This window comes from Bacillus sp. RE35, from assembly GCF_052146655.1.
In the GTDB taxonomy this organism is placed as follows: Bacteria; Bacillota; Bacilli; order Bacillales; family Bacillaceae_G; genus Bacillus_A; species Bacillus_A cereus.
Genome location: NZ_CP197377.1, coordinates 2701193 through 2758863, shown reverse-complemented (window position 1 = coordinate 2758863; position 57671 = coordinate 2701193). Strand labels below are relative to the sequence as shown.

The following is a 57671-nucleotide window of genomic DNA, read 5'->3' as shown; positions in this document are numbered from 1 at the left end:
TTTAAAGAAATCTTCATGAGCCATTGCTGGAACGGGATTCCCTGGGAAGTTTAAAATCATCATCTTTGCTTGATCGGCAATTTCTTCAGGGATGACTTCTAAGTCTGGTAAGAAATCATTCTCTTTCTTTAAAGGCATGTAGTAAGATGTTGCACCAGCCATTTGAATACCTGTTTCATAAGCTGTATATCCTGGATCAGGAACTAATATAATATCACCTGGATTTGCATAAACCATAGGTAAATGAACGAGCCCGTCTTGTGAACCCATTAATAATAAAACTTCTTTATCCGCATTTAATAAAACGTTATGAGTGTTGTTGTAATATTCAGTTACAGCTTCGTGAAATTCTTGAATACCTGATAATGTATACCCGTAGCTCTCTTTCTCACTCGCTGTATGTACCATTGTTTCTCTTACAAAATCAGCGGGCGGCATATCAGGATTTCCGATGCTCAAATCAATCATGTTATGACCTGCTGCAATTTTTTCTTTTTTATAGGCTCCTAATTCACTAAATATAGAAGATTGGAATGCTTTCATTCTAGTTGCTAACGTGTAAGTCATCAAAACCCCTCCTAAAACAGTGCTTTCATTCTGCGTTTTTAATTATTCTGAAAACACATGTTTATATTTTATCATTTTTTTATGAAAATTAAAACGATTGACAAATTTAGAGGAAGGATTAGCCTATTTTGAAAAGTATCGATGTAAATAGCGTAGATGTGTTAATTGAAATGTCTATTATAGGATTCATTTTATATAACTTAAGGTATTTTCTAGTTTTTATTAAGTATATTTCTCATGTTTTGAATGAAAAAGAATACGAAAACAAGGGCTATTTTTGTGGCCGATTTCTAAAGTGAAATAACGCAGAAAATATTTTCTGCGTCTCCTCTGAAATGTAATCATTTCTTTTTATATGTGCATAATTTTTCGGCTGTCAAAAAGTATACATTTAATGTACCGTCGGCAACTTTTAAAGTTTGGTCCGATGTAAATGAATTACCATAATCAATGTGATATACATTAGAATTTTTGACAAATGAGCCTTTATATAAATCGTCTTTATTCTTTGTTGTCTGCATTTCTACTAAATTTTGCACAATTTCCTCTTTATTTTCTTTTTTGACAACTGTTTCAAATTTATAATATACAGGGCATTCACCTTTTTTATTGTCAACGACTTCCCAAGAACCGTATATATCGTTATTGCTGCATCCACTAAGTAGGATGATTAGTATAGGAATTGTAAGTAGAACCTTTTTCATTTTGTGCTCCTTTCTTTTAAATTTGAATAAACGTGCGAATACGATAGGGATATTATAATAAATAAAGTTTAAATTTTTTTAAAGAATTATTTAATTTCATATAAAAATTTAAGAGAAATTAAATAAGCATGAATCTAGTGTAAAGTCAGATTCATGCTAGTACTATAGCCTATGTTATGTCTTTTTTGAGGATAAATAAAGAGGAAAGCAGAATCACTATTCCATTTAATATATATACGCTTGCGATCATAAAGGCTAACGTACCTGCGCCAAATCCTGCTTTATCGAATATAGAAGCAAATGTTGCGATAGTCAAAAAAATAATGGGAGTCAGTAGTAAAAATATGAAACCTGCCACGATTCTTTTTTTAAAACTATGTCCAGATAAGGAAATGGCTAAAAAGTTTAGGATGCTAAACAGAGCAATTGCAAAGAGCAGGACAATAAATACTTCGATGCCATCAGACATTTTACCACTCCTTTTATAAAGAGTACTTTTTATAATCTATTCGAAATAAAAGGGGGATACTCCTTTAGGTAATTTCAATAAACGTAATAAATAGGCGTATTATAAAACAAAGAAGTATGGATTCAATATTAGACCCATACTTCTTTGTTTATTTTATAAATTTGCAGATTGCGAATGCTGTTTTTCATAATGTTTCTGCTTAGAAAGGGAAATAGAAATAATCAATAATGAAACGACTCCAAAGATGAGAACCATATATTGTAACCCAATTGTATCTAAGAAGAAGCCTGTGCCAAGTAAGACGATTTGGAACATAACCCTCTCAAACATATTACGGAATGAGAAGAGGCGACCGTGATAACTTTTTTCCACTTTCGTTTGGAAAATCGTCGACATAATAGGGAAGAAGCAGCCAACACTAAACCCAAACAAACCAAATGATGTAAGAGCCATCCATTTTATATCGCTAAAGAACAATGACAGATGTGCAAAAGCAGTACAAACTGCGAAGAAATATAGTAATTTTTCAGGTTTGAAATGATCAGATAGACGTTTAATTACGAAGGCACCTAACATAAATGCGACACCTTCAATTGTATATATGAACCCTTTAATCGTAGGATCATGTTGCATTTCGCTAATGTTAATAACCATTAAATTAAACCCAGCTATAAATAATAGAGGGATGATACTTAATATAAGTGCTGTAAAAGCAATAGGAATTCCTTTTAAAATACGAAATACTTCCATAAAGCTATTATCTTTTGCAGCTTGTTTACTTGGTGTTGTTGATTTCTTGTCTTCGAATTGTAGGAAGAAAGTCGAGAGGAATAATAAGGCATATGCTGCCATTGAGAAGGCATACATGTACTGTAAACTCATCACAACTAAAAGAATTCCACCTAGTGAAGTGCCTGCAATACGAGCAATTGTACCAACATTCATATGTACACCGTTCATTTGTAATAATTCATGCTCACGTACGATGAGTGGAATTACAGATTGTAATGCAGGGAAATAAAATGCTGCTGAAATTTGAAGAGCAACCATAAATGCGATCATAAATGCGATACTTTCAAATTGAATAGCAAAAAACATGAAAATAACACTTAAAACTCGACCAAACCCAGCGTAAAGAAGAACTTTTTTTTTTTCATACTGATCGATGACACGGCCAGCCATAGGTCCAACTAGAACACCGGCTAATAGTCCGATAAATAATATAACTGATTTCATGAAATCAGAAGGGACATATTTTTGCATAAATTCAAGGTTGCCAAGAATACCAAGCCATAATCCTAGACCTGCAATAAACTCCCCAATTAAAACAATCCAAACGTTTTTATTACGCCACATAACATTAAAACCTCTCCGTCTTTTAAAATGAAAAACTCGTATATAAAACCTCCTTATTTATGTATTCTTTTCATACGAACTTTTTTAGAGTCAGAGTCTATATTACGTGTTTCATAATTGGATTTCAATCTTTTTGATTGGTCAAAAATTTGATGTGTTAATTGATGAAATAAGTGAATCAAAACGTAAAAAAATTATGATTAAAGCTAATAGAAAGTAAGGATACATATAAAAAAGCAAGAACGTATAACTACGCCTCGCTTTTCTCAAGTACAAAATTAAATATTAGATTCACTTAGCAACATTTACGCTCTTGTCCAATAGCTAAAGCGCTAAAAGATAGTGGGCCAACAACTTCTGCGCTTGCACCACTAGTAAGGTTTTCTACAGTTAATGAATATTCGTGTGTTCCACTGTTAACGTTTTGATCTATAGCTTGAAATGTTTGTACGTAGAATTGTTCAGAATCTGTAGATTCAATACCTACTTGCGCATTAAAAATTTCAATGTTATCACGGAAAATTCGGAATAAAACTTGTGAAGTCTCAGTTATACCTTCTACACCAATTGTAGCGATTAATTCTACTCGATTATTACGTGAATCTCTACTTGAAATTCTCAATTTCAAATTTGCTAAAATTGCTTTATTTGGAGAAGCTGGGATTGCAAAAGTTGTTTCACCAGTTTTACTAATAGGTTGAGTAGCTTGGTAATCAATGATATGAGTCATATTCTTCACCTCCTCATATACTAGAATATGAAAATAGTGAAGAATTAGCTTGGACAAATAATAGATTATTTAATAGAGTCAACAACAATTATTGAAAAGAAGAAATTCACATAAAAGCATTAAGAATATATCACAATAAGATGATATTCTTCTTAATGCTTTTTGTAATTAAGCAGAGTATTCTTCTTTACGTACTTCAAAAAATTCATTACGTCGTAAGTAATTATAAATTTTCTCTGAAACCTCTTCTTCTTCAGACACCAAGAAACGATGATCAAAAGCGTAGAAAGATTGACCTTTAATTAATTTTACGTAATACATATTAAACGCCTCCTGACACTAGATTATTACTTGCTTCATATTTATGATGGCCTATATGTCTGCTAAAAATACTTGGAGTTTCAAAGGGGATAAGCAGAGGGATGAAAGAGCTTATAATTCTGTAAGGTTTATGTCACCTTTTTCGATAGTTTACATTCGCTAATTTCTTCTATACTACAAATAAGTTACATAAAATAAGGGGGTAAAAAGATGGATGAAGTAATTGGAGAAGTTGTAGCAGGTATTTGTGAATTTATAGTAGAAGTAACAGCGGATGCTATAGGAAATTTAGTTTCCGGAAATGATGAGGAAAAAGAAACATTATAATAATTTGTAAAAGAATAAAGTTGATCGAATTATAAAGGCTGATTTCTAAAGGGGATTCAGCTTTTTTATTTTTTACATTATATTAACTTAATTTGAATATTCATTTGTTATCATATTTAAGGAGCCTATATAAGGAGGTGAATAAACAAATATGTCGAATTCAGGGCCTGATTTATCTGTTTCTCGTTTGATTGTGGTAAATATAGAGGAAAAAGAATATCATTTTATTGTTCGTGAACATCCGATTGTAGGGAAATTTATATCGCTATTTGAAAATGGAAAAGAATATGGTTTAATAGATAAACAAATCGCTAATAAAGATAAATTTATTACATCGGAGCTTACTAAGTTAGATTATTTTAATATAGATGTTTTATATCTTACACCTGGGTGGATATGGATTGGTATGGATCAATTTGGTTTACATGCTCGTGAGGCTACTTATAACGAAGTAGATGTTATTATGAAGTTGAAAGAGGATTTATATTATATAGATATATATGAAGAAATAAAAATGTAGTAAATATTTAGTCAGGTTAGGGGGCAAGTTCCCGTAGCCTTTTTTTTGTTTAATGAAATAACGTATAATCATATTATTTTGATTATAAGAGAACGTGATGAGAAGTGAGATGAAAAGAGGATTTGAAAATACATGAAGAGAATTGTAATAATTATATGAGTCGTATATGTAAATAACAATAGAAAGAAGATGATAATATGAGTAAAGAAGAGCTTGTGAAAAAACAGTTTGGCAGTAATGCAGATAAATATGTAAATAGTAAAATACATGCTAAAGGACTGGATTTACAATATGTAGTTCAACAAGTTGAGTCTCGTCATAATAATCGTCTTCTTGATGTTGCTACTGGTGGCGGACATGTGGCAAATATGTTAGCACCCATGTTTGAAGAAGTAGTTGCACTTGATTTAACAGAACAGATGTTAGAAAAAGCAAAAGTTTTTATAAAGCAGAATGGGCATGAAAATGTATCTTTTGTAGCAGGAAACGCAGAGGATTTACCATTTGCAGACCATTTTTTTGATACAATCACATGCCGGATTGCAGCCCATCATTTTACGAATCCGGCTCAATTTATTTATGAAGTAAATCGTACATTGAAGGATAATGGATTATTCATCTTAACAGATAATGTTTCGCCAGAAAATAATGAATATGATACATTTTATAATTTTATAGAAAAAAAGCGAGACCCAAGTCATGAACGAGCTCTAAAAAAGACAGAATGGCTTACTTTATTAGAAAAAAACGGTTTGCAAATGCAGTCATGTCTTACTTTTGATAAGAAGTTTGATTTTGACTGGTGGTGTAATATGATGGATGTCCCTTTACAAAAGCGTGAAAAATTAACAGAATGTATGATGAAAGCACCAAACGAAATGAAGGGATATTTTAATATTCAATTAAAAAATAATAAAGTAGAATCGTTCTATACTGAAATGGCTATGTTTATATGTAAAAAAAGTACAACGTTAAAAAGATAAATGTGTTGCAGTCTTTCTGAAGTACGATATACTTAGTACAGAGAAACTGAGAATTGAGGAATAGTTATAATGATTCGTGTACGCATTGAAGGTTCTGAGGAAGAAATGCTTGAATTTATGGGGAAAATGCCAGACATTCCTGGATTTGAAAAGACACATATGAGAGAGCCGAGAAAAGGAAATAACCCGAAATATGATTCAAGTAAAAATGTACTTGCATATTTGTCTTATAAAAAGATTGAAGTCGCCAATAAATAGGCGACTTTTTTAGTTTGCGCTGTTTCACCGCCTTGTCTTTTTCACATAATAATAATAGTAGATTATGCTTAAGAGGGGTGAGAATAGTTAATAAGAAAATTATCTTTTTTGGAGATTTTGGTATTGATGACGCCGTAGCGTTAATTTATGCAAATAAAACATGTAAATTAGATATTCTAGGTATTGTTGCTGAGTACGGGAATGTATCACGAGATATCGTTACGGAAAATGTTTATTTTTTAGAAAGGTACTATGCTACACAAGTGAAAATTATTGAAGGTGCGAGTAGACCGATGACAGCTGAAGAGCCTTTGTTTTTCCCTGAAATCCACGGGGATCACGGTTTAGGTCCTATTATTCCACCTGAGATGAGAATTTGTAAACGAGAAAATTTTTGTGAATTAATCAAATTAATCGAACCTTGTCCAGAAGATATTATAATTGTGGCGACAGGGAGACTAACGACACTTGCTACGTTATTTTTATTGTATCCAAATATAATGGATCGTATTTGTTCGTATTATATAATGGGCGGCGCTTTCCTATTTCCAGGTAATGTTACACCAGTATCTGAAGCGAATTTTTATGGTGATCCAATTGCAGCAAATATTGTTATGAAATATGCGAAAAACGCTAGCATATACCCGTTAAATGTAACACAGGGCGCGCTTATTACGCCTGAAATGGCCAATATAATAGATAAACAAGGAACTGGACAGGCGAAACTCATTAAACCAATGATTGATTTTTATTATGAGAATTTCTATAAAAAAGAATATCCGGGTATTGGTGGAAGTCCTATACACGATTTACTACCGTTTATCTCGTTTATAAATGACAGTATTTTCGAATATAAAAAATCGGCAGTGTGGATTAGTACGACAAATGATGTGACTAGGGGCCAAAGTGTAGCAGACTTTAGAAAAGTAGCTGAGCCAACAAGGTTTGATGATCGGCCGATTCAAAGAATTGCTGTTGGTTTTAACTATGCAGCTTTTAAAGAAGAGTTTATGCGAACAATATTGAAGCCAGATTGTTCTTAATGTGTGTAATAACAAGTCGGATAAATCGTTAGTTCAAAAAAAGGTTTAATCTGTGTGTATTATTCTCAAAAATCTTAAAGTTGAACAACATGAATAACTTATGAAAAATGTCACATAACTAATGGTAAGCAATTGTTTCTAATTATATTTTGATTGGTGAAATGTAAAGGAGGTTATTATATGATTTGGTCTTTAATCGTCGGTGGTATATTAGGATGGCTTGCGAGCTTAATTACTGGAAAGGACGTACCTGGTGGTGTAATTGGTAATATTATTGCTGGTATTATCGGTTCTTGGGTTGGTTCGAAATTACTTGGTAGTTTTGGTCCAGTCATTGGCGGATATGCAATTATTCCAGCTTTAATCGGTGCGATTATTTTAATTTTCATCGTAAGCTTCTTATTACGAGCAATGCGAAAATGAATGTAAGGACTGTTTACATTTGTAAGCAGTCCTTTTTATATGTTATGCTAGTATTATACAATCAGGAGGTGTCAGCATTGAAATCATTTACAGTAAATTTCCATCAAGAAGATAATGCAAAAGCGGCAACAGTACATAAATTAAGTGAAGAGGACTTCAATAAAGCAACTGAAAAAGGTACTCGTCATTTATTTGATTTAGATACAAACGTTGGCTTCTTCGTATTCTTTGATGCAGAAGATGCAGAAGGAAATGATCAATACTTAATGTTACAATATGAAGGGGATCATGAAGAACCAACTGCATGCTACGGATTTGATTTAAAACTATACTATCAATTTTTAGCACTATACTTAAACGATCTTGAATTCCAAGGCGAAACAGATGAGGAAGAGGAAGAATACGGTCCAATTCATCATTTAGCGCATTTACTTTATCATATTGTTGAAGATGGTAAATCAATCGAAGTGTAATATACATATTTGAAGCTGCTCTTTTTGGGCAGCTTTTTTATATGACATTGAAATGGTGTACTGTAAGCTAAATAAGGTGAAATTTTAATCAGTGGGGGTTTTGTTCATTCCCACTGATTATCAGCCCTCACCAATTTAGCTTTTACGGGTAGCAGGGCCCCCACCTAACTTCTTTGTTTCCGCTGAATTTTGAGGTGGGGATCTTACTGCCCGGCAAATAGCGAGATAAATTAATAATAGAAATTTATTTATTACTTTCATGTTAGCGTCGTAAAACACCTGTTATAATGATTGTAATTAAATTCTTGGAGGCTAATTGTATGCTTGTAGATGTAAAAGCTTTTATTAAAGCTGCAGGTTTAACATGTATTTCATCATTAAGTGGAGATAACACGTTTGCTTATAATTTTGAAACAGTAAAAAACACTATCGCTACATTTTTTAAGAAGCTAAGATTTACCGTTTAATTTCATTTCAACCAGTAGGAAAAGAGTAATCACTTCCTACTGGTTTTTTTGTTTCAAGGAGCTGTTGTGACAGTATAGATAGAGGATATTATCATTGAGAAGAGAAGGTTTAAAGAAGGAGATGAATACGATGATTAACAATATAATTCCAAGTTTTTTAAAATTATGGGAAAGTGACGATTTAGAATTAGAAGTCCTTAATTCATACTATACTTCGCATCCGGTTGATTATCGAAATGAATAAAATACAATAGGGGGTAAAAATGATGAAGGTATATTTGAAAATAGTTATGTTATTTCTTGCTTTTACATGCACATTTGCATTAGCAGCATGTAAAGGGACAGACGAAAAAAAGGAAGCAAATCCAGCCTCGGAAAATCATAAAAATGAACAAAGCAATTCTTCAGAAGAAAAGAAAAATCTTGAAGCAAAACCAAGTAATGAAAAAACAACAAAACCATCAGCTGAGCAAGATTCGAAAGATAGAACACTTAATCAAAAATCAATTAACCACGTTAAAGATTTGTTTGAACTAGCAAAAGAAGGAAAGGTACCTAATGTGCCATTTGGAGCCCATACAGGGGATATTGAAGAAATTGAAAAAGCGTGGGGGAAAGCAAATAAAACCGAATATGCAGGGAATGGAATGTACGCAACTTTTACAAATAAAAATGTTGTTTTCGGATTTAATAAAGGGTCACAAGTTTTTGATGTACGCTCATATCATGCAGAACTAAAATTGATTACATTACAAGAAATTGAAAAAGCATTAGGAAAACCATCTTCAGTTAAAGAGAATGGTGAAGATAAAATATATGTATACAAAGTAAATAACCAGTATGAATTGAAATTTGTCATTCCAAAATCGACTGGTAAGGTCAATCATATTTCCGTATTTTCGCCAGAGGATAGTATTAATAAAATGGCAGGATAAGAAATTAAGTGATTTCAAAAACACCTCACTTTCTTGAAGTGAGGTGTTTTTAGTTGTAAACAAGGAACGTCTCCTGTCATATAAAACATACTTTCATATGCGAAATACTTCACTTTTATTTTTTAGCATTTATCCAATAAGAAATGTTGATCTACTGAAAAAGTAGTAACCTATAAATTATGTGTAGGATGGTTCACGATTTTTTTACGTTCCAAACTTTGAACAAATAGCGCTTGAACAATACCTCCAACTAATAAGAAGCTAGCACAAATATAAAACAGCATACTTCCATTTAACTTACTTAATATAACTGCGCCAATAACTGGTCCACACGTTCGAGATATATCCCAGTGTATACCGTAAATTGAAAAATATAAACCACGTTTATCATGAGGTGCAATTTCTGAAACGAATCGTAATAAATGGTTTAGAGCAATACTTTCTCCAATGACTAAAAAGAGTAAGGTGAAGAATAACGACAATATCGTCGTTGAATAACTAAAGCCAACTGCAGCTATTGTATAGCAGGCGTAAGAAATAAGGATGATTTTCGCCATAGAAAATCGTTCAGACCATTTTACGAGGAAGATTTGTAGAATGATTTCCAAAATGGCTTTGCATATTGAAATAAATGCGAGTATGAATACGAGATTAGGAAATACATGTTCTGCAAAAATACGATAATTCGTCTCAGTTTGTGCATAAAAAAAGCTAATAGGAAGTGTAGAAACCATAAGACCGAATATGGCGTAATGTTTAAAAACAAATTGCTTTGGTGAACTTGCCTCAACTGTTTGTTTCGACTTACTTATAGGTGGAACAGTTTCTGGGAGCTGGGTCCAAACAACAACAGCATATATCGTAAGAGTTACACTTTGCACGATAAATAAATATTCTGGGTGAGTATTATAAAAACTTGCACCGATTAAAGGGCCGACTACGGATCCGATTGCTCCCATCGTTTGTAGGAGAGCAAAAATCTCTGCTTGCTGCTCTTGTTTTGTTAAATCAGCAATTTGTGCACGCTGAGCTGGAATGTATAAGGAACGGCCAATACCATTAATGACATATAACAGTGCAAATATAAAAACGGATTGAGCGAAAACGAAACTACCGATTGCAACACCTTGTAGTAATAATCCGAGTAACATAATCTTTTTTCGGCCATATTTATCAGTAATTCCTCCAGCAATAAGTGTAAATAAAATGTCTGAAAGTGGCTGCAGTCCGAAAATCAGCATAGTTATTATTACATTGCCGTTTAACATTTTATTGACGTAAATAATCATAATGAGAGCTAACATAGATTCAGTCGTTCGGGTTAATAATTCACCGCACAGTCTAATAAAAATAGGTTTATTGTAACGAAGTAAGAGATAATTCAATATTAATTCCTCCTTTCTATATTGAAATGATAAGATGAAAGGAGAGTTGGAAAAAGGGTAGAAACAATAGGGAGTATTTTTCACCTTTTAGGGGGAGTATGATGTTTATTTTAGATCAATACATTGAACTATGGATTGCTTATGGAAAAGGGAAAAAAGAGGGAGAACGATTGGAAGTAACAGTGCAAAATATATCTAGAACACTATTTTGTACAGAGCGTAATAGTAAATTAATTATAAAAAAATTAGATGAGTTAAATTGGATTAAGTGGTTTCCAGGTCGCGGCAGAGGAAATCGTTCTAAGTTAATATTTCAAAAGCACCCGATGTCTTTAATTTTAGATAGAGGAAAAGAAATAACGAAAAAAGGGGATGTGAAAAGCGGAAGCATATTTGTGGAACGCTATAGCTCACATTTTCCATCGGTAAAGGGAGAATATCACTCCTGGGTGGATTCAATATTTGGTCATAAGGTTGAAATGACATCTGAAGGGAGAAGAGATGTACTCCGGTTGCAAGTACAAATGAATTTAGATATCACATTAGATCCTGTATACGCTACAATGCGTTCAGAATGCCATATGGTAAAACATATATTCGACACACTCGTGTATGTAGACGGTAATACAAACATTATAGAGCCAAGACTTGCATTTCACTGGGAATATAATGACGCTGAAAAAATATGGACGTTTTACTTACGAAAAGGAGTTCACTTTCATAATGGAAAACAACTTACTGCACATGATGTTATATACTCGTTGAATCGATTTATGAAGCTGGAAAATAATGCACACGCATGGATGTTACAACACGTTGAAAATATCCGTTCAGTGGATGACTACGTTTTCGAAATTCAATTACATACGGAAAATCGAATGTTTTTACATATGCTAAGTGCAGAACAGTGTTCTATCGTGAATGAAGATGAAGCAGGAGGGTTAATTGGAACAGGGCCTTTTCAATTATATAAAAGTAATGAAAATCTGTTCATTTTAGAAGGACATCCTTTATATTTTCGTGAAAGACCTTTTTTAGATCGTATTGAGTTGTGGAATGTAGAACAAGGTGTAAGTACATACGATGTTTTAGTAAAGGCGCAGTATAAAGATAAAGAAAAATATAATAAAGAATTGTCTCGGCTTGAGTCGAACGTGACATATATAACATGTAATCTTACGAAAGAAGGACCAATGCAAGATGCGTTATTTCGGAAAGCGTTATATCAAATCATTCATGGTTATACAATCGTTCAAGAACTCGGCGGAGAACGTGGAGAAGTGGCAAAGAAACTAATATTAGCAAATGAAAGCATAGTAGATATTGACGAAGATATCGAAAGTTTAATTAAAAGGAGTACTTATCATAGTGAAGTGCTACAACTCTACACATTTACAGGACGAGATCATGTTGAAGATGCACAATGGATACAAAAAGAGTGTGCGAAGTACGGGATTCGTGTAGAAAATAATTTTCTTGAGATAGAAGAGCTATTGGAAGTAAGTACGATACAAAAGGCCGATATGATGCATGATAGTGCCACAATAAGTGAACGAATAGAAGATAGTTTATTATATATGTTTCTTACAAAAAATAGTTTTATTCATGGACAAAGCAGCATGGACTTTCATGAAAAGTTGTCTCCTTATTTTAGACAAGAAGAATTAGAGAAAAGAGTTACACTGTTACGCGATATCGAGGATACTTTGTTACGTCAAATTCATATTATTCCTTTATATCGTAATAAACAAGAGGTAAGTACACATGAAAAAGTTCAAAATATAATGATTAATTCACAAGGTTGGATTGATTTTTATAATATTTGGTTTAAATCTTGATATATAAGGGCTTTTGCACATTTTCATAAGATGTGTAAGAGCCTTTTTGTATGTGAGAATAGGTTTGTTTTACACATTGTTACGCTACTTGTGATAAAAGTCTATTTACAGCGTAACAGTGTTATGTTACATTGTTATCAGGAAGGAGTGTTATACAGTTGAGTACAGATTTAATTTCAAAAAAAGATTTATTAGAACTAACTGGTATTTCATACGGACAGTTATATAGGTGGAAAAGAAAAAATTTAATTCCGGAAGATTGGTTTGTACGAAAATCAACGTTTACAGGTCAAGAGACATTTTTTCCGAAAGAAAAGATATTAGAGCGTATCGATAAAATCCAAACGATGAAAGAGGATTTATCACTTGATGAATTAGCGAACATGTTTTCACCGAGTGTGAGAGAAATTCTTTTAACAAAGGAAGAGATTTTACGCAAGGGGATTGCATCAGAACCAGTTTTACAATTTTTCATAGAACAAACGAATAAAACAGCAGAGTTTCAATTTGTAGACATTCTTTATGTGTACATGTTAGAAGAATTACTACAATCAGGAGAGATTAGTTTAGAAGAAGGAAAAATGGTCTTGCAAGTTTTACGTGAAAATTATGAAGCAATGAAACATAAAACTTGTGACTTAATCATTGTCCGAAAGTTAGGTATTTCTACATGTTTATTAGTTTCAAACGTGGACGATTTAATTTTTGAAAAAGGCACCAAAATCGTTTTACGCGAAGCGATTATGAAATATACCGAAGCATTAAAAACTAAATTGTTGTAGTGGAGGAGAAAGTATGCGTACAGATAATTTGATTATAAATGGTTACGGTTCATCGAATGGTGGCGAGTTTCATAAAGTGCAATTAAACGGAAAAGGAACTGTGAATGGAAATGTTGAATGTGAGCAATTTGAATGTAACGGTTACGGTGCAGTTACTGGCGATTTGAAAAGTAGCAGTGCACGAATTAGCGGATCTGGTAAAGTTGATGGCACAGTTCATGCTGAAACGATGCGAATTGATGGAAAAGCAACAATTACGCAAAATGTAAAAGCAAACAGTTTGAAAATTGCAGGAAAAGGTACGATAGGTGGAAATGTCACTGGTGAAGAATTTAAAGTCAATGGTCAAGCTACAATTGACGGTAATTGTGAAGTGGATACTTTTTCTTCAGAAGGACAATTTACAATTGGTGGTTTATTAAGCGCAGATGAAATTAATATAAATATTCACGGTACATGTCGAGCGAAAGAAATTGGTGGTCAAACGATTAAAGTAAGACATAGATCAGGTACATTTAGTAGGCTATTTAAAACAGTATTTGGCTTGCAGTTAGAAGCTGAACTATTAGAAGGCGACAATATCGATATTGATTATGCTCACATAAGAACGGTAAGAGGAAACAATGTTACAGTAGGAGCAAACTGTGAGATTGAACTGATTGAATATACGGGTGTTCTTACTGTTGATAAAAATGCAAATGTAAAAGAAATTAAGCAGGTTTAACGGAAGGGAGAAATCAATATGGAACATCCACATAGTCTCACAGTAAATGGTTCTGGTAATTCAGCAGGCGGAGATTATAATAAAGTGAAGATTCGCGGTGAAGGAACAATTACGAATGATATGAGTTGCAATGAGTTTAAAACGTACGGAACGAGTGATGTACGCGGTAATGTGAAAGTGAAAAACTATGTCGTGTATGGAGATAACGAAGTACAAGGAAATGTAGATGCGGAATATGTAAAAGTATATGGTAATACACAAATTCATGGTGATGCTCATATTGAAAAAACAAAAGTTAGAGGTATGATAGATATTGCAGGAAAGTTTTCAGGTGATTTCGTAGATGTAAAAGGTGCTTTAAATGTGAAGGGAGATATTGAAATAGAAGATTTATCATTAACTGGTGGTCTTGAAAGTGCTGGATTACTTAATGCTGAAAATATTCAAATCTCACTTCGTTATGAAGGCAGTAAGGTAAGAGAAATTGGTGGCAAAAAGATTACTGTTCGTAAAAAAACGAGATTTATTCCTTTTACTAGTCATGCTGGAAACCTCCAAACTTCGATTGTTGAAGGAGATGATATCTATTTAGAACATACGATTGCTGAAGTTGTAAGAGGGAACAACGTCACAATTGGTCCTGGATGTGAAATTAGTGTTGTAGAATATCATACTAGTTTTAATCAAAAAGGTAATGCAGTCGTAAAAGAACATAAACAAATATAAGTAGTATGAGGGAGAGCAAGAGATATGGTTGAGAAGAATAATAAGCTCGGCTTTGTTGTGGCGGGCTTATTGCTAGGTATTTTAATGGCATCGATGGATAATACCATTGTCGTAACGGCGATGGGAACAATCGTTGGTGACTTAGGAGGCCTCGAAAACTTTGTATGGGTCGTTTCTGCCTATATGGTCGCAGAAATGGCAGGCATGCCGATTTTCGGTAAGCTATCAGATATGTATGGTAGAAAGAGATTCTTTATTTTCGGTTTAATTGTCTTTATGATTGGTTCGGCACTTTGTGGTACTGCTGAAAATATTACACAGTTAGGTATTTATCGTGCCATTCAAGGTATTGGCGGCGGGGCATTAGTGCCAATTGCGTTTACTATCGTTTTTGATATTTTCCCACCTGAAAAACGCGGGAAAATGGGTGGCTTATTCGGAGCGGTATTTGGATTATCTAGTATTTTCGGGCCATTACTTGGCGCATATATTACCGATTACATTAGCTGGCACTGGGTATTTTATATTAACTTACCACTTGGCATTTTAGCACTTATTTTTATTACATTCTTTTATAAAGAATCACGCGTTCATAGAAAGCAAAAGATTGATTGGTTTGGTGCAATTACTTTAGTTGGTGCAGTAATTTGTTTAATGTTTGCTTTAGAACTAGGTGGACAAAAATATGATTGGGATTCTAGCTTTATTTTAAGCTTATTTGGTGGATTCGCCATTTTAATCATCGCATTCATTTTTATTGAACGAAAAGTAGAAGAACCAATTATTTCATTTGAGATGTTTAAGCAGCGCTTATTCGGAATGAGTACAATTATTGCTTTATGTTACGGTGCTGCATTTATGTCAGCAACTGTGTACATTCCGTTATTTATTCAAGGTGTATACGGTGGTACCGCAACAAACTCAGGATTATTACTTTTACCGATGATGTTAGGATCAGTCGTAACGGCGCAGTTAGGCGGATTTTTAACAACTAAACTTAGCTACCGAAACATTATGATTATTTCTGCGGTTATTATGCTAATTGGACTATTCTTATTAAGCACGTTAACACCAGAAACAAGTCGTGTATTATTAACAGTTTATATGATTATTATCGGATTTGGAGTCGGTTTCTCATTCTCTGTACTAAGTATGGCAGCTATTCACAACTTCGGTATGGAACAGCGCGGGTCTGCGACTTCAACGAGTAACTTCATTCGTTCGTTAGGAATGACACTAGGCATTACAATCTTCGGAATGATCCAAAGAACAGGTTTCCAAGATCAATTAGAAGAAGCATTTAAAGGGATGAGCGGGGGAATGAATACAAACGCTTTAGGGGATTCAAGAGCTATTCTATCAGAATCGGCAAGATCTCAAATCCCTCCGCAAATATTAGATAAGATTATTGACGCTCTTTCTAGTTCAATTGTTCAAACATTCATGTGGGCATTGGTACCAGCTGGATTAGCATTCATATTCATTTTCTTTATGGGAAATGAGCGCATGGTAATTAAGAAACAACAAACGAATAAAAAGAGTGAAACATCAAAAGCGTAATGAAAAAGCTCCTTTCTAATTGGAAAGGAGCTTTTTCGTATGTACAGATTTAGATTAGCCTTCGATAATTTCGTATTCTTCGTCTGCTAATAGTAAAATTTGTGTTTTCTTACCTTTGTTTTGAACTTCGATTACATCGTAAGCACCTAAGTCTCTTACTTTGCTTTGAGAAGCGTTAACCATAACTTCAATAGAATCAATTAAGATATCTTCTTCAATGTATGATTCAGGCAATGCCATATCTTCAGTATCTAATACACACGCATATAGATTTTGTAAATTTTCAGCAGTTGGGTTTTGTTCCTCAACATCAATGATGTTTTTTACTGCTTCCATATTTTCCTCTTTTGCTTGGTATACTTTAATTTTAGCCATTGTTTTAATCTCCTTTATAACGTAATCGTAGAGGCTACACCTTATTATAACGTTTTTTTCATGAAAGATGAAATTGTTATATGTATTTATAGTAAAAATTATGTTTCCTTACTCAAAAATGGTGTGATTTCCATATAAATGTACGAGTAGGTAACGATATTGCTACGTTAACGTTATATTGTCCAAGCTTTTCTTATTTTCTTCTCATATATATGTAGTAGCCATTCTATATAGAGAAGGGATGGAGTGTAAGTGGGGTGTGAACCGAAACGTGATTGTGGGTGTTGCCAAAATAGTATATGTGAGTTTTTACAGAGTCTAGAACCGTATACAAAAGTTGAAAGTATCATAATAGCAGGAAACGAAATTGCTGTATCTTATTTTCTTTCATTTAATAAGAAAACAGGTATCGTATCATTCGTACAAGAAGACAATGAGGTTATATTTGTCGATTGTTCAAAGATTGATGCAATTCGAATAGGGAAAGTATGTAGTTGCAAAACAAAAGTTAAATATATTGAAGAGGACTTTAGCTTGCTAGGAAATGTTTGCCCGCATTGTTTAACAGAGGGGAGTACAATCTTTTTCGATTTTAACAATCCTGAATTAAATGTGTCTTTCCAAGCAACAACAATTAATCCACCTAGATGTACTGAATTTACAGATGATCTCGGGAATGTAGTAAAGCAAATTACTATAGTAGGTGAGGCGAAAGTTTCTAGAGAGTTTGTTCAAGTACCTGAACTGGTAGGTTTTCGATTACTTTTATCACATCCAGCTGGAGACCCTTTAAACTACGGATTATTATTTATTAATTTTCCTGATACGATTTTTATTTTTATATTGGCATCAAGCGGATACCTTTCCATTTCGAACTGTTTAAAAATAGAGGGCGGAACTGGTGATGCCGAAATAGAAGAGGTGAAAAAAATGATAGAGGATGACGTTAACACGTACAAATCAGTTGTTAAATTGACTAAAGTATATAAGAACGGTGAGACGGAATCTTTTATTTATAAAAATGAGTTATAACACATGTATTTAAATGCACCCTCAAACTATTGTTGAGGGTTGTTACATAATTAATTATGTTGGTCCTTCAAACCGTTTGTTAACGGGTAAGAAATATATTTATTGTTGACTTATTTTATATGTTGATCATTTCATAGTTAGTAGATGTTATAATCATTTTATGTTTACTGATATTTTATAAATATTCGAAGTTTTAATTTAATAGTCAATTGCTTTTATGATGAACAGGTGGGTATGTATATGAATACGAATTATGGAGCGCTCATGAAAATGTTAAGAGTAGTTGATTCTAAAGAAGGCGGGAATGTAAATGATATATGAAGCGAATATACATACAAGAAAAAAACTAATTTCTATGTTTGAGGATTTCAATAACGTTGTTTTACTTTCTTATTTACAAGGGCATATGGGTACTGCTTGGGTAAATGATCTTGAAAATCCAAAAGTAGCACAAGTTACGGTAGGGATTTTTACATTTTACGCTGGAGACCCAAATACGAAAGAAACAGAAGAGTTATTACGTAATATTCCAGAAAGAATTTTAGTTATCGTAAATAGTGAAGAGTGGAAACAACGCTTAGAAACATTCCATGAAAGAAAAATAGATAAGTTTTTACGTTATAAATTCAAACGAAATCCAGAAGTTTTTAATCGTTCAAAATTAAAATCTTTTATATCAGCACTTCCAAAAGAATATGAGTTAAGAAGAATAGACGAGCATATCGCAAATAGCCCTACATTACATAAGATATCTGAAGATTTCACAAGTCAATTTCATTCGGTAGAAGATTATATAAACCGTGGTATAGGTTATAGCATTTTATATAACGGAGAAGTTGTATGCGGTGCATCCTCGTATAGTATTTATAATGATGGGATTGAAATTGAAGTTGCGACTGATCACAATCATAGAAGAGAGGGCTTGGCAACTGTAGTAAGTGCAGCTCTTATATTGGATTGCTTAGAAAATGGAAAGTATCCAAACTGGGACGCAGCGAATACTACATCTGCTAAACTAGCAGAAAAGTTAGGATATGAATTTGATAAGGCATATGATACTTATTTTGTGGATAATAGATGAGTGAAGGAGTTACATACTAAAAAATAAATGCGCCCTAGTACGTAAGTCTAGGGCGCATTTATTAGTTGGTAAATATCTTCATAACAATCATATCATATTTTATCTTTTGAATGTTTGGAATTAAAGATATTTATGTGACTTTTTGAAAAAATAAAAGAGCAGCTAGCAAAAGCCAACTGCTCCTCTCCAAGGGGGAATGGAGAAATACAATCATATTATCTATAGTATTGACGGAACATAGAGTTTTAATCAAAGCCCGATTGGTGAGAGATTTGATTAAAACTCCCACTGATTAAAGTTTCACTTTATTACATTTACAATTTAAATAGTAGAACGTGTTTATCGTAGTTCTCCAAACACCAATTATATTTTTTTAGAATAATTGGATGGACTGCTTCTGTCGTAGTATCGACTTCAGTATATCCATATTTCTTATAAAAGTTTTCTAATTCCTCAAAAGGAAGACAATATACATTTTGTATTTGTGATTTTTTCGCAGTTTCTACTAAAAATGAAACAAGCTCACCAGCTAATTGAAGCCCTCTAAATTGAGGCAGAATAAAAATCCCGCCCATTTCTAAAGTATCTTCATCTATTTGGACTAATCGGCCAACACCTGCATACTCGTTGTTATATGTAATAATTGCAACTTTATCTCTCTTTAAATCACTTCGTACAAATCCTATTGAGTCATATTGACTATTAATCCATTTTAAATCGTTAGATGTGGCCAATTGAATACTCATATATATCCTCCTTCGGAATACTAGCGCTCTCTTCATTATATAGAACATAACATACTATATCAAAGGAACCTTGAGGTAGCCCATTTGTTTAAGTTATTAGTTAAAAGTGTGGGGTTGCTGGCATTGAAATGATGGCTTCATCAAACATAGGATAATAATCTTGTGAATTTAGTGTTACATAGTCAAAATAAAAATTAATTCATGTGTTCGGTAATGCACGATGGTTTAAGTGTAGAGAAGAACATAGGGGTATTTTAATTAGTAGCTACTGTATTCATTGAAGTTATTAAGGAAATGTCGTAATCCCTAGCCTTAGTGATACAAATCATATTAGGGTTTAGTAAAAAAACTCTTCCTGAAAAAGAGGGGGATTAAAGATAAGAGCACTTCGAAAAGTGCCCTTCAGTAAACGACTACTTATTCTAAAAAGAAAGGATGCAATATATTATATGAAGTTTAGTGTATTTAAGTATGGGTCTTTTATATAAAAGTTTTATTTTGTTCCGAATAAAAAGGCGGTTGTTTCCGCAACCACCTTTCAGTAAAACAAAGCACTTTTTATGAAATAAATTATGGATGGTCCCTAAAAAAGGTATAGGATATACCCACATTTTTATAACTAAAGTGACGAACTCAGGTTATAAGGAAGGAACAATTATATTGTATGAAATCTATTCTAGAGTAGTCACAAAGAAAGTTGTCTTCTTATTAGAAGGCAGCTTTTTTTATTAGAAAAAGAAGTAGAAGATTAAGTTACTTGTCCAAACAAATTTAAAAAAAATACATAAAATGCTATTAGTTAGTCAATATTTTAATATTGCTAATTTTTAAGACTAAAAGGGGTGATTTTATGTGTGAATGTGAAGTTTGTAGACGAAAGAAAAATCGGGATCCATTAAACCGGGAGTTTGAGCCGAAAAAACGAGTTCATGAGCCAAAAAAAGAGGATTGTGAGCCAAAAAAAGAAGATTGTGAGCCAAAAAAAGAAGATTGTGAGCCGAAAAAAGAGGATTGCGAGCCAAAAAAAGAAGATTGCGAATCATTAAATGATTATTCGTTTAGTAAAAATGCAAATTTTTTAGAGGCAGCTATACAAACAGATGAAATCGATCAAATTTCTGAGGAATATATTGAAATAGTTGATTCAGCAGATGTACAAGTTACTACTACAGATACAAAAGCTGCGCTATCTATCCAAGCGGCATTACAAGCAGCTATCGTAGTTGTAGTAAGTATTTCTATAGCAGATAGTGAAAAGGCAGATAAAATAACACAAGAATTATTTCAAAAATCAGCTATTAAACAAATTAATAGACAAAAAACATTTATTAAAAATTCTAGAAACGTAACCGTAACAACTACTGATACAGATATTGCAGTGAATATTCAAATTCTCCTTCAAATTTTATTAGCTTTATTAGTTAAACTAAACATTTTATAAAGTGTCTATCCTATTGATATTTAGCTATAAGTTTTCACTCTAAGTAAATGTTTTTTGTTGTAATACGTGGTACAAGCTTGGACTTTTTATTATGACTGAATTAATATTCAAGATTAATGGTAAAGCAAGTGTGGAAAACTACAAATAAAGATAAAATACATGATTTAACAGTAATGAAACTTATATTTATGTGAAGTGAAGGAAAGCTGTCTTCTTATTAGAAGTCAGCTTTTGATTTTATTAGCAAAAAGAAGTGAAAATAGAAGATTAAGTTACTTGTCCAAGCAATTTTTATTTCATTACATATAATGCTCGTAGATATTTAAAATTTTTATAGAAAATTGATTGGAGTGAATATTGTAAATGGATGATTTAAACAAATTTTCTTCCTTTAAGTTTGATAAGGATCAAAAGAATATAATTATAGACCTTTTACTCTCAGATATTTTTAATAGGCATGGGATAAATGAAGAAAAATTAAAAAATTTATCACCAGAAAAAAAGCAGCAAATTAAAAGTATTGTTTCTGAAATACAATCACAAGTTAATAATTATTTAGATTGAAAGGGGGTGAACGCATGGACAAAACATGTCATTCAGATGAAAATAAAAAGTGGAGTGCATTAGATTCCTCAAATCCTCATCCATCTTTTAAAAATGCTAGCGTTTCAGAAGCAGCTGCGCAAGAAAGTAAAACGTATCAAATTTCTGAAGAATCTATTACAATTGTAGATTCAGCAGATGTAGAAGTTACTACTACAGATACAAAAGCTGCTTTATCTATTCAAGCAGCATTACAAGCAGCTATCGTGGTTATAATAAGTATTTCTATAGCAGATAGTGAAAAAGCTGACCGTGTAGCACAAGAATTGTTTCAAAAATCATCTATTAAACAAATTAATAAACAAGAAACTGTTATTAGAAATTCTAGAAATGTTACAGTTACGACTACGGATACAGACATAGCAGTAAATGTTCAAATTCTTCTCCAAATTTTATTAGCTTTACTAGTAAAATTAAATATTTTATAAAATGTTTAACTTGTTTTTATCTAGTGATTCTTACAGGTGAATATTCACTGTTTTAATTATAGTACAGGCTATAAATATTTATCATAACTGGACTAATATTCAACATCACCAAAGTATGAATGTAAACAAACAATTTGATGGAAAATAAAGTTTGGTTATTTTATGAAAATGTAAAAGCCATTTCCTTTATTGGATTTGGCTTTTCAATTTTAAACAGTATGAATTTGAAAAGATTATATTAAGATAAAGAATTAAAATATAATGATACAAAATACTTATAAAATTATTCGTGTTTTAGAAAAATAATAAGAAAAAGGTGTTTAAAATAGAATCATTTTCATTAACAGTTCAAGTTTTGAAGAATAGTGCATACAATATAAAGTGTTTTCCTTTCTTCATTTAAGTTTTACGTATATAATTTAAAAGTACTATTTTTATTTTATTATTTTATATTTATAACAGAATAGAGGTTTAAAAATGGGTGTTAAAATCATTACGGATAGTGCGGCGGATTTACCAGTAGAATTGCTGCAAGCATATGATATTGATTTAATTCCACTCCGTGTATATGATGAAGCAGAAACAGAGTATTTAGATGGAGTAACATTAGAGTCAGTTACATTATTGCAAAAAATGAGAGAAGGCGCTGTTTATAGAACGTCATTGCCTTCACTTGAAACGTTCCAAGAAAAATTTGTTTCTTATGCAAAAGAAGGTAATCCTTGTATATATTTAGCTTTTTCATCTGAACTGTCTGGTACATATCAATCATCAGTTGTCATTAAAGAGGAAGTAAAAGAAACATATGCTAACTTAGATTTAGAAATTATTGATACGAAATGTGCTTCGCTTGGTCAAGGTCTTGTCGTTTTAGAAGCTGCTAAAATGGCAAAAGACGGCGCACCAAAAGAAGATATTTTAAAGCGTGTTGATTTTCTAATGAGCCATATGGAACATATCTTCACTGTAGCTGACTTACAGTACTTAGTGAGAGGTGGACGTTTAAGTAAAGTCGCAGGATTTATCGGTGGTTTACTAAACATTAAACCGATCTTAAACGTGGAAGAAGGAAAACTTGTACCACTTGAAAAGGTACGAGGGAAAAAGAAAGTATTAAGCCGTATTGTTGATATTATGGAAGAACGTGGTAAAGACCTTAAAGGTCAAACAATCGGTATGACTCACGGTGACGATTTAGAAACAGCGGAAGCATTAAAATCATTAATTACGGAAAGATTTGGCTGTGAAGTATTTATCGTAAATACAATTGGTGCAGCAATCGGTGCACATACAGGACCTGGCGTTATAACGTTATTTTTCTTAAATGAAGTAGAGTAAAGGATTGATCTTTTGATCAATCCTTTTTTATTTTTTAATCTGTGATAATCGGTCGATATGGTATTGATGAAGATAAAATCTTTGAAGTTTTCCTATATCAAATGCAATCTTGTAGAGGGATTATTTTTTATATGTGTAATGATACTTAATGGTAGAAGAAAAGAGTATAAATAAGAATATATTTATAGGAATTTAAATATTTGAAGATATCAAAATTTTTCCATTTCATATATAATTGTGTGTGGAGAAATATCTGTAACTATTTGTAAAAATAGGAGGTGGCTATAAAAATGCAAGAAAGTGCTAGATGGGATTTAAATCGCTTGTATTTGAATGAGGATATTCTATTTCCGATTTTGGAGTTGAAAGAGCAATATTTTGTAACAAAAGATGTAGAGATTCTTTCAAAGCTTATACAAGCTATTGAAAAAGCAGAATACTATTTGTACTGTCTATCGGTTGAAGAAAGTGTTCCATCTGACCTTACTAAATTGACCGTGAAAGTGAAGGAACTAAAAAGTGAATTACAGCAAGTAATAAAACATAATGAAGTGGAAACTTCAGATAATACTAAGTTAATAAAAGATGAACTTAATGCGTGGGAAAATATGTACATACAATTACGGGATAGGATAGAAATAGAGCACAATAATAAACTATTATCCTTTGGACAAGCAAATACTATTGCAATGAATAGTGATAATGAAAAGGAAAGATTAGAAGTATTCGATTCATTAACATGTGCTTTACATAAGGAAAAAGAAATCTTTGCTACTGTATTAAATCAAGTAGGGAGATTGCGTAATGCAAAGAGTAATGAAATAGAAGATAGAGAGATTTTAACACAATCTTTTCATGCGAATGGCATTTCAGAAACTGTATTATTCCAAATGTGGAATGTGACAGAAGAAAACCTTGATAAATTAGTAAGTGCTTTAAACGTGTATAAGAAAGGGAAAGCTTCGATTACATGGCATGAACTTATGACAGTAAAGGAAAGTAATGAGGTCATGATTCCTTTTTCAGTAGCAGTACAAAACGTTTATGATGCATGTAAGAATATTGATCAAGAATTAGCAGAATTTGCACGTAATGCGATAGAAAGTGGATGGATAGATGCTGAACCGAGAGAGAATAAACCACCAGGTGGGTTTTGTGCTCCATTTTTCAGTGAGAAAGAATCGAGAATCTCCATGCGTTATGATGGGAGTATAGATAGTGTAAGAGTGCTCGCTCATGAATTAGGACATGCTTGGCATTTTTATAATATGAGTTTTGAACAATCTACATCTTTTTTAGATGATTATTTGCCGATGAGTACGGCTGAATCAGCATCTATTTTCTTTGAAACGGTACTCTTAAATTATCTAATTGAAACAACGGATAGTAAAGATATGAAAAAGTCATTACTTAGCTGGAAAATAAGAAATAGTTTTAATTATGTAATGGCAATACGAGCATCGTATCAGTTTGAAAAAACATTTTATGAAAAATGTAAAGAGGGTCCTTTAAGTGCTGATGAAATTGAGAAATTATCTATAATTGCACAAAAAGAAGCTTATGGAAATGCTTTAAGTGAATACCAGCCGTTTGTATGGATGAAATATATTCAATTTTATATAGCAGATGTTCCTTTTTACAATTATCCATACACGTTTGGATATTTAGTAAGTTTTAGCTTATTAGAAATAGCTCAAGAAGGTAAAAGTACTTTTCATTTGAAATATAAAGAGTTCTTACGAGAAACAGGAAAGGCTCCAGTAGAGGAGCTTATGAAAAAACATTTTGAAATAGATATAAGAAATTATGAATTTTGGAATAAAGCTTTTATTCAAATTTCTAAAGACATTGATGAATATTTGCAGCTTATGTAAGGGGAGAGTACAGTGGATCAGCAATTTATAAAAGGTATACCTTTTTCAACTTTAGAATATGCAAAAGCTATAAGTTTATTAAAAGGTTGGCTACATGAACAACAAGAGAAACCAAGGTTTGTAGTAACTGCAAATCCTGAAATTGTTATGTCTGCAAAGGAAAATACGGAAAAATCAAAGGAGTTTAAAAAGATGTTACTATCTGCGGATTTAATAACAGCGGATGGGATTGGTGTCATAATTGGCTCGAAAATATTAAAAGGAACTTTGAAAGAACGTGTTACTGGGGCGGATTTAACTCACGATTTAATAAAATATTGTAACGACAATGAATATCGTGTCTTTCTTTTTGGAGCTGTGCCAGAAAGTAATAAAAAGGCAATAGAAAAATTAAATGAGCAGTTCCCAGGAGCACAGTTTAAAGGACAGCATGGCTTTGTAAATGGTGAAGAAATAGAAGAAATAAAAATGAAAATTAAGCAATTCAAGCCGCATTTATTACTTGTAGGACTAGGTTCACCAAAACAAGAAGAGTTCATTTATGAAAACATACAAACATTAAACGTTCCGCTATCTATTGGTATCGGAGGAATGATTGATATAATATCTGGTACTGTAAAAAGAGCACCGAAAATAATGAGGGATACTGGAACTGAATGGCTGTATAGGTTACTCTCACAGCCGAAAAGATTAAAGAGACAACTTGTACTTCCGAAATTTTTATTGTCGGTTATGTCAGAGAGGATTAAAGGGATTAATTAATAAAGGGGACTACATACATGAACAGAATCGGCATTATCGGAGCAATGCAAATTGAAATAGATTTACTTTTAGAAAAGCTAGTAATACAAGAAGAACAGACAATAGCGGGAATGCCATTTTATATTGGAGAATTCATGGGAACAGAAGTAATTATTGCACGTTCTGGTGTAGGGAAAGTAAATGCAGCTGCATGTGCGCAAACATTAATTCATAAATTTAATGTAGACTCTATCATCAATACGGGCGTTGCTGGTGGATTACATCCAGATGTAAAAGTTGGTGATGTAGTTATTTCAACTAATGTTACCCATCATGATGTAAGTAAAAATCAAATGAAAAAATTATTCCCGTTTCAAGAGGAGTTTATTGCAAGTAAGGAATTGATAGAGTTAGCACGTAAAGCATGTAACAGTAATAGTTCAAATATTCAAGCTCACGAAGGAAGAATTGTAAGTGGTGAATGTTTTGTTGAAGATTCAAAGTTAAAGGCAAAATTAATAGACGAATACGCACCTCATTGTACAGAAATGGAAGGTGCAGCAATTGGACATGTTGCCTACATAAATGATATACCGTTTCTTGTTATACGATGTATTTCTGACAGTGCAGATGATGAAGCTCAAGTTTCTTATGATGATTTCGCGAAAACTGCTGCAAATTATTGCTCGGAAATTATTATTGAGATTCTTAAAAATATATCTGGTAAAACTATAGTCCAAAAGGAGAGATAAGAATGTTACAAGCATTAATTTTTGATATGGATGGAACATTATTTCAAACAGATAAAATTTTAGAATTATCGTTAGATGATACTTTTGATCACTTAAGATCACTTCAATTATGGGATACGGTAACACCGATTGAAAAATACCGTGAAATTATGGGTGTGCCGCTACCGAAAGTTTGGGAAGCTTTATTACCGGAACATTCTATTGAAATAAGAGAACAAACAGATGCATATTTTTTAGATAGACTAATTGAAAACATAAAAAGCGGAAAAGGCGCTTTATATCCAAATGTAAAAGAAATATTTACATATATAAAAGAAAATAATTGTTCAATTTACATTGCTAGTAATGGTTTGAAAGAATATTTACGAGCAATCGTAACTTATTATGCTTTAGACAAGTGGGTGACTGAAACGTTTAGTATCGAACAAATACAATCGCTAAATAAAGGTGACTTAGTTAAAAGTATTATGAACAAATATGATATAAAAGAGGCAGCCGTAGTTGGTGACCGGCTATCTGATATAAATGCAGCGAAAGACAACGGTTTACTGGCAATTGGATGCAATTTTGATTTTGCGCAAGAAGATGAACTTGCTCAGGCTGATATAGTAATAGATGATTTAATAGATTTAAAGCGGATACTGCCTGCTGTACAGAGATAAATAAAGTGTGTGCATTTTTTTCGAGTCCTATATGTCTTATTTTATGGAGGGGAATATGCTTAAAAATAATTTTAAAATTAGTAATATTCCTGCGGTTTTGTGGGGAGATAAGAGTGAAAAAATTTTTATTGCAGTACATGGAAATATGTCAAATAAGGAAGATGTAGTTATTCAAATATTAGCTGAAGAAGCCGATCGAAAAGGTTATCAAGTATTAAGCTTTGATTTACCTGAGCATGGAGAAAGAAAGAATGATAACACTCCTTGTAAAGTACAGTTTTGTGTTAATGAATTATCTATAATTATGAACTACGCAAAAGAACATTGGAAAGAAATAAACGTGTTTGCATGTAGTATGGGAGCATATTTTAGCCTTTTAGCTTTTCAAAATGATGTGATAGAAAAGGCATTATTTTTATCACCAGTAGTTAATATGGAACGAATTATAGAAAATATGATGAAATGGTTTAATGTAACACCGGAGCTTTTACAAAAAGAAATGACTATAGAGACACCTATTGGTCAAAAGTTATATTGGGATTATTTATGCTATGTAAAAGAGCATCCTATTAGTACATGGAATACAGATACATATATTATGTACGGAGCTAAGGATGAACTGTGCGAATTTGAAACTATTAACTATTTTACAAAAAAACATTGTTGTGAATTAGAAGTTATGGAGACGGGTGAACATTACCTTCATACTGAAGAACAGTTAAAAATATTTGAACAGTGGTTACACAAACATATTGATTAACAAATTACAATTTATCTTGAACCTGTTAGAGAAGAATGGGGAATATATAAACTGATAGTATATTTGAGAGAAAATATAAATGTGAATGTATACACTTAAACAAACAGATGCTTTAGTTAAATAAGAATTAAACAACTATATTATCGATTTATATCTAAAGTGAAGAATACACATACTACGAATTGAATAAGATAACAATCATAAAAATGCTCAGAATCAAAAATTCTAGAGCATTTTTATGTATTTTCATAGTAAGGGGAGATTTACTTGAAAGATATACATATTCAACAAATTGAAGATTTAATGATATACGAACACGATTATCTTGTTCAGGAAAGCAAAGACGAAGGATTTTATTTCCTAATAAAACTAATAAGTGAATATGAAAATAAAATAAACACGTTTAATAAAACTGGTGAATGCTTATATGGGATTTTTCAAGGGGAAAAGTTAATTGGAATAGGAGGGTTAAATGAGGATCCATATACAATAAACAATAAGATTGGTAGGATAAGGAGATTTTATATTGCAAAAAAATACCGAAGGAAAGGATTAGGGAGGTTATTATTAGCGAGAATTATAAACGATGCGAAAAAACATTTTAATATTGTTGTTTTAAATACAGATACAGTACAGGGTGACAAATTTTATACTTCGAGTGGATTTCTGAAAGGGACAAAATATATGGGAGTGAGCCATTATTTGAACTTATATAAAAGGATATAGTGAATTATTGTTTACTTCTCCAACAGAACTTTTGTTCTGTTTCGTGTAGATTGATGTTATAATTTATAAGAATCTAATATTAGAATGGAGAATTGGATGATGGGAGAAAATAAAATTATTAATGATTTCAATGAATATTCAATTTGGATAAATACATTGAAAGGTATGAAAGAGGAATTGTGGGTGGCACCAATATCAGAGGGGAAATGGACTATTGGCGAAATAATATCTCATATTATGAACTGGGATGACTATCTATTACGTGAGACATTATCATCAGTGAGAGATGGGAAGGGAATGGAGTTCCCTGATTTTGATACATATAATAAACTAGCATCTAGTTATGCCAAATCCGGTATATCTAAGATGAAACTTCTTGAAGAAGCAAAAGCTAAAAGAGAGTTACTCGTAAAAGAACTTAGATTACTATCTGCTGGAAATCTAAAGAAACCTTTAACGGCCAATGGAGTATCACATTGTCCTCATACCGGAACGCCATATTCTCTTATATATATTATTAAAGAATTTGTAGATCATGATAACCATCATAAAAGACAGGTTATTCATTTTTTAAATGAAAATCAAATTGTTAATTGATAAAGAAAGATCCCGCAAATCATATTTGTGGGATCTTTCTTACATTATAACTTAACCTTCATGTGTTTCAATAATAATCCTGGTTTACCTTTTACATAATAAAAATGCGGATTATTTTCATCATCATAAAGCATAATATAAGGCTTTTCTTTTAGTGGGAGTAGTATAAGTATTTCGTCTATTGTAGTGTGTAACCATTGATTAGTAATAGAAACCGGCTTAGATAAAGGGATTTTTATCATATAGCCATCTTTTGGAACGACATTTAAGTTTTTAAATGGACCAGTAATTGATTTAGCGTATTGAACTGCTTCTTTTTGGATTACTGGATCTAAAGATTGCTTTTGAATGACCATTTCTTTTTGACAATCAAATACTTCAATTTGTTGATTTGTATTTGCGAACGCATTTGTTGATAATAGAAATAGAAGAAGAGAAATGACCCCGATTTTTTTTATCATAGTACAACACCTCACCATTACTATCCCCTCAAAAGCTTTAAATATTTTTCTGTCACATTCATGTAACAAAGATGTTGTATGATACAATTGGTTTTTGTTTAAAAGCAATGGAGGAAAAAATATGAAAGTTTTAATTGCAGATGACGAACAAGATATGTTAAGGATTTTAAAAGCTTATTTTGAAAAAGAAGGCTTTGAAGTATTATTAGCGAAAGACGGAGAGGAAGCACTTCAAATATTTTATGATGAAAAAATTGATTTAGCTATTTTGGATTGGATGATGCCGAAACATAGTGGTATTACTGTCTGTCAGGAAATAAAAAAGAATTCAAGCGTAAAAGTATTAATGCTTACGGCGAAAAGTGAAAGTGAAGATGAATTAGCAGCGCTTCAAAGTGGGGCAGATGAGTACGTAAAAAAACCATTTCATCCAGGAGTACTAATTACGCGAGCGAAAAAACTTATTCAGCATGATGATATTATTCAAGTACAAGATGTAAAGATAAATTTTGCCAAAAATAAAGTATATAAAAATGATATAGAGTTAGAAATTACAAAAACAGAGCTCGAATTAATAAAATGCTTTTTAAATCATAAAGGAACTATTTTAACTCGTAAAAAATTGTTAGACATTGTATGGGGATTTGACTATTTTGGAGAAGAGAGAACGGTTGATACACATGTAAGAAGGCTGCGTAAAAAAATTGGAGAAAATATTATTAAGACGCATCGTGGGCTGGGTTATAGTTTGGAGGAACAAAGTGAATAAACTTGGGAAAAAGCTATTTCTCAGCATTTCTTTAACCGTTATTCTTATATTTACAATTTCTTTATTATTAATTAACTTTCTCCTGCCGAAATATAATATTTATAAAACACGTGAAAACTTAAATGAATTTACAACTCAAATACAAAATGCGCCAGTCAATGATTTAGAAGATGTTATTCATACAATTGAAAGTGAAAATAACGTTACAATTGTGTATACGCCAATTAATCAGTCAGAAGATGCTATGAACGACGCGTTACGCATGCAACTTACGAAAAAGAAAGTAACGTTAAATAAGCTTTGGATTACGAAAGACGAAGTTATGAAAGTGAAGACGGAAGGGCAATCGAATAAACTGTACGATCAAGGAAAGGTAAAAGCGAGTTTTTTTGCTAAATATATTGCGAAAGATGATACGATAATTTTAATTGGGACTTCCATTGCGAATTCAAATGAAATTATAAATACGTTAAATACATTTTACTTATATATCCTATGTTTCTCGCTCCTTCTTATTATTTTACTTGTGTGGATACTTTCAAAAATAATAACGACACCACTGAAAGAGTTAAGTGATGTGGCTCAGGATATTTCACATTTGCAGTTTAAAAGAACGAAAGTGAAAACGAATGATGAAATAGGAGAGTTGGCCAATAGTATTAATATCATGAGTGAAAAACTACATGAAGCACATCAAGACTTAACTGATCGTAATGAACATTTAAAACGATTTATGGGTGATGTAACGCATGAATTAAAGACACCGATCGCATTAGTAAAAGCATACTCTATGGGGATTAAAGATGGATTAGATGATGGGACTTATGTAGATACAATTATTAAACAAACAGATCAAATATCAAACTTAATTGAAGAACTATTACGATTTTCTAAACTAGAAAGAGATATTTTACAAAAAGAAGAATTCCCCATTGAACCACTGGTTCAGAGTATATTAGATAAGCATCAGATTGAACTGGATTCGAAAGAAATTAACTTGCAAGTAAATTGTAATGCGGGCAATACAATCGTTTATGCAGATTTAAATAAAATGAGAATGGTGTTTCAAAATTTAATTTCTAATGCGATAAAATATACAGCAAATCAAAACATAATAATTACATTAGAAGATAGAAATAAAAGTATATATTTCCAAATAAAAAATGGCATTCCTACGGATAAAATTAAGGATATCGAGAAAATTTGGGAGCCTTTTTATGTACTAGAATCTTCTCGTAGTAAAGAAAAATCAGGTACAGGATTAGGTTTAGCGATAGTGAAAAGTATTTTAGAAAGGCATGGTTTTGAATATGGAGTTTCCTCTATAGATGGAGAAATTCAATTTTATATAAATGTGAAAAAGGACTAATGAAAATATTAGTCCTTTTTGCAGCTTTAGAGATTAGCGATATAGGATGAATCACCATAATTTTCAAAATTGATGTATTAAATGGAGAATTAGCAAATGTTCTACTTTCATTAAATTCACGTGAAGTTCACAGGAAAACGTTATATTTACATAGTTATATTTGAATTTAATGAAGTGAGGTATTCAGATTTGAAAAGAAAGAAATTAGTAATTGGTAGCATTTTAATGGGTATGACGTTATCTTTATCTGCATGTGGTTCATCAGATAATATTGTAACGACAAAATCAGGAAGCATTTCAGAAAGTGATTTTAACAAAAAATTAAAAGAAAACTACGGTAAACAGAATTTATCTGAAATGGTAGTAGAGAAAGTATTAAATGATAAATATAAAGTTACGGATGAAGAGGTAACGAAACAAATAAAAGAATTAAAAGACAAGATGGGCGATAATTTTAATACATATATGGAATCCAATGGTGTGAAAAATGAAGCTCAGTTGAAAGAGAAATTAAAGCTTACTTTTGCTTTTGAAAAAGCTATTAAAGCAACCGTAACGGAAAAAGATATTAAAGATCATTATAAGCCAAAGCTTCAAGTTAGCCATATTTTAGTAAAAGATGAAAAGACAGCAAAAGAAATTAAAGAAAAATTAAATAGTGGCGAAGATTTCGCGGCATTGGCTAAACAATATTCAGAGGATCCAGGTTCTAAAGAAAAAGGTGGGGAACTATCTGAATTTGGACCTGGTATGATGGTGAAAGAATTTGAGGATGCTGCGTATAAGTTAGAAGTTGGTCAATTGAGTGAACCTGTTAAATCCTCTTTCGGATATCATATTATTAAGCTAACGGATAAAAAAGAGCTTAAACCGTATGAGGAAGAGAAAGATAATATTCGTAAAGAATTAGAACAGCAACGTATACAAGATCCTCAATTCCATCAACAAGTTACTAGAGAACTGCTTAAAAATGCAGATATAAAGGTATCGGATAAAGACTTGAAAGATACCTTTAAAGAGTTAGAAAAATAATAAATGGAATGTAAGGCAAGCGATAGAAATATCGGTTGTCTTTTTCTCTATTTATCCCGCTATTTGCCGGGCAGTAAGACCCCACCTCAAAATTCAGCGAAAGCAAAGAAGTGGCCCTGCTGATCGTAAACGCCCAATTGGTGAGGGCTGATTAAAGTTTCACGTTATAAAGAAGGAGGAAGTGGGAAAATAATTTCACACCTCCATTAAATTTTACTTAATAAGAAATCTTTGAGTTTCTCAACTTTTATATAAAAATAAAACTGAATTTTCAGTTATTTTGTTATATAGTAAAAGAGAACGAATAAGGGGAGGGAATATTTTGAGTAAAAAGAAAATGGCAATTACACTGTCAGCAATGCTATCTGCAACAATTATACCTAGCTTTACTATGGATGTGCATGCAGAGAAGAAGGAAGAGACTAAAAATACGAAAATTGAATTAGAAAATGGGATGACAAAACCGATTTATTCTCTCGATGAAGCTATTATCGAAAATTTATATGTAGAGACAGAAGTTGATAGTGATCGAGACGGTAAGAAAGACAGAGTATCGATAAAAGTTATGCGTCCAAAGACAGATCCGAATGTGAAAGTTCCTGTTATTTATGAAATGAGTCCATATCGATCTGGATTAAAAGATGTTCCTGTATATAATGTAGATGAAGAATTGTATGCGTATGAAGGAAAACCGTATGGAGCGATTAATCTTGGTTCGTATGGGAACTATTACGTGCCAAGAGGTTATGCAGTTATTTTAGGCGAAAGTATCGGTACTGGAAAATCAGATGGATGCCCTACAACTGGAGATGAACAAGAGATACTTGGGACAAAATCTGTTATTGATTGGGTAAACGGTCGCGCGAAAGCATTTACAGAACAGGGTGAGGAAGTTCAGGCAAATTGGTCTACAGGCAATGTAGGTATGACTGGAGTTTCTTATAATGGTACATTACCAAATGCTGTTGCGACTACTGGAGTTGAAGGTTTAAAAACAATTATTCCAATCGCAGCAATTAGTAGTTGGTATGATTATTATCGTGCAAATGGTGCAGTCATTGCTCCAGGCGGATATCAAGGAGAAGATACAGATAATATGGCAGAAGCAGTACTGACAAGGGAAAACCCTGAAGTTTGCGGACAAGTTATAAAAGAGTTAACGGCTGGACAAGACCGAAAAACAGGTAATTATAATGATTTTTGGGATAAACGTAACTATGTAAAAGATGCTAAAAATGTAAAAGCGAGTGTATTTGTTGTTCATGGTTTAAACGATTGGAATGTTAAAACGAAACAGTTCGCGCAATGGTGGGAAGCACTTGGAGAAAATAATGTTCCGCGTAAAATGTGGCTACACCAAGGTGGTCATGGTGGGACATCAAGTAATAACTGGCAGCAAACACAAAATAAATGGTTAGATTATTGGTTGTACGGAATTGAAAATGGAATTATGGATGAACCAATGGTTGATGTGCAAAGAGAAAATAAAACGTGGCAAAAGATAAAAAATTGGCCAGATCCAGCAGCTGTACCTTCAAAAATCCGTATGTATTTAAGCAATAAATCAGTCAATTTGCCACTAAGTATGGGATCGGCTAATAAAGTTTTCTCATTCTTAGATGATGCACAAATAAAATCAAACCAATTAGTAGCAAATCCAGAATTAGAAGTAGCAAATCGATTAGTATATACAATGCCTGTACTGCAAAAAGATACGCGTATAAGTGGTACACCAAAGATTTCAATTACAGGAAATATTGATCGATCTGTATCAAATTTAACAGCGTTACTTGTTGACTATGGAGGAGCGAAGCCGGAAATCGTAACGAGAGGCTGGATGGATCCACAAAACGTAAAGAGTATAGAAAATTCAACAGCGATTCAAGCGGGCAAAGATTATACATTTACATGGGATATGCAGCCAGATGATTATGTATTTAAAGTGGGGCATCAAATCGGAGTTGTTTTAATTGCAAGTGATTATGATTATACAATTAGACCGAAAGCTGGCACGAAACTTACAGTGAAATTAAGTGAAGTGACATTGCCGATTGTGAAATAAATATTTTTTCTAAAGAGCTTACTAAAGTAAGCTCTTTAATTTGTAGTCTGAATTTTTAATTTTTATATTTCAAATTGGAAGGGTATGTAATACAATATCATTATATTCTATGGAAAGTGAGTGATATATTATGATAGTCAGCTCTTTCGAAATCTCATTAAAATTAGAGGTACAGGAAGATTAGTTGAATTGAAATCTTCCGTACGTAAAAACGGAGGAGAAAATAAATGTTTAGTTTTTATAGTACACTTTGTACGGAACTGTATGATTACACAAAACCAGTCGGTTATTCTTTAAATGGTGATATTGAGTATTACAAAGAACGTTTAAAAGATTGTAGAGGAAGAATCCTCGAAGCCGCAGTAGGTTCAGGGCGTGTCATCATTCCGCTTCTAGAGGCTGGTTTTAAAGTGGATGGGATAGATTATTCACCTGAAATGCTAGATTCTTGCCGTAAGCGCTGTAAAGAGAGAGGCTTACATCCTAATTTATATGAAGGAAGCTTGCAACAATTTTCACTTCCGCATAAATATGAAGCAATTATCATTCCTACTGGATCTTTTTGTTTAATTGAAAATCGTTTGGATTCTATAAATGCATTAATATGTTTTTATGAACATCTTAATCCAGGTGGACGATTAATCGTGGATATTATGCTCCCGCATAAATGGAAGACTGGGGAAATTCATACATCGACTTTCTCTTTGCCAAGCGGAGACGGAATCACATTAGAAAATAAATCAATTGAAATAGATTGGCTGAACCAAGTTACTGTATCATATTTGAAATATGAAAAGTGGAGTAAAGGACAGTTAGTACAAACAGAATTACAACGCTTTGCGCTGCGCTGGTATGGAATAGAAGAGTTTATACTTCTTTTAGAAAGTATAGGTTTCTCAAACATTACTTGCTCTGCTGAATATGTTTATGAAAAAGAACCGTCAAATGCAAATCAAATGATTACTTTTGAAGCTGTGCGAAAAGAATAGAACTAAAACTATGAATAAAAAATAAGGCAATCGTTTTAAAATCGGCTGTCTTATTTTTTATTTTATGTAATGGTTTATAGAGAAAGATTGGAGGGAAATAAATGAAACTTATATTAATATTTGGCCCACAAGCAGTTGGGAAAATGACAGTGGGGCAAGAATTAGCAACATTAACTGGTTTAAAACTTTTTCATAACCACATGACAATTGATTTAGTAAGTCCAATTTTTGATTACAGTACGAAAGAAGCAAAAAGACTAGTAAGTTTATTTCGTAATGAAATATTTGAAGAAGTATCTAAAAGTGATTTATCTGGAATGATTTTTACGTATATATGGGCATTTGACCTCCAAGAGGATTGGGATTATATACATCATGTAGAAAATATTTTTGAATCAAAAGGTGGGACAGTGTATTTTGTAGAGCTGGAAGCGGAATTAGATGAAAGATTAGAACGAAATAAAAGCCCGAATAGATTAGAACATAAACCGAAAAAAAGAGATATTGAGTGGTCTGAAAATAATTTGAAAGAAACGATGAAAATGCATAGATTAAACTCTCTTCATGGTGAAATTGAAAAAGAAGAGTATATAAAAATTAATAACACGTATTTGAGTGCAAAAGAAGTAGCGGAAATGATTAAAGAGAAGTTTCAATTGTAAAATTCCCGAAGTCTATTTCGTTTCTATTGTCCAAGCATTCTCCTACTAATTACATATACTATTTATGTTAAAATCGGTCACTATTTTAGATGGTGCTATTTTAATATATATAACTATGCAGGGAAGGGGGAGAATAAATTTGGAAAACGTAGAACAAGATAGAATTGAAAATCAAGTGTATTCAAATCGTGTAGTAAGATCAGAATTTGATGCGAATTGGGAAACTTGTATATCAAAGAGTGGTTATGTAATTTATATAGCAACAAGTAATAATGCTGAAGTAATAGTGCTTCTTGCAGATGGTTCAAGTAAATTATTAATTTTCGAAAAAGGTGGTAAAGTAGTAGTAGGTGGCGGTGGAACAAGTCATTACAGTAAGCCACATATTGCAAGAAATATTTAAGGTAAAACATGTTAATTGAGAAGAAGCTGGAAGACGGTTAGTCATTCATATTTAGAGAATGACTAACCGTTTTTAAATGTAGTTTTTGAAGAATTATATAACCAATATAAAAAGCATTTCCTATTTCGGGAAATGCTTTTTATATGTTATAGTATAATAGTGTTTTAAAACAATGTTATTTTAATATATTTCAAATTTTGTTATGTATTATTTTTATATTAAATTAGCACCTAAAGTATTTTTTTATATAAGGAGTAGTAATTAGAGAAATGAAAAATATAGACTTTATACTAGAAAGTGATGAGGCATTAAAACCATCTGAACGATTAGTACTATTATTATTAGAGAAGCATAGAATGTTATATACGAACGATCTATTGGCATTATCAAATTTATCATATAAAACATTAACAGATGCATTAACGGCGCTAGTTTTAAAATCGTATGTGTTAAAGGAAACAGGTAAGGGAAGAAGACAGAATTGCTATAGATTAGTATGATAAGGCAGCTGTTTTAGAAACTTTTACATATGTTTTTTCAATTGTAAGGTGAAATTATATTTTTGTTTTCGAACGAAAAACTTACTATAAGAGGGGCTAAGATAGTAGCGTTTCATTTTTGTAAATATAATTATTTCATCATTGAAAATACAAAAATAAAATAAACCGCATAAAACAGAAATAAAAAACAATCCATTTTTAAAATGGATTGTTTTTTATTGGAATAATATTATTTGATATGTTGAAAGCATAAATAGCAGAATAAACATTACCTGTTTTAGTTCATGCAACTGAACAAATATGATGAAAACTATGTGTATAGTTTTTTGCTTGCTTTTTCAGTCACTCTAATGAAATCATGGTCTTCATTGTTTAAAGGCAGTATTTTTAACATTATTGCTATTCAGCATTAAGCACAAAAAAGTGATATATAATATTATTATGTAAACTTAAGGTTTTAAAAGGAAAATATAATAATGAATAGAACATGTAGAAGGAGATGCTTAAATATTTTGAAGAATGGGAGATTATTATGGAGCATTTACAATCAATAGCACAAGCTGTTATAAGTGGTAATAAGGAAAAAGTAGTGAAGTTTATAAAGGCGAGTCCAAGTATTGTTAACGAATGTAGTGAAGATGGATGGACACCACTTCATTTAGCAGCTTATTTTGGACAGAAAGAAATAGCGAGTTTTCTTTTAGAAAGTGGTGCAGATATACATAGTAGAGCGAAAAACGAAAATGAAAATACGCCTTTGCAAGCAGCAATTGCGAACAAGCAAAGTGAACATGTTGCTTTCTTAATTGAAAAAGGATTAGATGTAAATATTATGCAAAGTGGTGGCTGGACAGGACTTCACGAAGCGGCATTATTAGGAAATGAAGAAATAATTATGTTACTCCTTAAAAATGGAGCTAATAAGATGATAAAGAAAAATGATGGGAAAACAGCGTATGATATTGCATTAGAAAAAGGATATGATCATCTATTACATCATTTGAAACAGGAAGTGAACTTATGATGAATAAATGGAGTGTTGGTATATTTTTATTTAATGAAGTAGAAGTGTTAGACTTTGCAGGGCCATTTGAAGTTTTTTCTGTAACTGAGGTGAATGAGGAAAAACCATTTACTGTTTATACAGTTAGCGAGAATGGGGAAATGATTACAGCAAGGAACGGATTGAAGGTACAGCCAGATTATAGTATTGAAAATTTACCACCAGTGGATATTTTAATAATTCCGGGCGGGCTAGGTGCTAGAGAATATGAAATAAAAAATGAAATAGTAATAAAATGGATTCGCCAACAAATGAAAGAAGTAAAGCTGATGACTTCAGTTTGTACAGGAGCGCTATTACTGGCGAAAGCAGGTTTACTGGAAGGTTTAAAAGCAACAACACATTGGGCTAGTATTGAAAAGTTTAAAAATGAGTTTCAAAATGTTGAAGTTATAGAAAATGTAAAGTTTGTAGATGAAGGACATATTATAACATCTGCCGGAATTTCAGCTGGAATTAATATGGCATTTCATATTGTGAAAAACTTGTTAGGTGTGCATGTTGCGGAGGATACAGCGAAGCGAATGGAGTATGATATTAGTTTCCCAAATTAAAAAGCCCGAATTGGGCTTTTTATATTGAATGAATATAGTTAAGCTCTTCATCACTCAACATAGGGCGAACAGATGCATTTGCATTTTCTTGTGCTTGTATTCCTGTTTTGGCACCAGGAATTACAACACTTACTGCCGGATGAGAGAGTACATAGCGAAGTGCAAGTTGCCCTAAGGTCTGATTTTTATTTGAGAGCAACCGAAGTTTCTCTACAGTTTGTAAGTCTTCTTGAAACCAAGTTTCATTTGGCCAATCTTTGCGTAAATCTCCATCCGGAAAAATTGTTTTATTTGTGAATTTTCCAGTTAAAATGCCCATTTTTAATGGACCACGAATAACAGCTCCTAAATTTTTCTCTTGTAAAAATGGTAATATATCTTTTTCTGGTTTTCGATTTAATATATTGTAATCAAGCTGTACGATATCAATTTCGTTGTTGTTATTGAAATGATGAATGTATTGTAAATCATGAGTCGAAACACCGACTGCTCTTACTTTGCCATCACGTTTTAATATGTCAAATGCACGTAGAAATGCTTCTGTTTCCCTACGATTATGCCACCAAATATGACAAAAATAAAGATCAATATAATCTGTTTGAAGACGTTGTAAACTTGTTTCGAATACGGCGATGATTTTTTCGGGAGTATCATATACAGGAACTCCATTAGGGTCGTAGTGATGCCCGATTAAACCACCTTTCGTTGATAGGATAATATCATTGCGATGTCCTTTAATCGCGGTAGCCACCAACTTTTCGCTATGTCCTAAACCATACACATCCGCAGTATCAATAAAATTCACACCACACTCAATTGCTTTTTTTATAGCGGTTATAGATTGTTTATCGTTAACAGGTCCCCATTCATCACCACCGATTGCCCATGCGCCAAAACCTATTTCAGAAACAGTTATTCCAGTTTTACCTAATGTGCGGTAATGCATATTTCTCCTCCTTGTAAGCATGTTATAACATGGATATGTGGGCAAGGAATTTTTTGTGTGAAAAAACTCTTCTACAATAGTAGAAAAAGAATTACAGAAACTACTATTTTATAGCAGCATGTATAAAAAAAAACGGTGTAAATATGGAAATGTCGTCGAATGCTATCTTTAATTGGTTAATTTATGGGATATTTTTGTGAAGGAGTTTATTTTATAAGAATAGAATTTAATTTAGTAAGAAAACGTGCCGATGGTAGTGAAAAATATGGGTTAGGGGGATTTGAATGAGGAAACTCAAACGAGTAAATGTTCCTAATATACCAGAGCAATTATCACAACCTAGTGACAAGCGTAGGATAAATAAAAAGAAGTTAAGGCGACTTATTTTAATGGTCCTTTTTATTGCGGCAACTACTCTTTACGTTCAATATATTTTAACGAAACAACAAGAAGTAATTGATAAAAAGAAAGATACGATTACGGATCAAAAGAAGCAATTAGTATCTTTAAAGAAAGATAAAGATTCTTTAAAGACTAACATAGAAAATTTAACAGACGATGAGGAAGAAATTTTGAAGTTAGCGAGAAAAGAGTATCAATTTTCTAAGTCAAATGAAACTATATTTGTGATGCCAAAGTAATAAAAACAGTTAGCCATTGAACTGCACCCCCAATTGTTAGACACCGTCTAACAATTGGGGGTGCAGTTTTTTATGTATGAATGTCATGGTACAAGGAACAATCACATATTGTAGAAATAAAGAGTTTAAGCTATTTTCATAAATATGGAATATGCACTAAAATAAATGTTGTTAAAATTCTGTCAATTATATTATAATACAAGGTAAGCGGATACATTTTTTAATCAACGTTGAGTTCCTCGCTCATACGACTATTAAGAAACCCGTTATCCTTGTATAAGAAAGGAAGATAGCTGTGTACGCTTCAAATACAATTTATATCGTAGGGGATGCGAAAGCACCTCAAAATAATCCCATTACTGAAAAGTTTAAAAGCTATTTCGTAGCATTTATACTTGTTAAGGATACAGGGGAAATTGTAGATGCAGACTGCTCAGCGACAATTGCATTAACATCTCAATTTGTTAAATATTTATTTCTACATAAAAATATAAATGACCCGGCGTTAGTAATGGAAGTAAAGAACCGATATTTCGGTTCTTCTCAAAAAGCGTTACTTGTAGCGCTAAAAGATGCACAGAAAAAATATAATCAGATTGCTGCTTTGTCTACTCAATCATAGACAAAATCCAGCCGTAAGAATCATTCTTATGGCTGGATTTTTTTATTTCACATTATCGTCCTACATTAAAAGTAAACGAAAACAAAGTAGAGAGATAGAAGAGTAAATGCCCAATAGGTTTACCCAATAATCCGTGGGTATAAACCTCCGGTGGATTAAAATTTCACTTCATTGGAGAACGAAAGGATGAACAAAATGAAAATTACAGATGTAAAAGTAAATCGTAGACGTGTAAAACTGCATACACCGTTTAAAACCGCGCTTCGTACTGTAACCGAAATTGAAAGTATAGATGTTTATATTCATACAGACGAAGGAGTGATTGGTAAGGGGGCTGCAGCCGCAACGCCAGTTATTACGGGGGATTTCACCAGCGGAATGGAAGAAGCGATTTTAGGGCCGATGCGTTCATGTTTAATTGGTCAAAATATCATTCAATTTCAGCAGTTACTACAGCGCATTCAAATGAGTTGTATTGGAAATTCAAGTGCGAAAGCAGCGGTAGATATCGCTTTATATGATGTATATTGCCAATATCAAAATGTGCCGTTATATGCATTGTTAGGCGGGAAGAAAGAAATTCATACCGATATTACAGTGAGTGTGGATGAGCCTGTATTAATGGCAAAAGAAGCGAAGAAACATATAGAAAAAGGATTTCAAACATTAAAGATTAAAGTGGGTAAAGAGGCGCATTTAGATTTGGAACGTATTGAGGCAATTCGAAATGTGGTACCAAGAAATACGACATTACGTTTAGATGCGAATCAAGGTTGGAGTCCAAAAGAAGCGGTTTCTATCATTCAAGAGATGGAAAATCGTAATTTAAATATAGAATTTATTGAACAACCAGTACACGCGAAAGATTGGGATGGGTTAAAGTACGTCAAAGATCGTGTGCAAACGCCAATTATGGCCGATGAAAGTATATTTTCAGCAAGTGACGCATTAAAGCTCGTTCAAGGAAGATATGCAGATTTTATTAATATTAAATTAATGAAATGTGGTGGCATACGTGAAGCATGGCGTATTGCTGATATCGCAGAAACAGCTGGTGTGAAGTGTATGGTGGGCAGCATGATGGAGTCTTCACTTTCCGTTAGTGCTGTTGCGCATTTAGCGGCAGCGCATCCTAATATTCATTATTTTGATCTTGATGCACCGCTTTGGTTAATGGAAGAGCCAGAAGGAATGACTTATTCTGGATCAAAAGTAAACCTTCAATCGACAGTGAATAGTAAATCTTAGGAGAAGAGACAAGTAAACTATCTTTTAAGGGGGATATATATGAAAAAAGTAGGAACTGCATTTTTAACAACTTTATTTATATTTTCATCGTTTACATCGGCAAATGCTGAAGAAAAGAAGGATAATAAAGCATTTATAGATGTATCTGCTGCAACGTTATGGACAGCACTTGATTCATTAAGACCAATCGATACACCGAGTGCAACAAATCCAGTGGATCTATGGAAATGGACGAAATCAATGACACTTGACGAGAAACTATGGTTAACAAATGCAAATAAATTAGAAACACAAGCTTTACTCGGTCAAGAAGTAACTGTTATTGATAAGAAAGGCGAATGGGTGAAGGTATTAGTGCATGGACAGCCAACACCACGAAATGAAGAAGGTTATCCGGGCTGGATGCCTGAAAAACAATTAACATATAATCAAGAATTTGCAGATAAAACAAATGAACCTTTTGTCTTAATAACTAAACCAACAGCGATTTTATATATAAATCCTTCTGAAAAACATAAATCACTTGAAGTCAGTTATAATACAAGACTGCCGCTATTAAGTGAAGACACAATTTCATACCGTGTATTGTTGCCAAATGGTCAGAAAGCATGGCTACGAAAAAATGATGGAACAGTTTACCGATCTCAAACTGATATTCCAACTCCGGCGGCCAATGATTTAATTAACACAGGGAAAATGTTTTTAGGCTTACCGTATATATGGGCTGGTACAAGTGGTTTTGGATTTGATTGCTCTGGCTTCACACATACGATCTATAAATCGCACGGCATTACAATTCCGCGAGATTCTGGACCGCAATCAAGAGCAGGGGTTGCAGTTGATAAAGAAAATCTACAAAAAGGAGATTTAATTTTCTTTGCACATGATCAAGGGAAAGGTAGTGTCCATCACGTTGCAATGTATATTGGTGATGGCAATATGATTCACTCACCAAGAGCTGAAAGGTCGGTAGAGATTATACCGCTAAATACACCAGGATATATAGAAGAATACGCTGGTGCTCGTCGTTACTTACCTTAAAAATAGAAGGGGGTTTTTAAATGAAAAAAGTTGTTCGTTACTCATTAGTTAGTACTCTATTAGTTTCTTCATTTTTAGTTGGTTGCGCAAAAGAAAAAACTGCAACAAAGCCGAAAGATGAGAAGAAAGTATTACAGTTACTAGAAACAGGTGAAATTCCGTCGTTAAATTCAGGGAAAGTAACAGATGCAGTCTCGTTTAACGTTTTGAATAACGTAATGGAAGGACTATTTCGTCTATCGAAAAATGATGAAGTAATTGAAGCCGGCGCACAAAAATATGAAGTGAGTAAAGATGGAAAAACATATACATTCCAATTACGTGATGCGAAATGGTCTAACGGAGAGCCAGTAACCGCTCATGATTACGTATACGCTTGGAAGCAATTGGTAAATCCAGATACTGCTTCTCAATATGCATACATTGCGTACGATGTAAAAAATGCTGAGAAGATAAATAAAAAACAACTAGGTCTAGATGAATTAGGAGTAAAAGCGAAGGATGATAAAACATTCGTCGTAGAGCTAGAACATCCTGTACCGTATTTTACGAAATTATTAATTTTACCATCCTTCTATCCAATTAACGAAAAATATGCGAAAGAGCAAGGTGATAAATATGGATTAGAAGCAAATAAAGCGGTATATAATGGACCGTTTACATTATCAGAGTGGAAGCATGAAGCTAGCTTTACAATGAAGAAAAACGATAAGTATTGGGATAAAAAAGAAGTGAAGTTAGATGAAGTAAACTATCAAATTGTAAAAGAAATTTCAACTGCGGTAAATTTATATGAAACAGATAAAGTTGATAGAGCTGTTATTTCTACAGAATTCGTAGATAAATATAAAAATAATAAAGAGTTAAAACAATATACAGATCCAGTTATGTACTTCTTCCGATTTAATGAAAATGTACCGATTCTTAAAAATAAAAATGCACGTCTTGCGCTAAGTACAGTTTTTGATAAGAAGGGACTCGCAGATTCATTTTTAAATGATGGATCGGTTGCAGCAAACTATTACGTACCAAAAGGATTTTTAAAGGGCCCAGATAAGAAAGATTTTAGAAGTACGGCTGGTGAGTTTAATAAGACAAATGTAAAACAGGCGAAGGAATATTGGGAGAAAGCAAAACAAGAGACAGGTACAAATGAAGTGACGTTAGAACTATTAAATTATGACTTGGAAAACTTTAAAAAAGTTGGAGAGTACATTAAAGAGCAGCTTGAGAAAAACTTACCAGGATTAAAAGTGAATGTGAAATTACAACCACATACGCAAAAATTAGCACTTGAGAAGAAGAAAGAATATGAAATGTCGTTATCACGCTGGTTACCAGATTATCCAGATCCAATGACTTACTTAGAAGTATTCCTTTCTGGAAGTAGCGTCAATAATACAGAATATGCAAACCCAGAATATGATGCGTTAATTAAGAAGATTAAAACAGAATTAGGTAATGATGAAAAGGCTCGCTGGAAAGCAATGCAAGATGCTGAAAAAATGCTACTTGATGATGCAGTAATTGCACCGGTATTCCAGCGCGGATTATCTTACTTACAAAAACCATATGTGAAAGATTTATATGTACATCAATTTGGTCCAGCTACAAGTTTAAAATGGGCAGATGTACAAAAATAAAAGAATGGAGAAACAGACTTCATGTATGTGATAGTCTGTTTTTCTTATTTAAAGTTAGAAAAATAGTTCATGGTATAATTTATTAGTCTGTAAACAGTATTTGGAGGGGAAATGATGTCTATGTTTGAAGAAGAGAAAGTAATTTATACAAAAAGATTATTTATGAGGAAACCAATTGTAGAAGATATTAATCAGTTTTATAACATATTAAAAAAAGATACTGTTGGCAAATGGTTGGCTAAATCAAGAGGAATGTCGAAGGAAGAAACAAATGATTATATTGGGCAACTTATCTTACATTGGGAACAGTATGACTTCGGGGTATGGTTGTTATTTAATAGTGAAACAGGAAAGCTTTTAGGACATTGTGGTTTAAGAAAGGTAGATGAAACAGGTGCAATAGAAATTATGTATCTCCTTGACCCAGAACATTGGAGGAATGGGTATGCATTAGAAGCAGCAGAGGCTTCCATTAAATATGCAATAGAGACTTTGAATGTAACAAGAATAATTGCTAGAGTTAAAGTAGCAAATGAGAGCTCGAAAAAACTTTTACGAAAGCTCGGGTTTATATATACTCATGAAGTTAATCATAGCGGGCGTTTATTATCATATTTTGAACTTCATACATCATCCGAAGAATTCTAGACATTTCATATGTTTTTTTATTGTTAAAAAATAAAATTATTACTAAAATTCCAGTGTGAAATTTATGTAGAATCTTGTATAATTAACATGTTTCTATGGAAACATTTTCTTGCGCTATTTATATAGGGCTTAATAGAACAAGGAAGGAAATACATACATGTATATAATAGATAAATAGAATGGGACATGTATAGAGACAAAGGAGAGAAAAGATGACGTGTCAAAAACAAGGGTTACAATTTAATAACGATAGAAAGAGGGACAGAAGATGAAAATGAAGCATGCTTTTGGTCCTATAATTTTAGCATGTGTGCTTTTTTTCATTATCATTCTAATCCCATCGAAAAGTTTAGTATCGCTTATTAGTGATAAGAAGGTAGAAGATGCGGCAACTTCTTTACAAAAAGAGAAATTACAAAGTGTTTTCTTACAGCAAAAAATGTTAGAGAATTCACAGTATTTACCGATGTACGGTTCATCAGAATTTTTACGAATGGATGCATATCATCCGTCTAATTATTTCAAAGTAAATCCAGCTGGTTTTACACCGTTTTTAATTGGAACTGGCGGTACACAAAGTTTAGCTCATATTTTAAATATGACATCTACTATGGATGAATTAGAAGGTAAAAAAGTAGTCTTTGTTCTTTCACCACAATGGTTTACAAAGACTGGTGTCTCACAAGGGGATTTCACTAATAATTTCTCCAAACAACAAGCATATCATTTTATTTTTAATGATAAGATAAATCCAGAAATGAAAAAGCAAATCGCGAAACGGCTATTAGATTATAAAGTTGTTCAAGAAGATGATATATTAAAAAATTCATTAGAAGGTATTGTATATAATGATACGAAACATAACATAAAAGCAGGTTTAGTTAAACCACTTGCTTATATGCATCGAAATATTTTAGATCATAGAGATATATTTAACTCTTTATTTAAAATCGAACCGATGAAGGAGAAAACAAATATCGGACTTCGTTCAATTTCTTGGGAAGACGCACGTAAACACGCAGAACAAGAAGGGAAAGCTGAGTCTACTACAAATACATTCGGAATTGAAAATCCGTATTATCATAAGAATAATCTGAAGAAAAAACTAAAAGGTTTAAAAAACTTTAGAGCAAATGAAACATATGATGAATCACCAGAATACGATGATTTACAAATTATTTTAGAGTTATTTAAAGAGAAAAATGTCAAACCACTCTTTATTTCTGTACCTGTAAATGGGCCTTGGTATGATTATACTGGCTTCCCGAAAGAACGCCGTGAAGTGTATTATAAAAAAGTTCGAGAACAGGTTGAGAAAGCAGGATATCCAGTAATTGATTTCTCTGGTCATGAATATGATAAGTATTTCTTAAAAGATACGATTCATTTGGGCTGGAAAGGTTGGATTTATTTTGATGAAGCAGTGCAGAAATTTTATTCTGAGAAATAAAGTATAGAAATCGGAATGGCTATGAGCCGTTCCGATTTTTTTAGTATAGAGGATTTTGGTGAGGACAATTTGGGAATGCATGTATATCTTGAATCTGTCTATAATCATAATGTTTCATTGCAAACTGAGCTTGATAAAGGTATTCATACACATATAATTGACCATCATGCGCTGAACATAATACACCAGAAGTTCCTTGCCCATTTATGAAGGAAATGCCGATAGGGCGTCCGATTAAGTACGGTATTTTTTGCTGCCAATGCATAGGGGAATCACTCCTTTTTGAGATAATATACGAAAGAAATGATCAAATGGTTGCTTATCCATGTAAATGTAGATGGAAAGGTATTATATAATTCCTGAAGATTAATTCATATATAAATAAAAAACCGCTATAATTCCGAATGAATTTATAGCGGTTTTTATTATATTCTTAAGCGAGATTTTTACGCTTTTTTGTCCATTTTTTTATAACGAAGTATAAAAGTATAAGTACGACGCCACCAATTGCGAATGATTTCACATACGGACCAGCAATATCATTTATATTCTCCCAATTTTCACCTAGTTTTTCACCTAAATAAATGAAAATAATAGACCAAGGGATAATCGCAAGTGCTGTTAATGTAGTGAAACGTAGTAATGGCATTTTTGTAATACCAGCAGGAATTGAAATCGCATGACGCACTACTGGAATGAAGCGTGCTGTAAAAATGACGCCAGTTCCGTAACGATTAAACCAATCTTCTGCAGCATCTATTTGTTTTTTATGTATGAAAATATATTTTCCGTAACGTTCTAATATAGGGCGTCCGCCGTATCGTCCAAGCCAATAAATAAAGATTTGAGCAATAACACCGCCAATTGTACCGAATACAACAGCGCCTATAAATGAGATACTTCCATTGAATACTAAGTATCCTGCATAAGCAAGGACAATTTCACTTGGGATAATTTCAATCATAAGTCCAAGCATAATGCCCCAATAACCTAATCCTTCAAAAAACGTTAATACTGAATGAATAAAACTACTTAACATTGTTGCACCTTCTAGTTTATGAATTTTTGAGTATAAGAACCTTTTATTTAATGACGTAAAAGGTTCACTATATGTAGATTATACCTTATTTACATAGGGGATTGCTATTTCAATTCTTTTATGTCTCTCATAATTATTATAGTAAAAGATATAAGCCACGTTTTCATGAAGGGTTAATGAAAAGATTATTAAAAATTTGTCATAAAAAATAGAAGCATTTCTGCTCCTATTTTTTAAGGCTTCACATCTAAGTTCTGTAAAAATAAAGTTGCTGTTACGTAACGTTTTGCTAACATTTGTACATATGCGGTATGTACAGAAAGGGTCGCAATAATAATAGCGTTACGAATTGCTTCGCGTTGTTCGTTATTAATTTGATCGAACTTGCTTGCGATTTTATCAGCTTTTTCTTTTACGATGTTTTCAATTGTATGAACGGTATCTGTTGCATTTAATTGTAAGCAATTCCCTTGATTGAGTTCTTCAAATAGAGAAGAGTATGCTACATATAAATGAACAGGATTGATTAAATCATCACTTCGATCGGCTGGGTCATTTACAATAAGGCGTAATAGCTTACGAATGGATTCAAAATCAAGTGCTGTTTTTAAATCTTCGACAATAAATAGTAAGGCTGCTTGTTCAATTGAATATTTTTTCCCCTTTTGAGGAGAGCCAATCATTTCTTTTATATCTCGTTTCACCCAGTTTTGCATAGCAGTTACAGAGAAACTTGTGTTTTCAATCTGATTGCCAAGCGCAACTATTTCATTTAAAGAAAAACCGACATCAGTATCGTCAATTTTAATCAGCTTTTCAAAAATAGGTGAAAGTGCGGTAGTAATAAAAGCTGTAACGCTTTGTCCGCTTTCAATATCTTTTTTATGTGACTTTGCCCAAGCTTCTTGTAAAATACCGAGAGGCTTTTTCGTATTCCATCCTCTTAGTGATAGAAGAAGGGTAGCCATTTCGTTTCGTGTGAGATGAAATGTTTCCATCTTTTCACCTCCAAAATAATAAAAAGTTCTTATGAACTTATAATATGTTTTGTTTCATTTAAAGTCAATTCTGTTTTGCTTAATTTTTCCTTTGTCACCAAACTGTCGGAAGTAAATAATACTTGCATATTTCGACAAAAGTTCATATAATAAGTTCATAAGAACCTTTAAAATGTTCTTAAAAACAAATCTATCATTCTGAATTTACTAGAAAGATAGATTTCACATATATCTATATAAAAGGAGAATGGATATAATATGTTGAAAAAACTTGTAGCAGTAATGACAGCATTCATGGTTATCTTTGGGGCTAGCAGCTTTATGTTCGTAGATCATGCGGCAGCGAAAAGTTACAAATCTGGTAAAAAATCATTTACACCAAGTTCAGGTCAAAAGTCAAAAGTTGATTTAAACAAAAAAGACTCAAATGTAAATTCTCAAAAAACGACTCCAGATTCAAAAACGAAAGCAACAAATACAGCACCAAAAAGTAATAAAGGAAGCTTTATGAAAGGTTTATTACTAGGTGGTCTTGGTGGTTTACTAATGGGTAGCTTATTTGCAAATATGGGAGCTCTTGGTTCTGTATTAGCGTTTATGGTAAATATGTTAGTAATGGCTGGTATCGTAATGTTAGCAGTTCGTGCATTTAAATACTTCAAAGACCAACGTAAGAAGAAGGCAGATGAAGTAGCATGGAAACAATAAAAATTTCTGAACAAGAGCTTATAAATGCGCTTTGTATATATATCGCTGAAAAAAGACAAGTGGGTCCAGAAGAAGTATTAGTTGAACTTATGTATGATGATGACTACGGTTTCTCTGCGGAAGTAGAGGTAAATGGTCGCCAGCAAATTTTAATTCAAGCAAACTTAATCGAAGCTTTACGCTTATTGCTTGACAGAGAATATAATGTCAATCCATTCGCAGCGAGATTGCAACTTGAATTAGATGATGAAGAAGGAATTTACGCATTAGCGAAATTTAATAACTCAGATGAGTAGAGAAAAGAGCTGTTGAGAATAATCTCAGCAGCTCTTTTTAGTATGTGCATATGTAGAAGAATAATCACGCCAAATTTCATTCATTTTTCGTCTACCGATATCTACCATCGGATTAAACTGAATTGCAGCTTTTTGACGAACAAAGTGAACGTTTTGCATGGCGTGAGATAATTGTTGGTCGACTATATCACGTTTTTTACTTGCATATTTTGCGATAGATAGACCTGCAACTGTTCCTTGCGCCATCGCAATTTTTCCGCTTTCAATGCCTGTAATATTGCCAGCTACAAATAAACCAGGAAGAGGAGTTTCCATTGTTTCGGAATGGAGAGGAACGTGTCCGCCTAATTCTGAAATGTAATGGAAGGGACAACCGGCTACAGCTGCAAGTTCGGCAAGTGGGTATAATCCCCCGGCAATACATACAAAATCTGCTTCATATATTTTCTCTGTTCCATTAATAACATTTCCTTTAGAGTCAATATTAGCAATACGTACACCTTCAACTTGATCTGTTCCGATAATTTCAAGAGCTGCTTTCCGAAGGTGAAGTGGCGTTCCGTTTATTTTCATTCCGTTGTTTGGATAGAATGTTAATCCAGCTTTTCGAATCCAATCAAATTTCATAAAGTGGCTACCTATTCGCAAGAAAGCAGAAGGAGCGAGGTGAGCTACATTTAAAAGAGAGTTTAAAACTTCTTCAGGTTCACCAGCTTTTTGACTTAACTCGCTTTTCTCAGGGAGTACAATATGATCCACTGTAATTCCCGCTAATTGCAATTCACTTAAAATGGCGAAAGACAAAATGTTAGCACCAATAATAATTCCTTTTTTTCCAACTTGCACGCGATGAACATTTGTCATAACTTGAGCTGCTCCAATTGACATCACTCCTGGAAGTGTCCAGCCAGAAAGGGGAATAGCATATTCCGCAGCTCCAGTAGCAAGTAGTACGAAAGGTGTTTCTAACGTACCGATATTAGTATGTACAAACCAATTGTTTTCATCTCTATCTAAATTATAGACCGAAACACCGCACCTGATATGTACTGAAAGTGATTCTGCTTCTTCATGAAGTCGCTTCGATTCTTCTATTCCGTTCCACCATTCTCCAGTAGGCTCTTGATGCAACTGTCCTAACAATCTCCCGCCCGGCTTCATAAATTCATCAATAACGAGCACTTTTAGTCCGAAACGAGCACAAGAGATAGAAGCAGATAATCCCGCTGGCCCTGCACCTATAATAATTACATCACTCATCGCTTTTTCACCATCTCTCTCACGATATTCGGATGCTGTTTCCCGCTTTCAACAACCATGTTTTCTTCTACAACAGTTAAGCATGCGCGTACATTTGTTTGATTATTTACTGTCACGCGGCATTCGGAACAGTGCCCGATATTACAATAAATACCTCGCGGTGTTCCGCTATCTTCATGAACTCTTAATGTCCGTATTCCATTTGCTAACAGGGCAGCAGCTATCGTTTCATGTTCATATGCTTCGTATTGATGACCGTTAAATTGAAAGGTAATACGCTCACTACTTTGTAAAGTACCTAAAATAGGGTGATGTGTAATTCTACTCATTTACTTTCACCTACTGATCCAAAAGTAACTGCACGTATTGGTGGTTGATATTTTAACGGTAGTTCATTAAGAGTTACGTCAGGATTCGCATTTTCAATCATTCGATCTATCATTATTCTGCATGTGCGCCCACCGCAAAATCCCATGCCAGCACGTGTTCTTAGTTTTAATTCTCTTGCCGAGCAGTTATATTCAGCAATTGTCGATTGAAGTTGCCCATATGTAACCTCTTCACAACGACAAACGATTAAGTTGTTTTTATTTGTCATGTGTATTCCTCCTCTAGTTCGATTTTCACAAATTATATATGCAAAAATCATGCCAATATAGAGAGGAGATGGCTACCTGTAAACGCCTGATTGGTGCATAATGATTCTTTATTGAAGTCCAAGTTTCTTTAAACGGTTATATAAAGTAGCCCTTGTTACGCCAAGTTGTTTTGCGCATTCTAATTTATTCCCATTTAAAATTCGTAAAGCCCTTTCAATAACTTTTTTCTCATGCTCATCCATCTCTTCTTGTAAAGAAAGGATTGTATTATTGTTGCTGAGTAATAGGGAATGAGCTGTATGGTTGTCTAAAGTTTCAGTCGTATGAAATGGTAGATATTCTTGTTTTATAATTCCGTCTGTTGCGAATACCACAAGCCGTTCAACAACGTTTCGAAGTTCGCGAATATTACCTGGCCAATTGTAATGAAGCAGTTCATGCATAATGCTTGAAGGTAGGTCACGAATTGGTCGGTTATAGTTGATTGAAAAATCATTTAAGAAAGAATAAGTTAATTCAATAATATCCTCGCGTCTTTCGCGCAGCGGTGGAATATGCAGGCTAACTACATTTAAGCGGTAATATAAATCTTCTCGGAAAGTTCCTTTTCTCATTTCTTCTTGTAAATCACGATTTGTAGCAGCGATAATGCGGAAATCAATATTAATTTCTTTTTCACCACCAACTCGGTAATACTTTCGCTCTTGCAGTACACGTAACAGTTTTACTTGCATATCAAGTGGCATTTCACCTATTTCATCAAGAAATAAAGTACCGCCTTGCGCGAGTTCAATTTTCCCTTTTTTTCCTTTACTATTTGCTCCAGAAAACGCCCCACGCTCGTAACCGAATAATTCACTTTCAAATAACGCTTCTGGAATTGCCCCGCAGTTAATCGAAATGAAAGGCGCCTTCGCTGCCTCACTTGCTTCATGAATTGCTTTCGCAAATACTTCTTTTCCAACTCCGCTTTCCCCAAGTATTAAAACAGTTGATTTTACCGAACAAACTTTTCTAGCTAATTGTATCGTTCTTTGTATAACAGGACTTTTCCCATTCATCGCAAGGAATGGATCGGATTCATCTTTATACTTTGCCACTTCTTGTTCTAAACGGTGCATTTCATGTGACATATTAAATAGTTTTTCATTTAAAGCGACTTGATTTGTAACATCTGTTTCTGAAACGACTGCTCCTATAATTTCATCATTACAATAAACTGGATTTGAATTAATTAATACGAATAAATCGGGACGAGGCTGATGGAACTGAGCGACTATGCTTTTTCCATCATGTAAAGATTGTAAAATTTCCAAGTCTTTATAATCAAAAAAACGAGTAATTGGTTGCCCAATAATCTCATTATGGTTTACTGAAAATATTTTTTCAGCGCCATCTGTCCAAGTTCGAACGTATTCTTTACTATCAATGACTGTAACAGAAGAGTCAGTTGTTTGTATTACAGTGTCATAAAATGACTGTAGTTCATTGTAGGACTTATAAAGAAATGGAATCATTTGCTGAGAAGTTATACAGCATAGCGGCTCATCGTTTTCGTTAAGGATGATAACAGCTAATTCATAAGAAAAAGCGTCAATTAATGCAGTGAATGAGTCATCTACATAAATAATTGCGCAATTATATTCTTCTGTAGTAGAAGGGAGATAATAAAACCTTTCGTTTATTTTCTTAATGCGATCAAGGCTACATGTATGATTGATTAAAGCGCTTTCCAAAAATTCTTGTATAGTCGGAAATGAAAATGCCATAATGTCCTCCTGTTATGTATAAAAATTTTGACAGTGATAAAAAAATAATACACCTATTTACTATAAATTTAAAATATTTTTACAAATAAAAATATTATTTATAAAAATTGTATATGTACAGAATTGGCACGTCAATTGCATAAAAGAAAGTGAGAGGTTTAGGGAAAGGAGGAGTATAGTGTGAGGCACTGCGACGTTTTAATTATAGGTGGTGGAATAATAGGGTGTTCTATCGCTTATTACACTTCAAAATACGGAAGAGATGTAACAATCATTGAAAAAGGAGAATTTGTCAGCGGGACGTCTTCACGGTGTGATGGGAATATTTTGGCCATTGATAAAGACCCAGGGTTTGATAGTCAAATGTCTTTAGTAAGTCAAAAATTAGTAACTGATTTAAGTGAAGAATTAGAGCATTCATTTGAATATAGGGCACCAGGAAGTATTCTCGTATGTGAGTCAGACGAAGAGATGGAAGCTGCGCAGCAATGGGTAAATCGGCAAAAAGAAGCTGGATTACCGTTTCGAATGCTTGATAGGCAAGATATAAGAGAAGAGTCGCCTTTTTTTGCTGATGATTTATTAGGCGGTTTAGAATGTGCGACGGATTCAACTGTGAATCCATATCTCCTTGCATTCTCGCTTCTGTCAGAGGCACAAAAGTTTGGCACAAAAGCCTTTAAACAGACCGAAGTAAAGAGTATAAACATAGATACGAATGGTTCATTTGTTGTAGAAACTACGAATGGAACTTTTACAGCACAACAAGTTGTAAATGCAGCCGGTGTGTGGGCTCCTAAGATTGGTCAGATGTTAAATATAAATATACCAATCGAACCGAGAAAAGGGCATATTATTGTAGCTTCAAGGCAACAACACGTAGGGTGCCGTAAAGTAATGGAATTCGGTTATTTAATTTCTAAATTTGGCGGAAAACGAAAAGTAGATGCTTTAACTGAAAAATACGGGGTTGCGCTCGTATTTGAGCCTACTGAAAGTCAAAATTTCTTAATTGGAAGTAGCCGTGAATTTGTAGGGTTTCATACGAGAATAAACAATGAAGTCATTAAATGTATTGCAAATAGAGCGATTCGCTTTTATCCGAAAATGGCAGATATGATGGTAATTCGTTCTTACGCTGGTTTACGTCCGTGGACAGAAGATCATTTACCGATTATTTCACGAGTGGAACATATTCCAAATTATTTCATTGCCGCTGGGCATGAAGGGGATGGGATTAGTCTTGCAGCAGTTACTGGGAAAGTAATTGAAGAGTTATTAAATGAAAAAGAGACAATTATTCCTATTGAACCACTTCGTTTGAGTCGTTTTACAGAAAGGGTGTTAAACGGATGAAGTCACAAAGAGTCTTTACGACAATTGATACACATACGGGTGGGAATCCAACGAGGACATTAATTAGTGGACTTCCAAAGTTGATTGGAGAGACGATGGCAGAGAAGATGTTACATATGAAAAAGGAGTATGATTGGATTCGAAAATTGTTAATGAATGAACCGCGTGGTCATGATGTAATGTCAGGGGCATTATTAACAGACCCGTGTCATCCTGAGGCTGATATAGGTGTTATATACATAGAGACAGGTGGATATTTACCGATGTGTGGTCACGATACAATCGGTGTATGTACAGCGTTAGTTGAATCAGGTTTAATTCCGGTAGTTGAACCAATTACTTCTTTAAAACTAGATACACCGGCTGGCTTAGTTGAAGTAGATATTGCTGTTCAAGATGGAAAAGCAAAAGAAGTATCTTTCTGTAACATACCAGCTTTTTTATTAAAAAATATTACTGTACAAGTGAAAGACATTGGAACTATAGAAGCTGATATTGCGTATGGAGGGAATTTTTATGCCATTATTGATGCGAAATCAGTAGATCTAGAATTAGTACCAGAAAATGCATCTACAATCATCGATAAGGCGATTCATATAAGAAACACAATTAATGAGAAGTTTGAAATCACTCATCCAGAGTATTCGTTTATAAGAGGATTAACACATGTTGAATTTTATACAGATCCTACTCATGAATGTGCGCATGTGAAAAATACAGTTGTTGTACCACCAGGCGGAATAGATCGATCTCCATGCGGTACAGGAACATCTGCGAAGCTAGCTGTATTATACGCTCAGAAAGAAATCGAAATTGGTGAAGAGTTCATTCATGAGAGTATCGTTGGTTCTTTATTTAAAGGATATGTCATGAATACGACACATGTTGAAAATATTGAAGCTGTCATAACGAAAATTACGGGATCAGCTTGGCTTATGGGTATGCATAGATTTTTTTACAATGAAATGGATCCACTTAAAGAAGGATTTTTGCTAATTCCGCCGATGGAACATGAAACGGAGGATATAAAATGAACATTCAAAAAATGTATACAGCAGTAGACGTACATGTAAATGGCGAGGCATTTCGTGTAATGAAAGACGTACCATGCAAATACTACTACAGTTTGGAGCAATTAAATGAACAATTTTCAGGTGAATTAGCAGAAGAGATGAAGCTTTTATTAAATGAACCACGTGGTTTTATCGGTTTGAATGGGTGCATTGTCGTTCCATCTATCCATAATGAAGTGGATGCAGCTGTATTATTTTTTAATCATGAAGGTTCGATTCCGCTTCATTATGGAGGCATTGTTGCAGTAATAACGATGTTACTCGAAAGTGGGTATTTAAAAAAGAGAGAGTCCAATCAATACAAAATTGAAACGTTATCTGGAATATTTTTAGTTCATGCGTATGTAGAGAATGATGAAGTTATATCGGTTTCGTTTGAAAGCAAACTATGCTATTTGATTGAGGAAAATTTACAGGTTGGTAATGTAAGTTATTCTCTCATACAAGCAGATAAAGTATATGCAGTTGTAGAAAAAGGTGCGTATTCGCCAGAAATTCGTGTTGAAAACATTTCAGAATTGAAAAGATGGGGAGAAGCTACACTGCAGGCTATACAAAAACAGTCGCTAATAAAAAGGCTTATTTTAGTAGATCCTTCGCAAAAAGAAAAGAACCATATAAAGTCGATTACATTTCATGAAGATAACTTTATCGTACGTTCGCCAGGTTTTGTTTCTACTATCGTTTCCTATGTTCATGCGTTATTTAAAAATGATTATATGG

General features: G+C 33.1%; 67 protein-coding genes (2 of these 67 running past the window's edge). 49 read left to right on the top strand and 18 right to left on the bottom strand.

Annotation, left to right across the window (positions count from 1 at the left end):
* From ACTL4X_RS14320 to ACTL4X_RS14295, 6 genes are all read right to left on the bottom strand, one after another.
* Window positions 1-567, bottom strand: partial view of an LL-diaminopimelate aminotransferase gene (locus ACTL4X_RS14320; protein WP_000222697.1) — the start only. The gene continues 633 nt to the left of window position 1, outside the view; 567 of the gene's 1200 nt are visible here — the first part of the coding sequence; its start codon is at window positions 565-567; the stop codon falls past the left edge of the window.
* Between the two features lie 341 nt (window positions 568-908).
* Window positions 909-1271 (bottom strand): hypothetical protein, encoded by a 363-nt coding sequence (locus ACTL4X_RS14315; protein ID WP_000757017.1) that lies wholly within the window; start codon window positions 1269-1271, stop codon window positions 909-911.
* 169 nt (window positions 1272-1440) lie between these two features.
* Complete coding sequence (locus tag ACTL4X_RS14310) at window positions 1441-1740, bottom strand: hypothetical protein (RefSeq protein ID WP_001279462.1); 300 nt, start codon at window positions 1738-1740, stop codon at window positions 1441-1443.
* Window positions 1741-1893: 153 nt separating this feature from the next.
* The gene (locus tag ACTL4X_RS14305) at window positions 1894-3096 is read right to left on the bottom strand and encodes an MFS transporter (RefSeq protein WP_000269261.1); all 1203 of its coding nucleotides are present in this window, start codon (window positions 3094-3096) and stop codon (window positions 1894-1896) included.
* Between the two features lie 295 nt (window positions 3097-3391).
* The gene (gene exsC / locus ACTL4X_RS14300) at window positions 3392-3826 is read right to left on the bottom strand and encodes an exosporium protein ExsC (protein ID WP_000148796.1); all 435 of its coding nucleotides are present in this window, start codon (window positions 3824-3826) and stop codon (window positions 3392-3394) included.
* Window positions 3827-3994: 168 nt separating this feature from the next.
* A complete protein-coding gene (locus tag ACTL4X_RS14295; RefSeq protein ID WP_000291905.1) occupies window positions 3995-4147 on the bottom strand; it encodes a YqbF domain-containing protein in 153 nt (50 codons plus the stop codon).
* Window positions 4148-4625: 478 nt separating this feature from the next.
* Here ACTL4X_RS14295 and ACTL4X_RS14290 point away from each other — a divergent pair, with 478 nt between their 5' ends.
* The 9 genes from ACTL4X_RS14290 (at window position 4626) to ACTL4X_RS14250 (ending at window position 9576) form a co-directional block, all read left to right on the top strand.
* The gene (locus tag ACTL4X_RS14290; protein ID WP_000071478.1) at window positions 4626-4994 is read left to right on the top strand and encodes a hypothetical protein; all 369 of its coding nucleotides are present in this window, start codon (window positions 4626-4628) and stop codon (window positions 4992-4994) included.
* A gap of 197 nt (window positions 4995-5191) precedes the next feature.
* The gene (locus ACTL4X_RS14285) at window positions 5192-5977 is read left to right on the top strand and encodes a class I SAM-dependent methyltransferase (protein ID WP_078385871.1); all 786 of its coding nucleotides are present in this window, start codon (window positions 5192-5194) and stop codon (window positions 5975-5977) included.
* A gap of 69 nt (window positions 5978-6046) precedes the next feature.
* Window positions 6047-6235, top strand: a complete 189-nt coding sequence (locus ACTL4X_RS14280) for a DUF3970 family protein (RefSeq protein WP_000621873.1) — start codon at window positions 6047-6049, stop codon at window positions 6233-6235.
* Between the two features lie 77 nt (window positions 6236-6312).
* A complete protein-coding gene (locus ACTL4X_RS14275) occupies window positions 6313-7278 on the top strand; it encodes a nucleoside hydrolase (protein WP_001223684.1) in 966 nt (321 codons plus the stop codon).
* Window positions 7279-7458: 180 nt separating this feature from the next.
* Window positions 7459-7701, top strand: a complete 243-nt coding sequence (locus tag ACTL4X_RS14270; protein ID WP_000638306.1) for a GlsB/YeaQ/YmgE family stress response membrane protein — start codon at window positions 7459-7461, stop codon at window positions 7699-7701.
* Window positions 7702-7778: 77 nt separating this feature from the next.
* Window positions 7779-8174 carry a hypothetical protein gene (locus ACTL4X_RS14265; protein WP_060852030.1) on the top strand — a complete coding sequence of 132 codons (396 nt, stop codon included), beginning with the start codon at window positions 7779-7781 and terminating at the stop codon, window positions 8172-8174.
* Between the two features lie 320 nt (window positions 8175-8494).
* Window positions 8495-8641: a hypothetical protein gene (locus ACTL4X_RS14260; protein WP_000959548.1), complete on the top strand. Its 147-nt coding sequence runs from the start codon at window positions 8495-8497 to the stop codon at window positions 8639-8641.
* Between the two features lie 121 nt (window positions 8642-8762).
* A complete protein-coding gene (locus ACTL4X_RS14255; RefSeq protein WP_441395073.1) occupies window positions 8763-8885 on the top strand; it encodes a hypothetical protein in 123 nt (40 codons plus the stop codon).
* Between the two features lie 19 nt (window positions 8886-8904).
* The gene (locus ACTL4X_RS14250) at window positions 8905-9576 is read left to right on the top strand and encodes a YjgB family protein (RefSeq protein WP_002164521.1); all 672 of its coding nucleotides are present in this window, start codon (window positions 8905-8907) and stop codon (window positions 9574-9576) included.
* Between the two features lie 170 nt (window positions 9577-9746).
* Here the strand turns inward: ACTL4X_RS14250 and ACTL4X_RS14245 are convergent, their stop codons facing one another.
* Window positions 9747-10961: an MDR family MFS transporter gene (locus ACTL4X_RS14245; RefSeq protein ID WP_048538294.1), complete on the bottom strand. Its 1215-nt coding sequence runs from the start codon at window positions 10959-10961 to the stop codon at window positions 9747-9749.
* Window positions 10962-11062: 101 nt separating this feature from the next.
* On the opposite strand from ACTL4X_RS14245, the gene ACTL4X_RS14240 reads away from it, so the two are divergent.
* The 5 genes from ACTL4X_RS14240 (at window position 11063) to ACTL4X_RS14220 (ending at window position 16591) form a co-directional block, all read left to right on the top strand.
* Entirely contained in the window at window positions 11063-12799 is a 1737-nt protein-coding gene (locus tag ACTL4X_RS14240) for an SgrR family transcriptional regulator (RefSeq protein WP_000470211.1), read from the top strand.
* Between the two features lie 158 nt (window positions 12800-12957).
* Window positions 12958-13581 (top strand): YhbD family protein, encoded by a 624-nt coding sequence (locus tag ACTL4X_RS14235; RefSeq protein ID WP_000102257.1) that lies wholly within the window; start codon window positions 12958-12960, stop codon window positions 13579-13581.
* Window positions 13582-13594: 13 nt separating this feature from the next.
* Window positions 13595-14305, top strand: coding sequence for a bactofilin family protein (locus ACTL4X_RS14230; protein WP_001258384.1), 711 nt, complete (start codon window positions 13595-13597; stop codon window positions 14303-14305).
* Between the two features lie 18 nt (window positions 14306-14323).
* Window positions 14324-15031 carry a hypothetical protein gene (locus tag ACTL4X_RS14225; RefSeq protein ID WP_017673238.1) on the top strand — a complete coding sequence of 236 codons (708 nt, stop codon included), beginning with the start codon at window positions 14324-14326 and terminating at the stop codon, window positions 15029-15031.
* A 24-nt stretch (window positions 15032-15055) separates the two neighbouring features.
* Window positions 15056-16591 carry an MDR family MFS transporter gene (locus ACTL4X_RS14220; protein WP_078385869.1) on the top strand — a complete coding sequence of 512 codons (1536 nt, stop codon included), beginning with the start codon at window positions 15056-15058 and terminating at the stop codon, window positions 16589-16591.
* 54 nt (window positions 16592-16645) lie between these two features.
* Here ACTL4X_RS14220 and ACTL4X_RS14215 read toward each other — a convergent pair whose 3' ends face one another.
* Window positions 16646-16966 carry a hypothetical protein gene (locus ACTL4X_RS14215; protein ID WP_001062733.1) on the bottom strand — a complete coding sequence of 107 codons (321 nt, stop codon included), beginning with the start codon at window positions 16964-16966 and terminating at the stop codon, window positions 16646-16648.
* Window positions 16967-17218: 252 nt separating this feature from the next.
* On the opposite strand from ACTL4X_RS14215, the gene ACTL4X_RS14210 reads away from it, so the two are divergent.
* Together ACTL4X_RS14210 and ACTL4X_RS14205 are read left to right on the top strand one after the other, a co-directional pair.
* Window positions 17219-17998: a BC_2878 family exosporium-associated protein gene (locus tag ACTL4X_RS14210; RefSeq protein ID WP_000501709.1), complete on the top strand. Its 780-nt coding sequence runs from the start codon at window positions 17219-17221 to the stop codon at window positions 17996-17998.
* Between the two features lie 310 nt (window positions 17999-18308).
* Window positions 18309-19079: a GNAT family N-acetyltransferase gene (locus ACTL4X_RS14205; RefSeq protein WP_000638723.1), complete on the top strand. Its 771-nt coding sequence runs from the start codon at window positions 18309-18311 to the stop codon at window positions 19077-19079.
* A gap of 314 nt (window positions 19080-19393) precedes the next feature.
* On the opposite strand, the gene ACTL4X_RS14200 is transcribed toward ACTL4X_RS14205, so the two are convergent.
* Window positions 19394-19825 carry a GNAT family N-acetyltransferase gene (locus ACTL4X_RS14200; protein WP_000027166.1) on the bottom strand — a complete coding sequence of 144 codons (432 nt, stop codon included), beginning with the start codon at window positions 19823-19825 and terminating at the stop codon, window positions 19394-19396.
* Between the two features lie 850 nt (window positions 19826-20675).
* On the opposite strand from ACTL4X_RS14200, the gene ACTL4X_RS14195 reads away from it, so the two are divergent.
* From ACTL4X_RS14195 to ACTL4X_RS14145, 11 genes are all read left to right on the top strand, one after another.
* Window positions 20676-21266 (top strand): spore coat protein, encoded by a 591-nt coding sequence (locus ACTL4X_RS14195; protein ID WP_000333024.1) that lies wholly within the window; start codon window positions 20676-20678, stop codon window positions 21264-21266.
* A 363-nt stretch (window positions 21267-21629) separates the two neighbouring features.
* Window positions 21630-21830: a spore coat protein W gene (locus tag ACTL4X_RS14190; RefSeq protein ID WP_000342253.1), complete on the top strand. Its 201-nt coding sequence runs from the start codon at window positions 21630-21632 to the stop codon at window positions 21828-21830.
* 14 nt (window positions 21831-21844) lie between these two features.
* Window positions 21845-22297, top strand: a complete 453-nt coding sequence (locus ACTL4X_RS14185) for a spore coat protein (protein WP_000361676.1) — start codon at window positions 21845-21847, stop codon at window positions 22295-22297.
* Window positions 22298-22774: 477 nt separating this feature from the next.
* Window positions 22775-23635 (top strand): DegV family protein, encoded by an 861-nt coding sequence (locus tag ACTL4X_RS14180; protein ID WP_000538276.1) that lies wholly within the window; start codon window positions 22775-22777, stop codon window positions 23633-23635.
* A gap of 290 nt (window positions 23636-23925) precedes the next feature.
* The gene (locus ACTL4X_RS14175; protein ID WP_001158167.1) at window positions 23926-25509 is read left to right on the top strand and encodes a M3 family metallopeptidase; all 1584 of its coding nucleotides are present in this window, start codon (window positions 23926-23928) and stop codon (window positions 25507-25509) included.
* A 12-nt stretch (window positions 25510-25521) separates the two neighbouring features.
* Window positions 25522-26271 (top strand): WecB/TagA/CpsF family glycosyltransferase, encoded by a 750-nt coding sequence (locus ACTL4X_RS14170; protein WP_000372656.1) that lies wholly within the window; start codon window positions 25522-25524, stop codon window positions 26269-26271.
* A 17-nt stretch (window positions 26272-26288) separates the two neighbouring features.
* Window positions 26289-27002, top strand: coding sequence for a 5'-methylthioadenosine/adenosylhomocysteine nucleosidase (locus ACTL4X_RS14165; protein WP_001079719.1), 714 nt, complete (start codon window positions 26289-26291; stop codon window positions 27000-27002).
* A gap of 2 nt (window positions 27003-27004) precedes the next feature.
* Window positions 27005-27664: an HAD hydrolase-like protein gene (locus ACTL4X_RS14160; RefSeq protein WP_000938422.1), complete on the top strand. Its 660-nt coding sequence runs from the start codon at window positions 27005-27007 to the stop codon at window positions 27662-27664.
* A gap of 55 nt (window positions 27665-27719) precedes the next feature.
* Window positions 27720-28424 (top strand): alpha/beta hydrolase, encoded by a 705-nt coding sequence (locus ACTL4X_RS14155; protein ID WP_000916865.1) that lies wholly within the window; start codon window positions 27720-27722, stop codon window positions 28422-28424.
* A 267-nt stretch (window positions 28425-28691) separates the two neighbouring features.
* A complete protein-coding gene (locus tag ACTL4X_RS14150; RefSeq protein WP_000651656.1) occupies window positions 28692-29150 on the top strand; it encodes a GNAT family N-acetyltransferase in 459 nt (152 codons plus the stop codon).
* Between the two features lie 99 nt (window positions 29151-29249).
* Entirely contained in the window at window positions 29250-29747 is a 498-nt protein-coding gene (locus ACTL4X_RS14145) for a DinB family protein (protein WP_000504410.1), read from the top strand.
* A gap of 44 nt (window positions 29748-29791) precedes the next feature.
* On the opposite strand, the gene ACTL4X_RS14140 is transcribed toward ACTL4X_RS14145, so the two are convergent.
* Complete coding sequence (locus tag ACTL4X_RS14140; protein ID WP_000591766.1) at window positions 29792-30208, bottom strand: hypothetical protein; 417 nt, start codon at window positions 30206-30208, stop codon at window positions 29792-29794.
* Between the two features lie 121 nt (window positions 30209-30329).
* On the opposite strand from ACTL4X_RS14140, the gene ACTL4X_RS14135 reads away from it, so the two are divergent.
* The 10 genes from ACTL4X_RS14135 (at window position 30330) to ACTL4X_RS14090 (ending at window position 39611) form a co-directional block, all read left to right on the top strand.
* Window positions 30330-30977, top strand: a complete 648-nt coding sequence (locus ACTL4X_RS14135) for a response regulator transcription factor (protein ID WP_000865979.1) — start codon at window positions 30330-30332, stop codon at window positions 30975-30977.
* Entirely contained in the window at window positions 30970-32346 is a 1377-nt protein-coding gene (locus ACTL4X_RS14130) for a sensor histidine kinase (RefSeq protein WP_001037260.1), read from the top strand. The genes ACTL4X_RS14135 and ACTL4X_RS14130 overlap by 8 nt, the downstream gene beginning before the upstream one ends.
* 189 nt (window positions 32347-32535) lie before the next feature.
* The gene (locus tag ACTL4X_RS14125; RefSeq protein ID WP_002164522.1) at window positions 32536-33378 is read left to right on the top strand and encodes a peptidylprolyl isomerase PrsA; all 843 of its coding nucleotides are present in this window, start codon (window positions 32536-32538) and stop codon (window positions 33376-33378) included.
* 322 nt (window positions 33379-33700) lie between these two features.
* Window positions 33701-35440, top strand: a complete 1740-nt coding sequence (locus tag ACTL4X_RS14120; protein WP_000038293.1) for a Xaa-Pro dipeptidyl-peptidase — start codon at window positions 33701-33703, stop codon at window positions 35438-35440.
* A gap of 227 nt (window positions 35441-35667) precedes the next feature.
* Complete coding sequence (locus ACTL4X_RS14115; protein ID WP_000490912.1) at window positions 35668-36429, top strand: class I SAM-dependent methyltransferase; 762 nt, start codon at window positions 35668-35670, stop codon at window positions 36427-36429.
* A gap of 101 nt (window positions 36430-36530) precedes the next feature.
* Window positions 36531-37091: an AAA family ATPase gene (locus tag ACTL4X_RS14110; protein ID WP_000767065.1), complete on the top strand. Its 561-nt coding sequence runs from the start codon at window positions 36531-36533 to the stop codon at window positions 37089-37091.
* Window positions 37092-37230: 139 nt separating this feature from the next.
* Window positions 37231-37494, top strand: coding sequence for a hypothetical protein (locus ACTL4X_RS14105; RefSeq protein ID WP_000432421.1), 264 nt, complete (start codon window positions 37231-37233; stop codon window positions 37492-37494).
* 269 nt (window positions 37495-37763) lie between these two features.
* Complete coding sequence (locus tag ACTL4X_RS14100; protein WP_000789029.1) at window positions 37764-37994, top strand: hypothetical protein; 231 nt, start codon at window positions 37764-37766, stop codon at window positions 37992-37994.
* A 532-nt stretch (window positions 37995-38526) separates the two neighbouring features.
* Window positions 38527-39018, top strand: a complete 492-nt coding sequence (locus ACTL4X_RS14095; protein ID WP_000400679.1) for an ankyrin repeat domain-containing protein — start codon at window positions 38527-38529, stop codon at window positions 39016-39018.
* Window positions 39015-39611: a DJ-1/PfpI family protein gene (locus ACTL4X_RS14090; RefSeq protein WP_000981423.1), complete on the top strand. Its 597-nt coding sequence runs from the start codon at window positions 39015-39017 to the stop codon at window positions 39609-39611. The genes ACTL4X_RS14095 and ACTL4X_RS14090 overlap by 4 nt, the downstream gene beginning before the upstream one ends.
* 19 nt (window positions 39612-39630) lie before the next feature.
* On the opposite strand, the gene ACTL4X_RS14085 is transcribed toward ACTL4X_RS14090, so the two are convergent.
* Window positions 39631-40557: an aldo/keto reductase gene (locus tag ACTL4X_RS14085; protein ID WP_000559357.1), complete on the bottom strand. Its 927-nt coding sequence runs from the start codon at window positions 40555-40557 to the stop codon at window positions 39631-39633.
* A gap of 284 nt (window positions 40558-40841) precedes the next feature.
* Between ACTL4X_RS14085 and ACTL4X_RS14080 the strand changes: the two genes are divergently transcribed.
* From ACTL4X_RS14080 to dltD, 7 genes are all read left to right on the top strand, one after another.
* On the top strand, window positions 40842-41198 hold the full coding sequence (locus ACTL4X_RS14080; RefSeq protein ID WP_001228727.1) for an FtsB family cell division protein: 357 nt from the start codon (window positions 40842-40844) through the stop codon (window positions 41196-41198).
* Window positions 41199-41493: 295 nt separating this feature from the next.
* On the top strand, window positions 41494-41820 hold the full coding sequence (locus ACTL4X_RS14075) for a DUF3870 domain-containing protein (RefSeq protein ID WP_000271312.1): 327 nt from the start codon (window positions 41494-41496) through the stop codon (window positions 41818-41820).
* Window positions 41821-42006: 186 nt separating this feature from the next.
* On the top strand, window positions 42007-43068 hold the full coding sequence (locus ACTL4X_RS14070) for a dipeptide epimerase (protein WP_001038463.1): 1062 nt from the start codon (window positions 42007-42009) through the stop codon (window positions 43066-43068).
* A 39-nt stretch (window positions 43069-43107) separates the two neighbouring features.
* Window positions 43108-44109, top strand: a complete 1002-nt coding sequence (locus ACTL4X_RS14065) for a C40 family peptidase (protein WP_000755413.1) — start codon at window positions 43108-43110, stop codon at window positions 44107-44109.
* Window positions 44110-44129: 20 nt separating this feature from the next.
* Window positions 44130-45752 carry a peptide ABC transporter substrate-binding protein gene (locus tag ACTL4X_RS14060; RefSeq protein ID WP_000758260.1) on the top strand — a complete coding sequence of 541 codons (1623 nt, stop codon included), beginning with the start codon at window positions 44130-44132 and terminating at the stop codon, window positions 45750-45752.
* A 114-nt stretch (window positions 45753-45866) separates the two neighbouring features.
* A complete protein-coding gene (locus ACTL4X_RS14055) occupies window positions 45867-46400 on the top strand; it encodes a GNAT family N-acetyltransferase (protein ID WP_000061617.1) in 534 nt (177 codons plus the stop codon).
* Between the two features lie 268 nt (window positions 46401-46668).
* Complete coding sequence (gene dltD, locus ACTL4X_RS14050) at window positions 46669-47850, top strand: D-alanyl-lipoteichoic acid biosynthesis protein DltD (protein WP_000782309.1); 1182 nt, start codon at window positions 46669-46671, stop codon at window positions 47848-47850.
* Window positions 47851-47890: 40 nt separating this feature from the next.
* Here dltD and ACTL4X_RS14045 read toward each other — a convergent pair whose 3' ends face one another.
* The 3 genes from ACTL4X_RS14045 to ACTL4X_RS14035 all read right to left on the bottom strand — a co-directional run bounded on the left by ACTL4X_RS14045 (window position 47891) and on the right by ACTL4X_RS14035 (window position 49887).
* Complete coding sequence (locus ACTL4X_RS14045) at window positions 47891-48115, bottom strand: hypothetical protein (protein WP_000558689.1); 225 nt, start codon at window positions 48113-48115, stop codon at window positions 47891-47893.
* Between the two features lie 168 nt (window positions 48116-48283).
* Window positions 48284-48889 carry a DedA family protein gene (locus ACTL4X_RS14040; protein ID WP_000952913.1) on the bottom strand — a complete coding sequence of 202 codons (606 nt, stop codon included), beginning with the start codon at window positions 48887-48889 and terminating at the stop codon, window positions 48284-48286.
* A gap of 233 nt (window positions 48890-49122) precedes the next feature.
* A complete protein-coding gene (locus tag ACTL4X_RS14035) occupies window positions 49123-49887 on the bottom strand; it encodes a DUF1836 domain-containing protein (protein ID WP_000447231.1) in 765 nt (254 codons plus the stop codon).
* Window positions 49888-50145: 258 nt separating this feature from the next.
* Between ACTL4X_RS14035 and ACTL4X_RS14030 the strand changes: the two genes are divergently transcribed.
* Window positions 50146-50595 (top strand): hypothetical protein, encoded by a 450-nt coding sequence (locus ACTL4X_RS14030; RefSeq protein ID WP_000914478.1) that lies wholly within the window; start codon window positions 50146-50148, stop codon window positions 50593-50595.
* On the top strand, window positions 50583-50891 hold the full coding sequence (locus tag ACTL4X_RS14025; RefSeq protein ID WP_000447747.1) for a YxcD family protein: 309 nt from the start codon (window positions 50583-50585) through the stop codon (window positions 50889-50891). The genes ACTL4X_RS14030 and ACTL4X_RS14025 overlap by 13 nt, the downstream gene beginning before the upstream one ends.
* 24 nt (window positions 50892-50915) lie before the next feature.
* On the opposite strand, the gene ACTL4X_RS14020 is transcribed toward ACTL4X_RS14025, so the two are convergent.
* From ACTL4X_RS14020 to ACTL4X_RS14005, 4 genes are all read right to left on the bottom strand, one after another.
* Complete coding sequence (locus tag ACTL4X_RS14020; RefSeq protein WP_440035190.1) at window positions 50916-52151, bottom strand: NAD(P)/FAD-dependent oxidoreductase; 1236 nt, start codon at window positions 52149-52151, stop codon at window positions 50916-50918.
* Window positions 52148-52480, bottom strand: a complete 333-nt coding sequence (locus tag ACTL4X_RS14015; protein ID WP_000087065.1) for a (2Fe-2S)-binding protein — start codon at window positions 52478-52480, stop codon at window positions 52148-52150. Before ACTL4X_RS14015 ends, ACTL4X_RS14020 begins: the two co-directional genes overlap by 4 nt.
* On the bottom strand, window positions 52477-52749 hold the full coding sequence (locus ACTL4X_RS14010) for a (2Fe-2S)-binding protein (RefSeq protein WP_000182619.1): 273 nt from the start codon (window positions 52747-52749) through the stop codon (window positions 52477-52479). Before ACTL4X_RS14010 ends, ACTL4X_RS14015 begins: the two co-directional genes overlap by 4 nt.
* Window positions 52750-52857: 108 nt before the next feature.
* On the bottom strand, window positions 52858-54519 hold the full coding sequence (locus ACTL4X_RS14005; RefSeq protein ID WP_000885732.1) for a sigma-54 interaction domain-containing protein: 1662 nt from the start codon (window positions 54517-54519) through the stop codon (window positions 52858-52860).
* A 180-nt stretch (window positions 54520-54699) separates the two neighbouring features.
* Between ACTL4X_RS14005 and ACTL4X_RS14000 the strand changes: the two genes are divergently transcribed.
* The 3 genes in view from ACTL4X_RS14000 to ACTL4X_RS13990 are tightly spaced (each overlapping or abutting the next) and all read left to right on the top strand, a layout consistent with a single transcriptional unit that may run on beyond the window.
* Window positions 54700-55875, top strand: coding sequence for an NAD(P)/FAD-dependent oxidoreductase (locus ACTL4X_RS14000; protein ID WP_001215261.1), 1176 nt, complete (start codon window positions 54700-54702; stop codon window positions 55873-55875).
* Entirely contained in the window at window positions 55872-56909 is a 1038-nt protein-coding gene (locus ACTL4X_RS13995; RefSeq protein WP_000842048.1) for a proline racemase family protein, read from the top strand. The genes ACTL4X_RS14000 and ACTL4X_RS13995 overlap by 4 nt, the downstream gene beginning before the upstream one ends.
* Window positions 56906-57671: the 5' portion of a proline racemase family protein gene (locus tag ACTL4X_RS13990; protein ID WP_001025560.1), read on the top strand. 176 nt of this gene lie beyond the right edge of the window; only the first 766 of its 942 coding nucleotides appear in the window; its start codon is at window positions 56906-56908; the stop codon falls past the right edge of the window. The genes ACTL4X_RS13995 and ACTL4X_RS13990 overlap by 4 nt, the downstream gene beginning before the upstream one ends.

What these genes read in the sequence shown, in the direction of transcription:
- ACTL4X_RS14315 (WP_000757017.1), bottom strand. Translation starts at nt 1,271, where the DNA reads ATGAAAAAGGTTCTACTTACAATTCCTATACTAATCATCCTACTTAGT.
- ACTL4X_RS14310 (WP_001279462.1), bottom strand. Translation starts at nt 1,740, where the DNA reads ATGTCTGATGGCATCGAAGTATTTATTGTCCTGCTCTTTGCAATTGCT.
- ACTL4X_RS14305 (WP_000269261.1), bottom strand. Translation starts at nt 3,096, where the DNA reads ATGTGGCGTAATAAAAACGTTTGGATTGTTTTAATTGGGGAGTTTATT.
- exsC (WP_000148796.1), bottom strand. Translation starts at nt 3,826, where the DNA reads ATGACTCATATCATTGATTACCAAGCTACTCAACCTATTAGTAAAACT.
- ACTL4X_RS14295 (WP_000291905.1), bottom strand. Translation starts at nt 4,147, where the DNA reads ATGTATTACGTAAAATTAATTAAAGGTCAATCTTTCTACGCTTTTGAT.
- ACTL4X_RS14290 (WP_000071478.1), top strand. Translation starts at nt 4,626, where the DNA reads ATGTCGAATTCAGGGCCTGATTTATCTGTTTCTCGTTTGATTGTGGTA.
- ACTL4X_RS14285 (WP_078385871.1), top strand. Translation starts at nt 5,192, where the DNA reads ATGAGTAAAGAAGAGCTTGTGAAAAAACAGTTTGGCAGTAATGCAGAT.
- ACTL4X_RS14280 (WP_000621873.1), top strand. Translation starts at nt 6,047, where the DNA reads ATGATTCGTGTACGCATTGAAGGTTCTGAGGAAGAAATGCTTGAATTT.
- ACTL4X_RS14270 (WP_000638306.1), top strand. Translation starts at nt 7,459, where the DNA reads ATGATTTGGTCTTTAATCGTCGGTGGTATATTAGGATGGCTTGCGAGC.
- ACTL4X_RS14260 (WP_000959548.1), top strand. Translation starts at nt 8,495, where the DNA reads ATGCTTGTAGATGTAAAAGCTTTTATTAAAGCTGCAGGTTTAACATGT.
- ACTL4X_RS14255 (WP_441395073.1), top strand. Translation starts at nt 8,763, where the DNA reads ATGAATACGATGATTAACAATATAATTCCAAGTTTTTTAAAATTATGG.
- ACTL4X_RS14250 (WP_002164521.1), top strand. Translation starts at nt 8,905, where the DNA reads ATGATGAAGGTATATTTGAAAATAGTTATGTTATTTCTTGCTTTTACA.
- ACTL4X_RS14240 (WP_000470211.1), top strand. Translation starts at nt 11,063, where the DNA reads ATGTTTATTTTAGATCAATACATTGAACTATGGATTGCTTATGGAAAA.
- ACTL4X_RS14230 (WP_001258384.1), top strand. Translation starts at nt 13,595, where the DNA reads ATGCGTACAGATAATTTGATTATAAATGGTTACGGTTCATCGAATGGT.
- ACTL4X_RS14225 (WP_017673238.1), top strand. Translation starts at nt 14,324, where the DNA reads ATGGAACATCCACATAGTCTCACAGTAAATGGTTCTGGTAATTCAGCA.
- ACTL4X_RS14220 (WP_078385869.1), top strand. Translation starts at nt 15,056, where the DNA reads ATGGTTGAGAAGAATAATAAGCTCGGCTTTGTTGTGGCGGGCTTATTG.
- ACTL4X_RS14215 (WP_001062733.1), bottom strand. Translation starts at nt 16,966, where the DNA reads ATGGCTAAAATTAAAGTATACCAAGCAAAAGAGGAAAATATGGAAGCA.
- ACTL4X_RS14205 (WP_000638723.1), top strand. Translation starts at nt 18,309, where the DNA reads ATGATATATGAAGCGAATATACATACAAGAAAAAAACTAATTTCTATG.
- ACTL4X_RS14200 (WP_000027166.1), bottom strand. Translation starts at nt 19,825, where the DNA reads ATGAGTATTCAATTGGCCACATCTAACGATTTAAAATGGATTAATAGT.
- ACTL4X_RS14195 (WP_000333024.1), top strand. Translation starts at nt 20,676, where the DNA reads ATGTGTGAATGTGAAGTTTGTAGACGAAAGAAAAATCGGGATCCATTA.
- ACTL4X_RS14190 (WP_000342253.1), top strand. Translation starts at nt 21,630, where the DNA reads ATGGATGATTTAAACAAATTTTCTTCCTTTAAGTTTGATAAGGATCAA.
- ACTL4X_RS14185 (WP_000361676.1), top strand. Translation starts at nt 21,845, where the DNA reads ATGGACAAAACATGTCATTCAGATGAAAATAAAAAGTGGAGTGCATTA.
- ACTL4X_RS14180 (WP_000538276.1), top strand. Translation starts at nt 22,775, where the DNA reads ATGGGTGTTAAAATCATTACGGATAGTGCGGCGGATTTACCAGTAGAA.
- ACTL4X_RS14175 (WP_001158167.1), top strand. Translation starts at nt 23,926, where the DNA reads ATGCAAGAAAGTGCTAGATGGGATTTAAATCGCTTGTATTTGAATGAG.
- ACTL4X_RS14165 (WP_001079719.1), top strand. Translation starts at nt 26,289, where the DNA reads ATGAACAGAATCGGCATTATCGGAGCAATGCAAATTGAAATAGATTTA.
- ACTL4X_RS14160 (WP_000938422.1), top strand. Translation starts at nt 27,005, where the DNA reads ATGTTACAAGCATTAATTTTTGATATGGATGGAACATTATTTCAAACA.
- ACTL4X_RS14155 (WP_000916865.1), top strand. Translation starts at nt 27,720, where the DNA reads ATGCTTAAAAATAATTTTAAAATTAGTAATATTCCTGCGGTTTTGTGG.
- ACTL4X_RS14145 (WP_000504410.1), top strand. Translation starts at nt 29,250, where the DNA reads ATGGGAGAAAATAAAATTATTAATGATTTCAATGAATATTCAATTTGG.
- ACTL4X_RS14140 (WP_000591766.1), bottom strand. Translation starts at nt 30,208, where the DNA reads ATGATAAAAAAAATCGGGGTCATTTCTCTTCTTCTATTTCTATTATCA.
- ACTL4X_RS14135 (WP_000865979.1), top strand. Translation starts at nt 30,330, where the DNA reads ATGAAAGTTTTAATTGCAGATGACGAACAAGATATGTTAAGGATTTTA.
- ACTL4X_RS14115 (WP_000490912.1), top strand. Translation starts at nt 35,668, where the DNA reads ATGTTTAGTTTTTATAGTACACTTTGTACGGAACTGTATGATTACACA.
- ACTL4X_RS14110 (WP_000767065.1), top strand. Translation starts at nt 36,531, where the DNA reads ATGAAACTTATATTAATATTTGGCCCACAAGCAGTTGGGAAAATGACA.
- ACTL4X_RS14100 (WP_000789029.1), top strand. Translation starts at nt 37,764, where the DNA reads ATGAAAAATATAGACTTTATACTAGAAAGTGATGAGGCATTAAAACCA.
- ACTL4X_RS14095 (WP_000400679.1), top strand. Translation starts at nt 38,527, where the DNA reads ATGGAGCATTTACAATCAATAGCACAAGCTGTTATAAGTGGTAATAAG.
- ACTL4X_RS14090 (WP_000981423.1), top strand. Translation starts at nt 39,015, where the DNA reads ATGATGAATAAATGGAGTGTTGGTATATTTTTATTTAATGAAGTAGAA.
- ACTL4X_RS14085 (WP_000559357.1), bottom strand. Translation starts at nt 40,557, where the DNA reads ATGCATTACCGCACATTAGGTAAAACTGGAATAACTGTTTCTGAAATA.
- ACTL4X_RS14080 (WP_001228727.1), top strand. Translation starts at nt 40,842, where the DNA reads ATGAGGAAACTCAAACGAGTAAATGTTCCTAATATACCAGAGCAATTA.
- ACTL4X_RS14070 (WP_001038463.1), top strand. Translation starts at nt 42,007, where the DNA reads ATGAACAAAATGAAAATTACAGATGTAAAAGTAAATCGTAGACGTGTA.
- ACTL4X_RS14065 (WP_000755413.1), top strand. Translation starts at nt 43,108, where the DNA reads ATGAAAAAAGTAGGAACTGCATTTTTAACAACTTTATTTATATTTTCA.
- ACTL4X_RS14060 (WP_000758260.1), top strand. Translation starts at nt 44,130, where the DNA reads ATGAAAAAAGTTGTTCGTTACTCATTAGTTAGTACTCTATTAGTTTCT.
- ACTL4X_RS14055 (WP_000061617.1), top strand. Translation starts at nt 45,867, where the DNA reads ATGTCTATGTTTGAAGAAGAGAAAGTAATTTATACAAAAAGATTATTT.
- dltD (WP_000782309.1), top strand. Translation starts at nt 46,669, where the DNA reads ATGAAAATGAAGCATGCTTTTGGTCCTATAATTTTAGCATGTGTGCTT.
- ACTL4X_RS14045 (WP_000558689.1), bottom strand. Translation starts at nt 48,115, where the DNA reads ATGCATTGGCAGCAAAAAATACCGTACTTAATCGGACGCCCTATCGGC.
- ACTL4X_RS14040 (WP_000952913.1), bottom strand. Translation starts at nt 48,889, where the DNA reads ATGTTAAGTAGTTTTATTCATTCAGTATTAACGTTTTTTGAAGGATTA.
- ACTL4X_RS14035 (WP_000447231.1), bottom strand. Translation starts at nt 49,887, where the DNA reads ATGGAAACATTTCATCTCACACGAAACGAAATGGCTACCCTTCTTCTA.
- ACTL4X_RS14030 (WP_000914478.1), top strand. Translation starts at nt 50,146, where the DNA reads ATGTTGAAAAAACTTGTAGCAGTAATGACAGCATTCATGGTTATCTTT.
- ACTL4X_RS14025 (WP_000447747.1), top strand. Translation starts at nt 50,583, where the DNA reads ATGGAAACAATAAAAATTTCTGAACAAGAGCTTATAAATGCGCTTTGT.
- ACTL4X_RS14020 (WP_440035190.1), bottom strand. Translation starts at nt 52,151, where the DNA reads ATGAGTGATGTAATTATTATAGGTGCAGGGCCAGCGGGATTATCTGCT.
- ACTL4X_RS14015 (WP_000087065.1), bottom strand. Translation starts at nt 52,480, where the DNA reads ATGAGTAGAATTACACATCACCCTATTTTAGGTACTTTACAAAGTAGT.
- ACTL4X_RS14010 (WP_000182619.1), bottom strand. Translation starts at nt 52,749, where the DNA reads ATGACAAATAAAAACAACTTAATCGTTTGTCGTTGTGAAGAGGTTACA.
- ACTL4X_RS14005 (WP_000885732.1), bottom strand. Translation starts at nt 54,519, where the DNA reads ATGGCATTTTCATTTCCGACTATACAAGAATTTTTGGAAAGCGCTTTA.
- ACTL4X_RS13995 (WP_000842048.1), top strand. Translation starts at nt 55,872, where the DNA reads ATGAAGTCACAAAGAGTCTTTACGACAATTGATACACATACGGGTGGG.